We start from the raw sequence: 55182 nt of genomic DNA, 5'->3' as shown, positions 1-55182 counted from the left end.
CTCCTTGACCACGCTATTTTCTGCCGGTCCGGCAAAGCCGATCGCGATGAAGGCAAGATCAGCCTTGATGAAGAATTCCGAACCGGCAATCGGCTTGCGCTTTTCATCCACCTGACAGCATTTCACATGGGTAAGACGTCCGTCCTCACCGATGAATTCCAGCGTCGCCACCTGAAACTCGCGGGAAGCGCCTTCCGCCTGACTGGAAGAGGTACGCATCTTGGTCGCCCAATAAGGCCAGACGCTGAGCTTGTCTTCTTTTTCCGGCGGTTGCGGGCGAATGTCGAGCTGCGTGACATTGACCGCGCCCTGACGGAAGGCCGTGCCGACGCAATCCGATGCCGTATCGCCGCCGCCGACCACCACAATATGCTTGCCGCCAGCCAGAATGGGAGCTGCGGGCCATGCCGTGGATTCTATATTTTCGCGACCGACGCGGCGGTTCTGCTGAACCAGATAGGGCATGGCATCGTGCACGCCTTCGAGATCGGCACCGGGAATGCCTGCCGGACGCGGGGTTTCGGAGCCGCCGCTGTAAAGCACAGCATCGTAGGTATCGAGAAGACCGCGCAGCGGCTTGTCGACGCCGATATTCACGCCGCACAGGAAGCGCACGCCCTCACCTTCCATCTGCGCCACGCGGCGGTCGATGAGGTGCTTTTCCATCTTGAAATCGGGAATGCCATAGCGAAGCAAACCGCCGGGACGGCTCTCGCGCTCATAGACATCAACCATGTGACCGGCACGCGCCAGCTGCTGTGCAGCGGCGAGGCCAGCCGGACCGGAACCGATGATGGCGACCGACTTGCCGGTCTTGTTGGCGGCTGGCTGTGGCACGATATAGCCAAGCTCATAAGCCTTGTCGCCCAACGCCTGCTCAACCGTCTTGATCGCAACCGGCGTGTCTTCGAGGTTCAGCGTGCAGGCTTCCTCGCAAGGCGCCGGGCAGACGCGACCAGTGAATTCCGGGAAATTATTGGTCAGATGCAGGTTGCGGATCGCCTGATCCCAGTTGTTGTTATAGACCAGATCGTTCCAGTCCGGAATCTGGTTGTGCACCGGGCAGCCCGTCGGCCCATGGCAGAACGGAATGCCGCAATCCATGCAGCGCGCAGCCTGCTTCTGCACTTCACCATCCGTCATCGGAATGGTGAACTCGCGGAAGTGGCGAATGCGATCCGACGCCGGCTGGTACTTTGCCACCTGACGGTCGATCTCTAGAAAACCAGTTACCTTACCCATTCTTCTACTCCCCTCGGCCTGAGACCAGCGCATGGTCTGCTTTGCCGGAAGTTGCCCTGTCCGCCGCGTCATTCCTTAACGCGCAGGCATGTCAGGACGTTGTTATCTCTTCATTTGGCGAAGGGTGCCCGACCCGAAGGCCGGGCTCCGCTTGTCAGATCATTCAGCCGCGACACCGATCTGCATGCGCTCCATCTCTTCCAGAGCGCGACGGTATTCGACTGGCATGACCTTTACGAATTTGGGACGATAGCTCTCCCAATTGTCGAGAATGTCCTTTGCCCGCGTCGAGCCTGTGTAATGCAGATGGTTAGCGATCAGCTGCACCAGACGTTCCTCATCATGATGGGTCATATTGGCCGATACGTCCACACGGCCCTTATGCATGAGGTCGCCGCCATGGTGATGCAGCTTTTCGAGGATGTCGTCTTCTTCCGGAACCGGCTCCAGTTCGACCATCGCCATGTTGCAGCGCTGGGCGAAATCGCCTTCCTCGTCGAGCACATAGGCGACACCGCCCGACATGCCCGCCGCGAAGTTGCGGCCCGTCTGCCCGATGACCACGACCACGCCACCAGTCATGTATTCGCAGCCGTGGTCGCCCACGCCTTCGACAACCGTGACCGCACCGGAGTTGCGCACGGCGAAACGTTCGCCTGCAACGCCGCGGAAGTAGCACTCACCTTCGAGCGCGCCATAGAGCACCGTATTGCCGACGATGATGGAATCTTCGGCGATGATACGCGTCTCTTCCGGCGGACGGATGACGATGCGGCCACCCGAAAGACCCTTGCCGACATAGTCGTTGCCATCGCCGATCAGTTCGAATGAGATGCCGCGTGCGAGGAACGCGCCGAAGGATTGGCCAGCCGTGCCACGAAGCGTGACGGCAATGGTGTCTTCCGGCAGGCCCTTGTGACGGAACCGCTTGGCCACTTCACCCGACAGCATCGCACCGGCAGAACGGTCGACATTCTTGATGTCGATGTCGATCTTGACAGGCTGACGATCTTCCAGCGCAGGCATGGCCTCGGCGATCAGCTTACGGTCCAGAACATCCTCAATCGGATGATGCTGACGCTCGGTCCAGTAGATCTCGTGCTTTTCAGCCTCAGGCTTGTAGAAGATGCGGCTGAAATCAAGGCCCTTGGCCTTCCAATGGTCTATCATGGCCTGCTTTTCGAGCAGTTCCGTCTCGCCAATGATCTGTTCCAGCTTGGTGAAACCCATCGATGCCAGCAGTGCGCGCACTTCTTCGGCCAGATAGAAGAAGAAGTTGATGACATGTTCCGGCGTGCCCTTGAAGCGCTTGCGCAGAACCGGGTCCTGTGTCGCCACACCAACCGGGCAGGTGTTCAGATGGCACTTGCGCATCATGATGCAGCCAGCGGCAATCAGCGGAGCCGTCGAGAAGCCGAACTCATCAGCGCCGAGCAATGCGCCAATGATGACGTCGCGACCGGTACGCAAACCGCCATCGACCTGCAAGGCCACGCGGGAGCGAAGCCCGTTCAGCACCAGCGTCTGGTGGGTTTCGGCAAGGCCGATTTCCCATGGGCTACCGGCATGTTTCAGCGATGTCAGCGGCGAAGCGCCCGTGCCGCCATCATAGCCCGAGACGGTGATATGGTCGGCGCGCGCCTTCGCAACACCGGCGGCAACCGTGCCGACGCCCACTTCGGATACCAGCTTGACCGAAATATCGGCAGCCGGGTTGACGTTCTTCAGGTCGTATATCAGCTGCGCCAGATCTTCGATCGAGTAGATGTCATGGTGCGGCGGCGGCGAAATGAGACCAACGCCCGGCGTCGAGTGCCGGGTCTTGGCGATGGTCGCGTCGACCTTGTGACCCGGCAGCTGGCCGCCTTCGCCGGGCTTCGCACCCTGCGCAACCTTGATCTGGATCAGATCGGAGTTGACGAGATATTCCGTCGTCACACCGAAACGGCCCGATGCCACCTGCTTGATCGCGGAGCGTTCCGGGTTCGGCGTGCCGTCCGGCAGCGGGTAGAAACGATCCGGCTCCTCGCCGCCCTCGCCCGTGTTCGACTTGCCGCCAATGGCGTTCATCGCCCGCGCCAGCGTGGTGTGCGCCTCCCTCGAGATTGAGCCGAAGGACATGGCGCCGGTGGAGAAGCGCTTGACGATATCGACCGCCGGTTCAACCTCATCGATGGAAACCGGCTTCAGACCGCGATCCTCGGCAAAGCGGATATCGAACAGGCCGCGAATGGTCTTGGCCTGCGCCGATTTGGAGTCGAGCATCGCGGTATATTCGGTGAAGGTGTCCGGGTTCGAGGTGCGCACTGCATGCTGCAGCTTCGCAACCGCATCCGGCGACCACAAATGGGCCTCACCGCGCATGCGGTAGGCATATTCGCCGCCGACTTCCAGCGCGGTCAGCAGAACCGGGTCGCTACCGAATGCGTCGGTGTGACGGCGCACGGTTTCTTCCGCGATTTCGTCCAGACCAACACCTTCGATGCTGGTGGCCGTGCCGAAGAAGAACTTGTCGACGAAGCTCGACTGCAAGCCGACCGCATCGAAAATCTGCGCGCCGCAATAGGACTGGTAAGTCGAGATGCCCATCTTGGACATGACCTTGAGAATGCCCTTGCCGATCGATTTGATGTAGCGCTTGACGACCTCATGCTCATCGACCTCCGGCGGAAATTCGCGGCGGCGATGCATGTCGAGCAGCGTGTCGAAGGCAAGATATGGGTTGATGGCTTCAGCGCCGTAACCGGCGAGACAGCAGAAATGATGTATTTCGCGTGGCTCACCCGATTCGACCACAAGGCCGACCGAGGTGCGCAGACCCTTGCGGATCAGGTGGTGATGCACGGCTGCCGTCGCCAGAAGGGCCGGGATCGGAATGCGGTCCGGACCAACCTGCCGGTCGGACAGGATGACGATGTTGTATCCACCATGCACAGCTGCTTCGGCGCGGTCACACAGGCGCTCGATTGCGCCGTGCATACCGGCTGCACCCTCGCCGACATTATAGGTGATATCGAGCGTCTTGGTGTCGAAACGATCTTCGGTGTGGCCGATGGAACGAATCTTTTCCAGATCGCCATTGGTCAGGATCGGCTGGCGCACTTCCAGACGCTTGCGGCGCGAAGTGCCGACAAGGTCGAAGATGTTCGGGCGCGGGCCGATGAAGGAGACAAGGCTCATCACCAGTTCTTCGCGGATCGGATCGATCGGCGGGTTGGTGACCTGTGCGAAGTTTTGCTTGAAATAGGTGTAGAGCAGCTTCGACTTGTCCGACATGGCCGAGATCGGTGTGTCAGTACCCATCGAGCCGATGGCTTCCTGACCCGTCGTAGCCATTGGCGACATCAGAATCCGCGTGTCTTCCTGCGTGTAGCCGAAGCTCTGCTGACGGTCCAGAAGGCTTACATCCTTGCGGAGTGCCCGCGGTTCGACCGGATTGAGGTCCTCCAGAATGAGCTGGGTATTAGCCAACCAATGCTTGTAAGGATGCTTCTGCGCGATCTGTGACTTGATTTCCTCATCCGAGACGATGCGGCCTTCTTCCATATCGATGAGCAGCATGCGGCCCGGCTGAAGACGCCACTTCTTGACGACCTTCTTTTCCTCGACCGGCAAAACACCGGCTTCCGAAGCCAGAATGACGAAATCGTCGTCGGTCACGATGTAGCGGGCCGGACGCAGGCCGTTACGGTCGAGCGTCGCACCAATCTGGCGGCCATCGGTGAAGGCGACCGCGGCCGGACCGTCCCATGGCTCCATAAGTGCTGCATGATATTCGTAGAACGCGCGGCGTTCATCCGACATCAGCTTGTTGCCGGACCATGCTTCCGGGATCAGCATCATCATTGCGTGCGCAAGGCTGTAGCCGCCCTGATGCAGGAATTCGAGCGCATTGTCGAAGCAGGCCGTATCCGACTGGCCTTCATAGGAAATCGGCCACAGCTTGGAAATGTCGTTGCCGAACAGTTCGCTATCGACCGAGGCCTGACGCGCCGCCATCCAGTTGACGTTACCGCGCAGCGTGTTGATTTCGCCGTTATGCGCAACCATGCGGTATGGATGCGCCAGACGCCAGGACGGAAAAGTGTTGGTGGAAAAGCGCTGGTGCACCAGCGCCACCGCACTTTCAAAACGCGGGTCTTTCAGATCCTGATAATAGGCACCCACCTGATAGGCGAGGAACATGCCCTTATAGACGACCGTGCGGGCCGACATGGACACAACATAAAAGCCCTTATCGTCGCCGTCATTTTCCTGATAGATGCGGTTGGAAATGACCTTGCGCAAAACGAACAGGCGGCGCTCGAAATCATCATCCGTCTCCAGCATCGGATTGCGTCCGATGAACACCTGAACGTGAAACGGTTCGGTTGCTGCAATGTCAGGCGCCTTGGAAAGCGATGAATTGTCGACCGGCACCGCGCGGAAACCGATGAAGGTCTGACCTTCGGCGGCGATCACTTCCTTGACGATCTCTTCAATATGGGCGCGCAGTTGCGCATCGCGCGGCATGAAAAGATAACCGACGCCATAATGGCCTGGCTGCGGCAGGTCGATACCCTGACGCGCCATTTCCTCGCGCAAGAAGCGGTCCGGTATCTGTACCAGAATACCGGCGCCGTCGCCCATCAGCGGATCGGCGCCAACCGCACCGCGATGCGTAAGGTTTTCAAGCATCTTGAGGCCGCTTTCCACGACCTGATGCGACTTCTTACCCTTCATATGGGCGATGAAGCCGACACCACATGCATCATGTTCGTTGCGCGGATCATAGAGACCTTGCGCTGGCGGGACGCCGGCCGCTTTCGTTTTTCGCGTCGTTCGGTGGGAAGCGGTCGCCGCAGCTTTGACCGTTCCGTTCTGTACGTTGTGAGAAACCACATTCGATACAGATGGCGTCAAATGCGTCATCGTCATTCCCTCCGTTTGGCCCTCTTCATGAGGTGCGCGGTCAGTATATACCGAGACGGTGTGACAACCATCCCGCTGTTGCTCTAGATATATGGAAGCCTTATCGACAAGGCGTTTGGACGAGGTTCCGGACGAGCGGCAAAGCCGGTGCGAGGAACGATGTTTAGCGCCTTATTCTCATCAGGCTTGGACAGACGACACCCAGCCCGCCAGAAAACGGCGCACTCGAATTCCTCCTGTCGCGGTCGGGGCGCCTGTCACCGCCAGGCGATGTGCCTGCCGGTTCCGGCGCCTCTTTCTGAAACTTTTCGGAGCGCGTTGTGCCGCTTCCGTTGGTATCAGCTTCTAATTGGACAGCATTACTGTCCTAATTACGTATGACAGAATTCAAATTGCCTCACAAGATGGAAACGCAATTTTTCTCAGCAACTTCCGTAATAAAATATCAAAAGCCGTGATTTTGTAGGCTTTATATTGCGTTTGGCGGCCATTGCGTCAGTTTGGCACGGCACCGCTTTATAGGCTTATGCCTAAAAAATAGGCATCATGGCGGCATTTTTATCACAACCCATTGTGCTGCCGGTTACTGAGGAATGCCATGTGCCGATGCGGATGCTGGGGCGTTCCAGCTATTGAAATCCACCCATCGTACTTTCCGAAAATTGATTCCGATTCTCGCACCAATGCTATAGACAGCCATGGACACAACGACTGTGCGACGGCCTAATTGAACTCAACCGGAGGAACACGTGCACTTTGCTTCTGACAACTGGGCAGGCGCCCATCCGAAAATCGCCGAGAGCCTGTCATTGCATGCTGCGGGTTTTGCGGCAGCCTATGGCGCAAGCGAAATCGACAAGCGCGTGGAGCAACGGTTCAACGAATTGTTTGAGCGCGAAGTTGCCGTGTTCTTTGTCGGCACAGGCACAGCTGCCAACTCGCTAGCGCTCGCCAGCGTCAACCGGCCCGGCGGTGTGTCGCTCGTACATCGCGAGGCGCATGTGATCGAGGATGAATGCGGTGCACCGGAATATTTCACCGGTGGCGCCCGCCTCCATCCGATTGACGGCGCGCATGGTCGTATCGACCCCGAGCTTCTCAAGCGCGAGCTTAAGCGGTTTAACCCGGCTTTCGTTCATGCCGGACAGCCCATGGCCGTCAGCATCACGCAGGCGACCGAGGTTGGTACGCTCTACCAACCCGAACACATCGCCACCATTGCCAAAATCTGCCGCGACGCCGGCCTGCCGCTACACATGGATGGCGCACGTTTTGCCAATGCACTCGTTTCGCTGGATATGACGCCTGCGGAAATGACCTGGAAACAGGGCGTGGATATTGTTTCCTTCGGCGGCACGAAAAACGGCTGCTGGTGCGCCGAAGCCCTGGTCTTCATGGACCCTGCGCGCGCCAAGGACCTGCCGTTCATCCGCAAGCGCGCGGCCCAGCTCTTTTCCAAGACACGTTTCGTGGCGGCGCAATTCGACGCTTACCTGCAAGACGATCTCTGGCTGGAACTGGCCCGTCATTCAAATGCGCTCGCAGCGCGCCTTGCCGGTCATATCAATGCGTCGAGCCAGATGCGCCTTGCCTGGAAGCCGGAAGCCAACGAGGTATTCGCCATCATGAAACAGTCGGTCTATGACCGTTTGCGGAATGCCGGAGCGATCTTCTACGACTGGAACCCGCCGCATTCGGAAGTGAACCGCATCAGCGACGGCGAAATTTTCGCCCGCTTTGTGACGAGCTTCGCCAATACGGAAGAAGACGTGGACGGTTTCGCCAAATTGATTGCCTGACGCTTTCCAAAAGCATGAAAACAAAGAAGGCGGCGCTTGGAGCGCCGCCTTCTTCGTACTTTCGCTGGAAATGCTTTAATGCGCGGTTTTTGCCTCGATCTGCTGGGCATTGTCCGAGCCAGCCTTGGTGACTTCGATCTTGCGCGGTTTCATCTGTTCCGGAATCTCGCGCTTGAGATCAATGTGCAGGAGACCGTTCTTGAGGCTCGCACCGGCGACTTCTACGAAGTCGGCAAGCTGGAAACGGCGCTCGAAAGCACGCGAGGCGATACCACGATAGAGAACTTCGCCGACATCGGAAGCATTCTCATCGGCCTTCTGACCCTTGATGGTCAGCTGGTTGCGGTGCGCTTCGATCTCAAGCTCACTTTCTGAAAAACCCGCAACCGCCATAGTGATGCGATATGTGTTTTCACCCGTGCGCTCGATATTATACGGCGGATAGGACTGATTGCCCTCCGGCGAAGCGAGCGTATCAAGCATGGTGAAAAGCCGATCGAAACCGACCGTGGAGCGATAGAGCGGGGAAAAATCTACGTGACGCATGTATTAGCCCTCCTTCAGAGCGACATGATGCTTGTTTCAGCATGATCTTTTCCGAGCAGCGCCAGGCGCATTCGGTGATCATACACGGCGGCGAAATTCCCTTCTGGCGAATTCCTTGGTGCCGGCGGCCCCATCCAGGCGACCGCAAAACTCATTTGGGAACGGTTCTTTTTCATTTCAAGACCGGTTCCCTGCGAAGATTATGAAACACGTGTCGTCACACAGCGTAATAACTCCTGACCGATAGCGGGCTACATTTTTGGGGTTGGCCGCATAATGAACCAAAAATGAACATCATCTTTGGCAAGCGTTCAGCCGCTTGGGGCTAATGTCCCACCATGCCTGCTGCAAAGCGGGTTCACTAAAGGATCACGGTTATGAAAAAAGCTGTTCTTGCTTTTGCCGCACTTGCTACCGTCGCCACCGGTTTTGCGACGCCCACCCTCGCAGCCGATAGCGGCCTGCGCGTTCAGGTTCAGTATTACGATGATGACGGCTATCGTCCGCCGCGTCCTTATCCGGGTCCGCGTCCCGGCTGGGATGGTGGCCCTGACCGCAGGCCGGGCTGGGGCGATGACTACGGTCGCCGCGACATCATGAGCCCGCGCCGTATCGCGCGTTCGCTGGAACGCCGCGGTTATGATGTCGGCGATATGCGCCTTAACCGCGACACTTATTTCGTGCGCGCCACAAGGCCGAATGGCCGCCGCGTCATCGTCATGGTCGACGCCTATTCGGGCCGTATCGTTGGCGAACGTCGGCCCGGCGGATATTAAGATTTTTTCACAGACCAGCCAGCGTAACGTCCCTTACACGGGCTGTTCTTTGACCGGAAGTTCGTTCACGAACTTCCGGTTACTTTTTATCATCAAATGAACCATTATGCTGGCAACGCATAATCCAACCTGAAACAGAAAGGCCTGCAATCGGATGTCGGAACTGCTTTTCGAAACCGATGCGAATCCCATTCCGTTGGGATTAAAGGCCGGGCTGCTTGAGGCGAAGGCGGACAAAACCCTGCGCTATGCCATCCTTCAAGCTGAAACGAGGCCGATCCGCGGCACTGTGATCGTGCTTCAGGGGCGAAATGAGTTCATTGAGAAATACTTTGAAACCATGACCGACCTGACCGCGCGGGGTTTCACGGTCCTGACTTTCGACTGGCGCGGCCAAGGTGGCTCGTCCCGCTTGCTGAAGGATCGCCAGCGCGGCTATGTTCGCAGTTTCGACGACTATTCCCGCGACCTCGATCTTATTCTCTCTCAGATCGCTTTGCCTGACTGTCCTCCGCCCTTTTACATTCTCGGCCACTCGGCAGGTGCTCTTGTGGCGCTTTCTTCGATGGGCAGGCTTACATCGCGCATCAGCCGCATGGTACTTTGCGCACCTTTCATGGGGCTTGATGGCCAAAAACTCAGCGACGACAATGTCCGCCGCATCGCTTCCGCCTTTCGCTGGCTGGGCCTCGGCAGGGTTTACGCTTCTGGCGGACGCGGATTGGCTTCACGGCCCTTTGCCGGCAATCCGCTGACCAGCGATCCGGCCCGCTTCATGCGAAATATGGAAATTCCACGCCTTCATCCGGACCTTGCGCTTGGCGGCCCGACCGCCCGATGGCTTTGGAGCGCGCTTGAAACCTCGAGACAGATCAATCAGCCGGATTTCTACAAGGGACTGACGGTGCCGGTTCTTATCGTTGCCGCCGGAGCGGATCGTGTGGTTTCCACGCCGGTCATCGAGCGTTTCGTCGCGCGAACGCGCAACGTCTCGCTGACAACGATTACCGGCGCTCGTCATGAAATGCTTCAGGAAGCCGACTTTTATCGTGAGCAGCTCTGGGCTGCCTTCGATGCGTTCATTCCGGGCTCGTCGGAAGTGGAGGCTATGCCTGAGACCATCGAGCCCGTGGCCTCCGGTATTTAGCTATTAGCTAGCTATTCAGCAGGTCAAGCGCCGCCCGATGCAGTGCGGGAGAAGCGGCGGCGACAATATCACCGCCCTTTTCCGCCGGGCCACCGTCGCGTTGGGTCACCACCCCGCCCGCCTGTTCAATCAGCGGAATGAGAGCCACGATGTCGTAAGGCTGCAAACCGGCCTCGACCACTATGTCGGCAAAGCCGCTTGCCAGCATCGCGAAGGCATAACAATCAACTCCATAACGCGACAGACGAACAGCGTTTTCCAGCCGGTCGAAACCCTTGCGGCTATCTCCCTTGAAGAGAGCGGGTGTCGTCGTGAACATAGTGGCATCGGCCAAGGCGGCATTTTTGCGCACAGCCAGACGGCGGGGCATATCCTCACCGCCATTGCGTACGAGATAAGCGCCATTCCCGTCGCTGTAGAAGAGCTCGCCGGTAAACGGTTGAGACATCATTCCCGCCCTGGCGTCGCCATCGACGGTAAGGCCCAGAAGCGTGCCCCAGACCGGCAGTCCGGAAATGAAGGCACGGGTTCCGTCGATCGGATCAATGACCCAGACATGGCTGCGGTCGATATTCTCCGGCCCGTATTCTTCACCAAGAATACCGTGATCGGGAAAAGCGCCGCCAATAACCGCCCGAATCGCACGCTCCGCCGCCCGGTCCGCTTCGGTCACCGGATCAAAACCGACGCTATATTTGTTGTCTATTTCCGTCAGCTGACGAAAACGCGGAAGCGTTTCAGCGGCGGCGGCAGCAGCCACTTCGGAAAAAAATGCCTTATCAATCAGCAACCCCGAACTCCTGTTTCCAGAACATGGTGCATGCTTGTGCAAACCATGCTAATTTTGCCTATATAATGAGCATGTGCGAATCAGCTCAAAAAATATGCTTGTTTTCTTGACGTTAGCGCCATTCAGACGTAACTTAAATTCCTGACAGGTTTTCCTGTCGATGCCTTTCGGGGCATTTCCTCCCTAGTCTTTGGCCGCGCTCGTATTATTCGGGCGCGGTTCTTTTTATCTGCGCGAGGCGCTCGACGGAAAGGGTTATTCCGCAGCCAGAGGAGGCGCGGCAAAGAGATCATCCGGCAGGGATGTCAGGTCGCTCAGAAATCCATACAGATCGGCACAGAGCGTTTCGAAACCGGCAAGCTTGTGCAGGTCCTGTTCGTTCACGTAAAGGCTTCGATTGATCTCGATCTGGAGAGCATGGCAAGCCATGGCCGGCCGTCCATAATGCTCGGTAATGAACCCGCCCGCATAGGGTTTGTTATGCGCAACCGTATAACCCAAATCCTGCAGCAGTTCGATGGCAGCCTGCGTCAGCCTTTCGCTGCATGAACGGCCGAAACGGTCGCCGACGATAAAATCCGGGCGCGACCCGACTTCGCCGGGACGGCTGCCGCCCGGCATGGAATGACAGTCAATCAGCACTGCATAGCCAAAGCGTTCGCGCGTGGATTGAAGCAATGCCTCAAGCGTCCGGTGGTAAGGCTTGTAGAGATCTTCAATGCGATAGAATGCTTCGGCAAGCGAAATTCGGCCCGGATAAATCAGCTGGCCTTCACCGACCAGGCGCGGCACCGTGCCCAGCCCGCCGGCGACCCGCGCTGACTGGCTGTTGACGAAAGGCGGCAGCGGCTCGGCGAACATGCGTGGATCGAGCTCGTAGGCTTCACGATTCACATCCAGAAAAGCACGGGGGAAATGGGCCTTCAGCAAAGGCGCGCCCAGCCGCACCGCCGAAGCAAACAACTCGTCGACATAGCAGTCTTCCGAATGACGTATGCTCAAGGCGTCGAGACGCGATGCCTCGACAAAGGAATGCGGATAGTAACGTCCGCTATGCGGTGAGTTGAAAACGAACGGAATGCGCTGTTCCGCCGGAGCGCATATCTCGAAGGGCGGTATCAAACTAAAATCGCGCTCCAAACTCATTCTTCACCCGTTTTCGACCGCAATATTCAGGCCGTCCGACAACGATCCACATTTAATAACGCACAAATTACGCCAGACGGCCGATGAGCGCAAATGACCGGAAAACGAATCTTTTGGCCGGTGCTTGACATGCATATGCGACAATCCTGTCACACTGAACAGCTTGTTGCCAAATACACGCCATAACAATTAACATTCACGCGAGCATTCATTCCATATTTACCAAAGAAGCGTTTTCTACGGTGGATATTGAGTCGTTAAGGGTCAGCTTTTGGGCGATGAACACGACACAGAATTCGGACGGAACAATGAAGAGAATCCTTCTAGCTGAAGATGACAATGATATGCGCCGCTTCCTCGTCAAGGCGCTGGAAAAAGCCGGTTATCACGTAACGCACTTCGACAATGGTGCGAGCGCCTATGAAAGATTGCAGGAAGAGCCTTTTTCCCTTCTGCTGACCGACATTGTCATGCCGGAAATGGACGGCATCGAACTGGCGCGGCGCGCAACAGAGATCGACCCGGATCTGAAGATCATGTTCATTACAGGCTTTGCCGCTGTCGCGCTCAATCCCGATTCGGACGCGCCGCGCGACGCAAAGGTGCTTTCCAAGCCATTCCACTTGCGTGATCTGGTGAATGAAATCGAAAAAATGCTGATCGCCGCCTGAGGCGATCCCGTAGTTTTGCGTCCCTTGGTTTTGTCATCAACAAAAAGACGAAAAAACTTCATAAAAGGGCATTGACGGGCGCAACGCGATATGGTGTATGCGCCACATCGAATGGGCGTGTAGCTCAGCGGGAGAGCACTACGTTGACATCGTAGGGGTCACAGGTTCAATCCCTGTCACGCCCACCATTCGATCTCCAAGCAAATCAAGAGGTTATGGCAAAGCGGCGCTACTGATATGCAGCGCTCTTTAGGTTTACTGAACCTCTGCCGACCTCACCCTTTCGCATCCTAACGATGACCATCTTGCTGGTGGAAGGGAGCAGGTCCATGCTCCACGCACACGGGGACACTCCGCGCTCTGCAATCAGTTGTAGACCCATGAAATAGCGATCGGCGCCCCAATTACCGACGCGAAAGGCGTTCCCATCGGAGCAATCCATATCGCCGGCACTTTGCCTGAGTGGTCAGCAGAAAGATTCAGCAACAGTTTGGCCCGCTCATCGAAAGGCGGACGTAAGGACCGTTTCCGAGCGCCCGCCATTTAATCCAGCCGCGCCAATATCCTGGCATTTCAGCTGTGCCTTAGGACCGAAGCAATCACAGACGCGGTGTCCTCCATGGACAGAAGAACGGGGTGTGTACCGACATAATCACACGGAGGGACTTGACCGACAACTTCCCGACGGAGAGAAGCTAAAATCACACCAACATGCATGGCATGCCTTCTGAAAAACGGGAGAAATCAATTTGGCAGTCGGTCGTCAATCCATGCCACCCCTCAATGCGCTGGTGGTTTTTGACAGCGCGGCTCGGTTGGGCAGCTTCTCTCGTGCAGGTTTGGAACTCGGCCTTACGCAGAGCGCCATCAGCCGCCAGATTGGCAAGCTGGAAGCCTTCATCGGCTCGAAACTGTTTCATCGCCTGCCGGTAGGGGTGCAGCTCACCGCCATCGGGGAAAGCTACGCTTCCGAAGTGAGCCGCCTTCTGGGCGACTTGAGCGCCGTCACAGACGGCCTGCGAGCATGGATCGGGCCACGGCAGATCACCATCGCTTGCTCGCGCGGGATCGCCGACCAATGGTTCCTGTCGCGGATCGGCAAACTCAAAACCGACATCCCCGGCATTGAAATCCGGTTGCGTGTAACGGATGACGTGGCACATCTGCGGCTGGACGAGTTCGATCTCGCCCTGTTCTACCGCAAGGAACGGCCCATCGGGGTCAATCTGACGGTTCTGGGCCGGGAGGAAGTCGTACCCGTTTCAGCCCCCGGCGTTCCTGGCATCATGGAGCAGGAAGCCCCCATTCTGCTGGCGATCGAAGATACGGTGCGCGAATGGCAGGGCTGGCCGGAATGGTGGCATGACGCCAGGCTTTCGCCGCCGACCGGTGCTCTGGAATGGCGGCTCGGTGATTATGGCCTTTGCGTCGCCGCAGCAACACAGGGCATCGGCATTACACTCGGCTGGACATGGCTCATCAAGGAACAGCTCGCTAGCGGGATATTGGTCCCTGCACACGGGCACATGATGCGGTCGAACGCATATTTCTATCTGATGCGGCCTGCTGATCGTCACCAGCGCAAAATCGTGCGCGAAGTGTCCGACTGGCTGATCGCAAGCAATGGAGCAGATCCGATCACATAAAGATGATCGGATATGTCGCACACCTCATTCCTGCGGGAAAGCCGCACGGCGACGCGATACCATACGGAAACGGATGTAACCGATAATGGTGATGATAAGCCAGGCTACCTGCGAGATGAAGGAACCAAGGTTAAAATTCCAGGCAAGCGAATAGATCAGCGCAACACCGCCCAGGACGTTCAGCAACGGAATGACCGGATCATCGACGGTAAAAATACGCAATTGAATCAGGGCGTAACCCAGAAGGTAAAAGAACGCGCCCACTAAGCCGACAACATCCGGCAAACCCATTTTCGATCTCCAGGATCATACAAATCTGAAAAAAGCAGGGACGGCTTCCCCCTACGGAAAAGCGCCCCCGCCAGTACTGTTGGAGGCTCCTTTATTCCTGTTCGCGCAAATGCCAAGACACACATTTCGCATGGGGGTATGCCGAAAAGTCATACCTAGAAACCGGACATTAGCCCTTGAAAATAAGGGCTGCAGTAAGTTACCCCACCCCCAAAAGCCGATAAGCTATGATTTAAACACAGGGGTACAGAATGCCTGAGCAAAAAAGCCAGTTTCAATTGACGCGTCGCTCTTTCATGGCAGGTGCAGCTGGCATCGGTCTGGTGGGCATCACCGGCATGAGCGGCCTGATCACCTCGCCCGCCGCTGCGGCAGGGGATGGCACGCCGAAGAAAGGCGGAGTGCTCAAGCTCGGCATTGGCGGCGGCTCCACCACCGACAATTTCGACCCACGTCTTTTGAAAGATTGGGTTCCTGTCAATCAGGCTTACATGCTGATGAACGGTCTCGTGGAAATCGACGCCGACAACAAGGCCGTGCCTGAGCTGTTCGAAAGCTGGGAACCCTCAGCCGACGCCAAGGAATGGACATTCAAGGTCCGCCAGGGTGTGACGTTCCACAACGGCAAGACGCTCGACGCTGATGACATCATCTACTCGATCAACCTGCATCGCGGCGAAACCACCTCCGGCGCGCGTTCTCTGGCTTCGGAATTCACGGACGTCGCCAAGATAGACGCCGCTACGGTCAAGATCACGCTCACGAGCGGAAATGCCGACCTTCCCTATATTCTTTCGGATTATCATTTCCTCGTGGTGCCGAAGGACTGGACGGACTTCAACAAGCCGGTCGGCACCGGACCTTTCGTGTTCGAGCGTTTCCAGCCGGGCGTGCGCTCGCGCTTCACGCGCAACGAGAGCTACTGGAAGCCAAACACGGCCTGGGTCGATGCGGTGGAAGTCATCGTCATCAACGACGTTTCGGCGCGCACCAATGCGATGATGTCCGGTCAGGTTCACGCCATCAACCAGCTCGATTTCAAGACCGTCGACCTGCTGAAGCGCAACCCTAACCTCAACATCGTCCAGTCTTCCGGCGGCCAGCATTTTTCCTTCCTGATGGATTGCACGCAGGCGCCGTTCACCGACAACAATGTCCGCCTCGCCATCAAGCACGCCATCGACCGCGAACAGATGCTCAAAACCGCCTTGCGCGGCTATGGACGCCTCGGCAACGACAACCCAATCCCGAGCACCGATCCATTCTTTGACGCAGCACTGCCGCAGCGCGCCTATGATCCGGAAAAGGCCAAGTTCTACCTGAAGCAGGCAGGTATGGATTCGCTGAAAATTCAGCTTTCGGCCTCGGACGCGGCTTTCACGGGGGCAGTCGATGCAGCGGCAATCTTCCGCACTGCCGCCGCCAAGTCGGGAATCGAGATCGATATCAAGCGCGAACCGGCGGACGGATATTGGGACAATGTCTGGATGAAGGCGCCGTTCTGCATGTCTTATCGCGGCGGGCGCCCGACTGCCGATCAGGCCCTGTCGGTCGCTTATGCATCCAATGCATCGCAGAACGATACGCACTGGAAGAGCGGCGATTTCGACGCCAAGCTGCTCGAGGCCCGCGCGATGCTCGATCAGGCCAAGCGCAAGGAAATCTATGCCGAATTGCAAGCCATGATCAGCAATGATGGCGGCGCGCTCATTCCGATGTTCGGCGACTATCTCGACGCCACCTCCAAGAAGCTCAAGGGCGTGACCACGCATCCGATGTTCAATCTGATGGGTGCGCGCCTTGCCGAAAAAGTCTGGCTGGAAGCATAAATGTTCGTTCTGATTCTCAAGCGTGTGGGGCTGGGACTCCTCACGCTGTTCCTCGTGTCGGCGTTGATTTTCGCCGGCACGCAGATCCTGCCCGGCGATGTGGCGTCAGCCATACTTGGTCAGAATGCCACGCCGGAGGCACTCGCGACATTGCGCGAAAACCTCGGCCTCAATCAGCCGCTCCTTTCCCGCTATTTCTCCTGGCTCGCAGGTTTCATGACGGGCGATCTCGGCACGTCGCTGGCCAACCAGCAGCCCGTGGCGGATCTTTTATGGCCGCGTTTCTGGAATACGATGGCGCTCGCCGCCTTTGCAGCGGTCATCAGCGTTCCGATAGCAATCCTTCTCGGCCTCGTTACGGCGGTCAAACGCGGCGGCGTCTTCGACCGCATCGTCAACATCGTGGCGCTCGCCTTCGTTTCGCTGCCTGAATATTTCCTCGGATTGCTGCTGATTCTGTTCCTGTCGATCCGCTTCAACCTGCTGCCGAGCCTCGCCGACACGTATGAAGGCATGACCTTCCTTGAATGGATACAGGCCACGGCGCTGCCCGCACTGACGCTGGTTCTCGTCACCGTTGCGCAGATGATGCGCATGACCCGCACTGCTGTTTTGTCGGTTATGGATCAGGCCTATGTCGAAACCGCCTATCTGAAAGGTCTGCGCACCAAGCGCGTTGTGACCAAGCACGCCTTGCCCAATGCGGCGGCGCCTATCGTCAACGTGGTTGCGTTCAACATCGCCTACCTCATCACCGGTGTGGTGCTTGTCGAAGCTGTCTTCAACTATAACGGCCTTGGCCGCTTCATGGTTGATGCCGTCTCCAAACGTGACCTTCCGCTCGTGCAAGCTGCGGCCCTCGTCTTCGGTGCGGCCTATGTCATTCTCAATATCATCGCCGATGTCGCTGCCATCGCGCTCAATCCGCGTTTGAGGCACCCACGATAAAGCCATGAAGAAATCCATTCCCCTCACCGCATGGCTCGGCCTCGCCATCATTGCCATCGCCCTCGTCCTCTTCCTGTTCGGGCCGCTGATCGCCCCTTACGGACAGGAGGAAATCGTCGGCGCACCGTTCGATCCGCCATCGGCACAGTTCTGGTTCGGCCTCGATCAGAACGGACGCGACATGCTTTCGCGCCTCCTGTTCGGCGCGCAAATGTCCATCGGCGTTTCGCTGGCCGCTTCCCTCCTGTCGTTCAGCATCGGCGTGCCGCTCGGCTTCCTCGCCGCCATTTTCGGCGGCTGGGTCGATACGATCCTGTCGCGCATCGTCGATACCGTCATGTGCATTCCCGTGCTCATTTCGGCGCTCGTCATCCTGCAAGCGCTCGGCTCGTCACTGCCGGTTCTGATCGTCACCATCGCACTGCTCGATTCCACCCGCGTGTTCCGCCTGGCGCGCATCGTGGCGCAGGGCGTCAACGTGCTGGAATATGCCGAAACCGCCCGTCTTCGCGGCGAAGGCCTTGGCTGGCTGATCTGGCGCGAGATTCTGCCAAACACATTGCCGCCGCTGATCGCGGAATTCGGCCTGCGTTTCTGCTTCACCTTCCTCTTCGTTGCCGGTCTGTCGTTCCTCGGCCTCGGCATCCAGCCGCCATTTGCGGACTGGGGCGGCATGGTGAAGGACAACCAGCAGGCAATCCTCTACGGCCTTTACGCACCGCTGTTCCCGGCGGCTGCAATCGCCATCCTGACCGTTGGCGTCAACCTCGTCGTTGACTGGCTTCTGGCCGGACGCACGACCACGCAGGGAGCTGATCGATGAGCAGGGATATCGTTCTTTCCATCGCCGACCTCGTCGTCAAGGCGCCGAATGGCGCAACGCTCGTCGATCATGTCGATGTGACGCTGAAGCGTGGCGAGGTGTTGGGCCTCATTGGCGAGTCCGGCGCAGGCAAGTCCACCATTGGTCTCGCCGCAATGGGTTATGGCCGCGGCGGCTGCAAGATCGCTGAAGGCACTATCGTCGTTGACGATATTTCGCTGATGGACGGTACCCGCGAGACCCGCGAAAAGGTGCGCGGCGCACGCATCGCCTATGTGGCGCAGAGCGCGGCGGCGTCGTTCAATCCGGCGCACCGCATCGGCGATCAGATCATGGAAGGCCCGCTCTATCACGGCCTCATGACCAAAGCGGAAGCCAAGGCCTGGATGCTGGAACTACTGCATACATTGCAGTTGCCGGATGCCGACACTTTTGGCGACCGCTATCCGCATCAGGTTTCCGGTGGCCAGTTGCAGCGCGCCATGGTCGCCATGGCCATGTCCTGCCGCCCGGATATTCTCGTGCTGGACGAGCCGACCACCGCCCTTGATGTGACCACCCAGATCGAAGTGCTGGCGCTCCTGCGCAGCCTGATCCAGCGTTACAACACTGCTGCTCTTTACATCACGCATGACCTTGCAGTGGTGGCACAGATCGCCGACCGCATCATGGTTCTGCGCCATGGCAAGATGGTCGAACTTGGCTCTGCGGAAGAAATCCTCGAAGCACCCAAGCAAGACTATACGCAGCGTCTGGTTTCCGAACGGGAAGCCAGTATTTCGGGTGAACAGGCCGAGCACAAGACCGGCGAAATCCTGCTCGAAGTAAAGAACGCAACCGCTTATTACGGCAAGAAACTCGTTCTGACCGATGTAGATTGCTATGTTCGTCGTGGCGAGACGCTTGCCATCGTTGGCGAATCCGGGTCAGGCAAATCAACCCTTGCCCGCATCATTGCCGGGCTTCCGCCTCACTCTAGCGGCATCATTTCGCTCGCCGGACAACGGCTGGAAGCGAGTTACAAAAAGCGCAGCCGTGAAGAACTGCGCCGCATCCAACTCGTCTATCAGCTTCCTGACGTGGCGCTAAACCCACGCCAGACCGCTGCTGAAATCATCGGTCGTCCGATGAAGTTCTATTTCGGCATGAACGAGGATCAGCGCGAGATCGAGGTCAGGCGTCTGCTTGAACTCATCGGCCTGCCGGCCGATTTCGCAAGCCGCCTGCCCGGTGCGCTTTCGGGCGGACAAAAGCAGCGCGTGTGTATCGCCCGTGCGCTGGCCGCAAAGCCTGATCTCATCATATGCGATGAAGTTACCTCGGCGCTCGACCCGCTCGTCGCGGAGGAAATTCTCAGACTTCTGCGCAAGCTGCAAGACGAATTGCACGTTTCATATCTCTTCATCACCCACGACCTTGGCGTCGTCCGTCGGCTCGCCGACCGCGCCATGGTCATGCAGAAGGGCAAGGTAGTCGAAACCGGCACCACGAAGGCAATTTTCGAGCCGCCTTATGAGCCCTATACGGAGCAGCTCATCACATCCGTTCCGGAGCTGCGCCGCGACTGGCTGGACGACATCCTCAAGGCCCGACACCCAGCCTGAGTCGCCAGTTGAACTACCGATGCGGCGCTAATGCCGCACCGGCTTCTCTTTACAGAAATTGGAACCGATCATGACCGTAAACGTCACCGAGCATCTGTGGATCACCTTGAAGGATGGCACCCGTCTTGGCGCGCGCCTGTGGCTGCCTGAAGGCGCCGAGGAAAATCCCGTTCCCGCCGTGCTCGAATATATTCCCTACCGCAAGCGCGACGGAACGCGTGGCCGCGACGAGCCGATGCATGGCTATTTTGCGCAGAACGGCTATGCCGCGATCCGCGTCGACATGCGCGGCACGGGCGAGTCTGACGGCCACATGGCCGACGAATACATCCAGCAGGAACAGGACGACGCGCTGGAAGTCATCGCCTGGATTGCGGCGCAGCCATGGTGCAGCGGCAATGTCGGCATGATGGGCAAGAGCTGGGGCGGCTTCAACGGGCTGCAGGTCGCCGCCTGCCGTCCGCCGGCATTGAAGGCGATCATCACCGCCTATTCGACCGACGACCGTTTCCGCGATGACATCCATTACATGGGCGGCCTGCTGCTCAACGATAATCTGTGGTGGGGCACGATCATGCTCGCCTATCAGTCGCGCCCGCTCGATCCGGCGATTGTGGGCGCCGGCTGGCGCGATGCATGGATTGAACGTCTGGAACGCCTGCCGTTCTTCCCCGCTCTCTGGCTCGAACACCAGCATTACGACGAATACTGGAAGCACGGCTCGATCCGCGAAGACTGGTCTGCGATCCAGTGCCCGGTTCTCGCCATTGGCGCATGGGCCGACAGCTACACCAATGCCGTTCCGCGCCTGCTCGAAAATCTGCAAGTCCCTGCACGCGGCATTATCGGTCCCTGGGGCCATGTCTATCCGCAGGACGGTCTTCCGGGTCCAGCAATCGGCTTCCTTCAGGAAGCAGTGCGCTGGTGGGACCAGTGGCTCAAAGGCAAAGAGACCGGCATCATGGACGAGCCGAAGCTGCGCGCCTATGTCTGCGACACCATCGAGCCAACTGGCTCGCGCGACTTTACCAATGGCCGCTGGGTTGGCGAAAAGAACTGGCCGTCGACCGAAATCACCCCAAAGCCTTTCGCGCTTGGGGCAGACTTCACGCTGGGCAAGGCCGATGCAGCCAAGGGTATGCTTTCGATTTCCTCGCCCAACAGCCACGGCAAGGCGGGAGGAGAATGGATGGCGACGGGCTGCCCCGGCGAGCATCCGACCGATCAGCGTCTTGACGATGGCGGCTCGCTCAACTTCGACACTGCCGTTCTGACCGAAGATCTGGAAATTCTTGGTGCGCCGGTTGCTCGCCTGACATTCACTGTCGACCAGCCGGTTGCACAAGTTTCGCTGCGCTTGAGTGATATTCTGCCCGATGGCCGCATCACCCGCGTCAGCTATCAGGTCTTCAATCTCAACCACTTCAACGGCCACGACAAGCCGGAAATGCTGGTGCCGGGCAAGACCTATGAGATCGCGATCAAGCTCAACGACAGCGGCTACAGCTTCAAGAAGGGCCATCGCATCCGTCTTTCGGTTGCGACCGGCTATTGGCCGATGGTCTGGCCATCGCCAAAGCGCGTCACGCTGACGCTCGACACCGCTGCGTCGGTTCTTGATCTGCCGATCCGTCCGGCTTCCGCCGACGATGCAAAGATTTCCTTCCAGAAGCCTGCCCATGGCCCTGCGACGCCGATCACCCAGCTTGATCCGGGCAGCGTGCGCCGCTGGACGGAACAGGATCACGTCACCGGCGAAACGCTCTATGTGACGGAAGGCATCGGCGGCCTGTTCGGCGAAGGCGTTCTGCGTTTCGACGATATCGGCACGCAGTTGAGCCACAGCCTCAAGCGCGAACTGCGCATTAATGACAATGACCCACTATCGGCGTCTTATGTGCTGACACAGGCTTATCAGATGGGCCGCGAAGGCTGGATGATCGACATCGAAAGCACCACAAGGATGCATTCGGACGCTGAAAACTTCCATATTTCCGGCGTTCTGACAGCGAAGGAGAATGGCGAAGTGGTCGCGACCCGCGGGTGGAACCAAACCATCCCGCGCGATCATCTTTGAGCACATCGCTACAAGCGTCAATCCGTTTTGTGGGATTGACGCAGGCATTTCCAGCACAGCCCTAAGAAGCCGCAACCCGGACCGCTGCGGCAGGTTTCTCATAGCGAACTGTCCGCATCATCTCGACTCGCAGGCTTAAATGATTGCGGGTCGTCCACTCTGCGCGGCAATGTGAAACGGGCAGCGCTTTAGGCAGCTGCGATCAGCTTGAACGGTATGCCGGAAAGTAGCGCATCAACATACTTCTTTTTCTGATAGAGCCCGTTCAGTGAAACACGAGGCAGTTCCCCCGATTTGCCAATGACGCGGGAGGCAGTCAGCATGCCAGGCTGCGTCGTGACAGCAACTGGAATGCCGGCATTTTTTACGGCAGTAATCTCCCGCTCCCCAACAGCCGTCGACCAGCCGTAAGGATAAGAAAATGAGCGGGGTCTCTGACCGACATAGTGTTCGATTATCGAAGCGGAATCTTCGATCTCCTGCTGAAGACGTTCCGCGCCCACTCGCCGGAGATTGACGTGGTTCACCGTATGCGCTCCGAAGTGCGCTAGTGGATCGGCGGAGAGGGATTGCAGTTCGGTTTCGGTCATCACGAGTTCATCAACGATGGCCATTGGAGAAATGCCATGTGCCTGTGCCGCTCCATCAATCCTTCCTACGGCTTCATCTTCGTCAACCGATCGTACAAAGCCGGCCAGCCGGTCGAAAGCTGAAAACTTCTCCGTTTTTTTCCCACATCTGACTGTTTCAGTACCGCTGCCAAAATCGAACTCGAAAGCGGATAGCTCTCTCGTCAGTGCGGCGGCCGTCTCCCACCAAATCGTTCGTGTTCGCTCCACGAAGCCCGGATTAACAAAAATCGTGTAAGGAATATGGAACTTCCGAAATACCGGCGCCGCAAATTCAGCATTGTTGCGGTAGCCGTCATCAAGGGTGAATGAGACGAAGCGACGTTCATCGGAGGGATCAGCGAACAGGGCTGACAGGTCGTGCAAATGTACCGGGGTCAAACCGCTTTCGAGGCAAACCGAGATCGCATCTTCCAGGAACTCGGGTGTGATCGACAGAATCTCATTTGGACAAAACCTGTCCTGCCGGGCAGGACGCACATGGTGAAGCGTGAATATAACACCACGCCCGCCCGCGCCGGGAAAAAGGCCTCTCACAAACGAGTTAGCCGCCACTTCAAGCCCAGCTCGAATGAAACTATATTTGAGGTCATTTTTTATACTACGCAAAGACCACATTCTGCAGATCCTCTACAGATATCATATCGAGATGTTGAGTATCCGCCGGGTCAGGACGCGCCAAACAGTCAGTGGAAAATCCAGCAGTCCCGGTTTGAGGTCATGCCAGGAAAATGCTGCACAGGCACGGACAGACCTCAATGACGCAAGATAATCGATCGGGCTGAGTTTTCCTCTCATGACCAATTGAACTGAAGAGACCAAGTCGCGGACAAGATATATCCAGCTAACCGACGTCACAGCCTGAATTCGGTCTTTCGCTACTCTACAATTTGTCGAATCCCACATGATTTTGCCGAGGTCCGCGCCTGCTGCTGCACACAGGGCGAACCAGGACCAAGGGCGCGGGTTGACGTCGAGAATGTTGAGTACGCCGGTGCGCGGATCACGTTTGAACTCGACTTCGACCAGCCCGCTATAGCGAACTGAGGCGAGGATCGTGCGCGCCGCTGCGATAACTTCAGGAGCGTCGACCGTCTCAACGAAGGTGCTCGTGAAGCCGAAATCAACCGGATATTGTCTGCTACGCCGCGCCGAGAATTCAGCCATAGGCTCGCCTTCCCACCAGAACCCCGCGTAGGAGAACTGGCATTCACCACCGCCCGGGATTAATTGCTGTACGACGATGTTCTTCGCGCCGAGCTCTTTGGCGGCTTTGCCGAAAGCCTCGACAAATGCCTCACGGTCATCGACCCGGATCACCTTCGCTTTGGCTAATGTACCTTCCCCTCCGCCCATATTCGGCTTTAGGATAACAGGATATACCAGCTCCAGTTCCAGCGCCTCGTCAGCAGACGATAATTCATAAGTTTCAGGAGGGGTAATCCCCAGTTCAACGGCCCGTTTATAGAGATACGGCTTGTCGCAGAGCCAGCGAAGGCGATCCCACTCCGGCAACAAAATAGTGAAGGCCGGGGACAGCCGGCCAATGTATTGGGAAACCAGCTTTACCTCTCGATCGCTTGCAGGAATAAGCAAGGCATTGGCCAGATTGTTCTGACCAGCGACATTCAGCAGAAAATCAGCTATCTCTGACTCATTGATAGCTGGCAGGCGAATGGTCTTCGTTACATATCGCGACCATCCCGCGAGAGGTGAATCGCTTGTGATGTAATAAACATCAGCACCGGCCTTTCCCAGACTTCGCGCCAGAGCCAGAGAACCATGTGCCCCACCGAGGATGACGACTTTTCTGTTCTCTGAATGAGCCCCCGCTACAGTCAAAACGTTCATCCCCACATGTATTGATGGATCGCTTATATGTATTGGGCGCTGTAAGATCAATTGCAGCAAATCGCATAAGCTCTTTGCGTTCTTGTCGTCCTTTCAAGGAAACGATACCTCGGCAGATTCCCCAAATTCACGACATATCGATAGCGCCTTTAAAGGCGATGGGAAACCTAGAAGAGTGGTGGAAGCCGAGTGTTTTTACGAATATCAAGGCAGCCCCAATGGCATTGTGACTTCGCACATGGAGCGTGGCTATCAACCTCCGCGCGGACCAGTGGGAGTCACCATCCCCCTCGAGGGCTGCAGATGGCTAAATCTGCTAGAAAGGTGATGTGCGCGTCCGCTTACGCAACGCCGAGGAAACTTGGGCCACCAATCTGATGATCACTTCCACCACTTGGGAACGGGGCACCCAATGGCCTGTTCGATCACGACACACTTCAGGAGACTCATGATCGTTTGCCCCGTATCGGCTGCGTGAGCGGAAGCCAGTCGGTATTCCCGATGGCATTACTGGCTTTAAGCTCGGCAATCTGTTCCGCACTCAACCCAAGCTCGCTCAAGATCGCATCTGCGTCAGCCCCGGGGCGCCCGGGCTCACTTGAGGGAGAAAGCTGTTTACCGTTGAACTCAAACCAGGTCGGTTCAAGCAATGTAGCATGAAGCCCATTACGGCTGGTCTTGCGAAACCGGACCGTCTTAGCCGGCTTCGCAAGAAAGGCAGTTCGCAGGGCAGCGATTGTCGTGACCGGCACAGCCCGTCCGCCCTCCTTGTGCGCGTGTCGGATTGCGTCGGCGACTGATAGTCCGCGAAACCCTGCGGATACGGAAGTGCTCGTCTCGGCAAATATCCAGCCATCGCTCTGCTGCCACAGTCTGGCCTCCGCGCTTGGCCCTGTAGCGTTCGGGCCAGTCATTGTCGGCCCAGCCGGTGTCCATTGGAACGGCAATTGAGTGAGGGCCGCTGCAGCGGCCAGCGAGGTTTCGGCCCAATCACCACTGCCGTCTGCGCGGCGCTCGCGTGCCTGGAGCGCCGCAAGCGCGGCAAAAGCTCCTAGATAGCCGGTAAGATAATCGACACAGGATGCGATTCCATGAATGAGCGGCAATTCCGGTGAGCCGAACCTTGTCATGATGCCTGTAACGGCCTGGAGCAATGGATCATAACCCGGACGCTTGTCGTCAGGCGCGGGAAATTCACCCTTAAAGGCGCTGATCTGTGTCACGATAGCAACTGGGTTGAGGCGCATGATCGCATCGCGCGTGAGACCGAGATGCTCAACGCCAGCGTCCGTTTCATTCATCACAATGATGTCGGAACTGGCTATAAGCTGCTCCAGGACTTTTCGTCCTTCGGACATCTTGAGGTCAAGAAGAATGCTGCGCTTGCCCTGATTGGCTTCGGCGCCCCATTCGATTGTGACGAGCGGCACGTGATTGGGACGCGTTGCATCTACCTTGATCACATCTGCCCCCAGTTCGCCCAACAACCGACCGCAAGCAGGTCCTGCGATAACGTTGGCAAGATCGAGCACCTTGTAACCTTCGAGGGGTTTACCACTTTCCAATTTACGTTCGACAGTCGCAACTTGGTATTTCGCTGGGGCTGTGGCTTTGATGGCGCGTTTTGCGCGATGGACGGGAGGATAAGGTTTTGCCGATGCTATGTTTACTGCCCGTCCGATCTGTGGCTTCTTTAATCCCGTCGGCGTGATAACCAATCCTGCTTCCCGAACGCTCGACAAGGCCATCCACTCCTCAAACGTTCGAATTGTCCCAAATGGTATGGCGGCGGCAAAAAGCTTTTCCCACTCGCTGGCAGTGCGGGAGGCAAAGATTTCCGCAAGCCGTCCGGCGAGCCGGATATTAATATCGGGTCGTAAAGCCGCAGGCAGGGCAATATTGTGATCGCTCAGATGGGCATTGGCCGGGTCATAAACTGAAGCGTCCACCAGACCCCATTCGCCCGCCTCGTCTGTCAGTCCAACAATCTCCAGCATTTGGCGCATCAGAGAGCGGTTAACAGTGGTAACTGGAGTGACTAACCGATTGTCCAGAGTGCGGTAACAACCGTTTGCCGGGCTCAGCTTGTTGATAAGCGTTATCATCAAATTGGGGTCCGCGCGAGCGGCAGGAACCTCGGCGGCTATCGCGGGCGGCAAACTCATCAAGCCTGTGGATTTGAGATGAGGCTCTACGCCATCAAGCTGCATAGCCAGCACGCCAATCGCAGATAAGCCGGCTGCAAGGCGCGGCACGTTAATGATGGTTCCGGCACCGGTGCGATGCCGGGAAATCAGAGCTGCACTTACAGCACTCACGGAAAGAACAGCTGCATAGACCGAGCATAGCGGGAGCGGAGTGTAGATGACGTCGCTTCCAAGTAAACGACTGGTTATGCCCAGATCCGTATAAAAGCCAATCATTGCGCTTAAAAGGTCGTCACTGGCGTCGTCCGGGAGGTCGAAGCTTGTATCGCCAGATGCAAGTGCGGGAAAACCAAGATGAATCTGGATACCCGCGTCGTGTCGTTCAACCCTGCCATCAACTATAACGATATCAGCACCAGTGAAGTTATTGAACTCGGACAGTGGAAGGAGCGTTTTGCCTCGGTCCAGAAAATCATCCAATCCTTCAGTTTCGGTGTGGGATCGGTCGCATACATAAACTTCTGCGCCCTGATCCGCGAGGAGCATAGCGGCTAAACGCCCCGCAAGTGCGTTGCCTTTCTGCTGTACTATGAGACCTGCGAAAGGAGATACTGGCATTTGAGAACCTCGCAAAATGTTATGAACCGCGTCAGGTACAGGTCCGAAGCATCCCATCAAAAGGGATGAATGATGGACATAAGTGCCGGTGCACAACGTCCCGCGCTGAACCAACCCTTCAATCATCCGTGATGCCGCAGCGCGCGACGACCAGCGCATTCTGTCGTAACTGCTGAACGACCAATTTTTTTCCCAAAGGTGGAACAGAAAGATCAGCCCGATATCAGCTACATTGTCTCGGCAACGCGTTTTAGAGACCGCCCGTCATTTCACAGCAATCGCGGCCGTCGCCAACGAAACTCCTCGCCGACACGGGCAGAAGTGCCATAATCGCCGGAGGATATATAGCTTCTCGATCTCGGGAAGAAACTTCCACTCAATTCATTCTTGAAACATCACCTATGTCAATTTGAGTAAAAATAAAACATTATACCCACTCAAGAATATACACTAAAAAAATCTTGGAAATCAATAACAGTAATTATTATCGAATATTTTCGGCACCTCTTATAAGTACGCCAATAATTATTCGCGATTAATATATTAGTATTTAACATTATTCTCAAAACCCAACAATTCAATAACTATTTCTGTAACGCCCATAGACATGACACTTCCGCACGAGTGATCAAAAAATGGAAAGCACATTCTGCAGATAATAATCCAAGCATCGGTGCAACGTTGGGCGACGGGGGGCTTCTGGTCACCTCCGCGTCCGCCAATCACCGCTTTTCCAGCATGGATCGTGCGGCTGGCACCACCAGTCTGATCCTTTGTTGACCAAGCGAACATGCCACGACCAGGCCGTGGGTCGAGACAAGGCCGGGGACAACTGTCACCCCATAGGCGCAGCAGGCAAATCGATCTCAGCGTCCGTAAAGCTTCGCGCTTTGGCCAGAATTCGCTCCGCTTCCATGTATTGCTCGTCAGATACCCTGACTGCAAGAAACGTCCCGCCCTGTTCTATTCCTGCTGAGTATATATTCGCATCCGTATCACTAAGCCCGGCCTGAACAAGCGAGCGGTAAACGCTTCCTGCAACGCCGCCGATAGCTGCGCCGCTCATCACCCCAGTCAGGGTGCTCACAAGCCAGCCCGTCGCCACAAGCGGCCCAAGCCCCGGAATAGCCATCAATCCCAACCCTGTAAGCAAACCTGCTGCCCCGCCTACGACCGCACCGGTGCCCGCTGCGACGCCGGTTGCGTTTTCGGCCAGATCATCCCGGCCTCCATTGGATATGATGGAAATTTCTTCTGCGCGAATTCCTGACGTTACCAGAGCTGCAACAGTGAGTTTCGCTTGGAGCGGATTTGAAAATAAAGCACTAACGGTTCGCATGCCGATCATCCCTTTGGTGTGGACAGCCTAACCTCGCCAAGCGCGCTTCGTTCCGCAGACGTCTGGAACAAAGCTCGATTGGTGCTGGTAGGCCGCACCATCCTGAATCATCAGCGCACATCCAGGCTTGTTCCACACCACCCCGATCACGGCAGCGGTGATTTGAATGAAAGGGAAATCGCACGAGCGTGCGGGGTAAGGTCTTCGGGAAGAAGCCGCCATGGCCGAATGGATCAGATCTAATCTCGATCCGATCACACAGAAATTTCTTGCGCGCACTTTCGCGAATAGCGGTGGCCAAACGATAACCGCACCATTCTGCCGTCGCTGTCATTGATCTGCTGCGGCGGCTTTTGCACATCCAGCGTTTCGGCGAGAGCGCGTTGCAAATCCAGCCGCTGCCATGCCGAAGATCGATGTTCCGAACAAAATGGCGAGCGCTATCGTCAATCCGTTGTCTCTCAGAAACGAACGCATTCCATTCCTCCACCTGGACTAACGGTCCTGCTGCAAGCCTTGGTTTGTCGTATTGATTTTGGTGTTGGCCTGCCGTCCTTGTTTCCCCGATTTGTCATCCTGAGCGAGCAGATCGCCTTTCTGCGGAACATGTCTCTGTTCGCCGGTTCCTTTTCCGCTGCGGTTATCTTCAGGCACAGGGGGAAGCTTCGCGCTCATTGTCTATCTCCTTCGATGGGCCTAACTCCAGAGCGCCGGTCTTGTTCCTCCAACCAAATCAATTGCATATCAGGGGCTTGGCGAAAAATTCGCTCGCCATCTTTAACAGCGCGGATGTGATACTAAATAAGCGCGGTCACACTAACCTTATCGTTCGATCAAATGGAGGTTCTGATGAGCGACCGTTTGTTTGACAGCCCCGTTTTCGTGAAAGACGGGCCTTACCTGATTCAAGAGATTGCCGGTATTGAAGACGCAATCGATTTTCTTAACGAGTGGCCAGAGCATGATAGAGATGTCATCTATGAAATGACATGGAAGGTATGCTGTGACGCGCAGAACGGTCTTAAACCCCTCTATGTTGCGCGTCATGCGATAGCGGGGTTTGCGCGTAAGCGAAACATTCTGGAACAGCCCGAAACCGCAATCCCCTGGATGATCGCACCGAAAGCTGGCGGTGGTCGAGTTCCGGTATAGGAGCTTCTTCATGCACTGGTATTTCGTAATAGAAGGCACGCTTCTTACTGCACTCCTCTGCGTAACCGCAGTTTTGATCTGGAAAAACCGGCGTCGGCGTTAAAGGAGCGCGACCCGTCCGGTTCGGCGATTATTAAATGAACAAAGAAGAAGTCCCGGTCTGCGACAGGCCGGGACTTTCATGCGGCTTACTTTCGAGCGCCTGGGATGTATTGTTGTGCGGGTGATGGCTCCGTTTGCCTTGCAATCATTCAGTCGGGCGGATTGGTCTGCAGGGAATGCGGGGGGCTCTGCCCATTGTCCGCTCCCGGGCCGAGGCCGCGCACCAGCGCCGCCGCCAGCAGCAGGAGCGCTATACCGATAACAATCATCAGGATCGTTCTCATTGAGATCATCACAATAGAGCGCCGTCAGTGTTTCCCGCCCTTACGCCCCTCTTCAGCGGCGCGTTCAGGATCGTTTTGAAAATTGCCACCTGAAGCCTGCCCACCTTTGTGACCGGCTTCCGCAGCACGTTCTGGGTCATTTTTAAAATTACCGCCGGAGGCCTGGCCTCCCTTTGAAGCAATCTCGCGCTGCTTATCTTCATCCATGGATGCAAAACCGCGGTTCGACGTATGATCGGCCATTAGTCTTCTCCTTTTGTTAGGGGTGCCCTCTTCGAACAATGTTCTCCGCAAGGTGTTCCCCAAAGCTTTCTTTTATTTTCCGGAATTTCGGTCGAACGAGGCGCCGTATGATTACGCTGGATATTTTGAATAGAGATCGATAACCCAAGGTCCGCAAAGCGGAACAATCTGAAGCTGCCTTTGTTACGACGCTGCGGGGCTGAAAAACGGAGAAAGACACATGAACATTTCAACCCTTCTGTTGGCTGGCGCTCTCGTGATCGTTCCGGCTATCGGCAATGCACAGGATGCGACGACGCCCAACACACCATCCACCAACGCACCGGCGCCCAACGCCAATGCGCCTACGTCCGCCACACCGACAACGCATGACGACAAGGCGCCCGACGCAGGCCAGAACAGCTTTACCGAACAGCAAGCCAATGAACGCTTCACCAAAGCCGGTTACACTGGCGTTTCCAACCTCAAGTTAAATGACAAGGGGTTGTGGGAGGCGTCGGCCATGAAAGGAACCGAGACGTTTATGTTGACGCTCGACGCGGACGGTAACGTAACCGCGCACTCCATGTGAGGTTCCTGCCCGGCATGGACATGCCGGGTCTTTTCGTCATCGACATTTCTTTACGCTCGCGGTGATCGGATTTGCCGCGAGCGCTGATGAGCGCCTCAACCGTGCTGCGAGATCCCTGAAAGGGAACATCAAGCGTTCCCGGCTGTTGGACTACGGCCCTGAACAGCCAATGGAGGTAAAAATGGAATACCGCGACAAGAATATCTTCACCGAATGGAAAGAGACGCCCGACAGCGGCGTAAAGGTCGAGACCGACTATCAATGCTACGCCTTCTTGCTCATTCCATCGCCGGGCGACGACAATCAACTTGCCCACAAGCGCGGGACTGTTCTCGTTTCTGCCCGATCCGAGGCCGACGCGAGAGTGGTCGCGAGTCAAGGCGAGACAGAAGCTTTCCGCGGTCAGGTGGCAATCGGGGACACGGATCTTACCAATGATTTCAGTGCGTTTCGCAATGAGAAATCCTATCAGGTGCATCGTGTCAGCGACGAGCCCATCGACACGCCCCGAGGCATAATCAGCATGGAAGGAACCCTGTCCCATGACTGATTATCAGGGATTGGGCGGAGGGCTCGCGATCGGCGCGGCGTGCGGCGTCGCCATATTAACCGCCGCGCGCAAGTGACCGCGAGCCGCCTGCCCTTCAATCGTTGAGCTTCTTTGCCATTTCGAGATGGTGCTCCAGCGCAGGCCGGGTCGCATTCGCCCAAGCCCTGAGATCGGCATTTTCGCCGCCCTCGCCATATCGCTTGAAGAGATCAACAGCGTCTTCGTGTACGTCTTCCTGATCGCTTCGATACTGCTTCGTGAAATCCTCGCCCTCCAGTCCTTTCAACTTGTCCAGCATCTCCTGATGATCTTCGGAAAGCGCAGTCGGTGCCTTCACGGAGTTCACTTTCGTACCCAGAAGCTCTTTCAATTCCTCGGCGGTCTTTTGATGATCGGTGATCATCTGTTGCGCAAAGCTTTTGGTGGTTGGGTCTGCCTTTGCCAGCGCGAGTTTGCTCGATTCGATCTCGAACATGTCGCTGCTTCCGCTCAACGTCACGAAATCCTGAGTGGACGGTGCCGACCCGACAAGCGAATTGATACCTGTCTTTTCGCCCGTAGACTGGCCGTATACCGGAGCAGACATGAGAATGATTGCCGAGAAGGCAAGTAATACTGGTTTCATGATCCTGTTTCCTTTCCTTAAAAGAAAAACGAACCAGCATCGGAGAATAATGTTCCCGCCCTGCACCCTAATTTCTCAAATCGTTGACAGTTGTATTATTGCCACCTGAATTGGAACGTCGAAAAGCTAAGGGGTGGGTTCTAGGTATTCTCAAAGGTAACGAACGAGCAAATCTGCCTGTTCACGCAAGGTTTTTGCAGCATCCTGCGGCGTTTCGGTATCGAGCAGTGCGCTGATCGCTGCTTCCAATATCAGCATATTGCGGGCTCGAAGATAGCGAAGGCGCGCTTTTTCGGCAATGATATCCAGTTCGCGCGTGGCTTTGGCACCCATCTGAAAATTCCTTGGAAAAACGTTCATTCTGACAGAGCGGCCCGAAGGCCGCTCCGTCTATTTGCCGGCTTCTAGCGGCCGCGACGATCGTCGTAATCATCGTCCCGGCGCTCGTCCCAACCTCGGCGGGCAGCTTCGGCGTGGCCGCGGGAGTCGCCGAACCAGCCGCCGTGACCTCGACCGCCGGAACGGCGATCATCGTCCCGGCTTGAATAACCGCGGTCGTCATCGCGGCTGGAATATCTGCGACGATCATCATAATCACGGTCGCGTCGGTCATCCCATCCGCGCCGTGCAGCTTCCGCGTGACCACGGGAATCGCCATACCAGCCCCGCCCGCGGTCATCGTCGTCATATCTGGAACGGCGATCATCGTAGTCGTCGTCGCGGCTCGAATAGCGGCGCCGGTCATCATAGTCACGATCATCCCGGCGTTCGTCCCATCCGCGACGGGCAGCTTCGGCATGGCCGCGGGAGTCGCCGAACCAGCCGCCATGGCCGCGACCCCGATCATCATCGTCATACCGGCTGGACCGACGGGTGTCGTCGTCCCGACGACTGCTGGAATACCTGCGGCGATCGTCTCCGCCCCGGCCCCTGTCGTCATCGCTTACGAAACGGCCCTGGTCGTCACGTTCTGGCATATTGCGTGGCATGTTATCCTCCAATTGTGTGTGGGTTTCGCGCCCTGTGGCGCACGAGCCCTTCCTGGGCCCATCTCCGGCTGCATTTTCCAGCCGCGAGTTTGAATTTCAGGCAGCACCCTTTGACGAAGCCGATGTTGCTGAACGAATCTTGATGTTGTTCTGGACATCAACAACGCCGGCACATGTTTCCGCACATTCTTCTGCTCTGCGCTTGTCCTGACGATTTGCAACCTGCCCCTGAAGGGTCACTTCGCCTTTCTTGACCGTCACCTCGATGTCGGATGCATCGAGATCCGGATCTTCCATCAGTGCGTCCGACACGTCTTCCTTGATGCGATCATCGGAGCGTGTGTATCCCTTCGGTCCTTTTCCGCGATGCTGGCCGCCGGAAGCATAATTGCCTCTCGAATAGTTTTCCGTCCGCTGACGGTATCGATCACTTTCCCGCTCGCGATTTGGCTCCCGCCGAGAGGTAAATCGTTCGTCATTGTCATCGGAATAACGTCCCCGGGCATAGTCGCCTGAATACCGGTCATCGTAGCCCCGGTAGTCGCTTCCCCGCCCTTCATAATCGCGCTCCCGGTAGGGCTCGTTGTAGTAATCGTCACGATCTTCGTTCTGATATCGACCTGGCATGAGATTAGCTCCTCTTCACAGTCGTGATGACAGCCCACCGAACCACATTCGGACTGGTTTGTTCCTTGGAGCGATTTTATTTTATGGACGGCGATCTCGGCTGGAGGGAAGTCGATTGGCCTTGCTGTTCGCCGGACCCGGCGCCGACCAAAATCTATTTCAGGTTTATGAGCGCTACACGAAATGGGACGCAAATATTGGTCGACTGAGTTTTGAGAGTTTATTAGGGTGACGTTTCCACAGTGAGATTTTGCGGGTGACGGTTATGAGTAAAGAAAATGATGATCGACAGCGCAGCGATGTGCAGATACCCGTCGTCTCCTACAACGGTTCCTATGCCTGGCAGGCGAATTTCTACGATACCGAACTGGACTTGCGCGATTGGCTCGCTGCCATAGTAGACGGATCAGATGATGCAATCATCAGCAAGGATCTGCAGGGGAATATCAAGACATGGAACCGGGGAGCCCAGCGCTTGTTCGGCTATGAACCCGAAGAAGTCATTGGAAAACCCATTACTCTTCTTATTCCTGACGATCGCCTCAACGAAGAGCCCGCGATCCTGGCCCAGATCCGCGCTGGGATGCGCGTCGAGCATTTCGAAACTGTTCGCAAGAAGAAGGACGGGACGCTTTTCGATATTTCCCTGACAATCTCTCCCATCCGTGACGCGCGAGGAGCGATCGTTGGCGCCTCAAAAATAGCCCGCGATATCACCGAGCGCCGTAAGGCGCAGGAAAAACTGTTTCTTGTGTTGGGCGAAATGCATCACCGGGTCAAAAACCTGTTTGCACTGGCGAACGGGATCGTGTCTCTAAGCGGGCGCGAAGCACAAAGCGTGGATGAGTTTCGCCAACGCGTGCAGGCAAGACTGTCGTCACTTGCAAGAGCTCACGAGTTGACGATGCCTGCCTGGGATGAAAATCCGGACATGTCCGTCGCTATTCCGCTCCAAACGCTGATACGGACGATCCTCGATCCCTACGATGGATGCAATATCAGCCTGTCGGGGGCTGACCCCGCTGTTTCGGGGAAGTCTCTGACAAACCTGTCACTGCTGTTGCATGAATTTGCCACCAACGCAGCCAAGCACGGGGCGCTTTCATCGATGGGAGGCTGCCTCAGCATCGTTGTGGAAGAAACAACCGACACCGTCCAGTTATTGTGGATCGAAAGTGTCGAGGAGACGGTCGGGCGGGTTAGTACGGAAGGGTTCGGAACCCGTCTGGAAGCCGGACTGTCGTCTGCACTGAACGCCTCTGTCGATCGGAACTGGCTTCCAACCGGGTTGGAAATCAAAGTAACCATCCCGGTCGGCAAATTGGTGTCGGGCATCGAGGAGCCATAGGTCCGACAAGTCGCCGCAACCGTCTTCATCGGTTGCGCGGCTTGCCTCAGCTATAAGGCAATTCTCCCAGAGCGGAATAACGCTGATTGAGGCTCGACAGCCTGTTCATATCTTCATCGGACAGGTTGAAATCGAACACGTCGATATTCTCCCGCTGATGCTCGCGCTCGTTCGCTTTGGGGAGAGGAACCGTGCCTAGCTGAAGATTCCATCGCAGCATTATTTGGGCAGGCGTTTTTTGGTATCTGTCGGCGACCTGAACGATATCGCCGTCGTCCAGACGCGTCGCACGCGTGAGAGGGCTGTAGGCCTGAATGACGATGTTTCTTTCCTTGCAGAAGGCCAACATCTCTTCACTATGTCCGAAAGGGCTCCACTCGATCTGGTTGACGACCGGCGTTTCGTCCGTGGCGTCAACCAAGCTTTGAAGGAGTGATGCAGAATAATTGCTCACCCCGATATCGCGCGTCAGCCCATCTCTTTTTGCTCTGATGAGCCCATCCCATAATTCCGTCCCCACTTTCCCCTCTGGAGGGCGGTGAATGAGAATGAGGTTTGCATAGCTTAGCTGCAGTTCCTCAAGGTTTTTCTGCACAGCCTCGTATGCATCGTCATCGGTGTCCTCGATTTTGGTCACGAGATAAAAGCTGTCGCGGTCAATATCGGCCCGCCGGATGCCATCGCCGATGCCAGGTTGAGTACCGTAGTCACCTGACGTATCGATCATGCGATAACCCTGCTCCAGTGCTGCCGAGATTGTTTCAGCCGTGTTCCGCGTGAGCTTCCAGGTCCCAAGCCCCATGCAGGGCATTGTGTTTCCGCTGCGCAGGGCAAGATCGCTTCCAATATTCATAATCAGGTCCTCCAGTTTGAGTCAGATAGAATTGTAAGTTCACCCCCGCACTGTCACTCGATCAACGGAACGAACCGGACCCTGTCGAGCTTTTCGCTGCTAAAACCTGTTGCGCTGCGACGCGTGATTTTCAGGAGAATCTGATCGTCTTCCCCGCCGACAGGAATAATAAGGCGTCCTCCGATCGCCAGCTGATCCTTCAAAGCCTCGGGGATCCGCCGTCCCGCAGCGGACACAATAATTACATCGTAGGGCGAGCCCGCTTCCCATCCACGGATGCCGTCCCCCACGTGCAGTTCTATATTTGCATATTGGAGCTTATCCAGACGTCGCCGCGCGGCGCTTGCGAGTTCCTCGTGTCGTTCAACAGCCATGACTTCCGCCGCTATTCGGCTCAGCACCGCCGTCGCATATCCAGAACCGGCACCGACTTCCAACGCCCGGTCGGTTGACTGAATGTGTGCCGCATCAAGCATAAAAGCGACGATAAAGGGCTGCGAAATCGTCTGGCCGCGACTTATGGGCAACGGCGTGTCGTCATAAGCAAACTCTTCGTATCCCTCGTCGACGAACTCTTCCCGTGGAACTTCCAGCATCGCATGGAGGACATTCCTGTCCGTGATTCCGCGTTGTTGAACTTGAGTTTCGACCATATGTCTGCGAGCGCGAGCAAAATCGGCGGCGTCCAGCATAACTGACTGTCCGCGTTATCCGGTCTGGGTGTGATCGCCACCGGGACGCGATATGCCGGTCAAAGCCTCGCCGGCGGCTCCGTCGGTGTTTCTTAGCGCAATATCGCCGAGGGAAATCACGCCAACGAGGCGTTTGTTCCGGTCCAGAACCGGCAAACGGCGCACCTGAATATCGGCCATATTGGCGGTCACTTCTTCGATCTCCTGATCGAGAAAGCAATATTTTACGTCGCTCGTCATAACGTCGCGGACAGGTGTGTCCGGTCCACGACCCACAGCGACCGCGCGAACGGCAATATCCCGATCGGTAATCATGCCGACAAGCTGGCCGTTCTCACCCACAGGAAGAAAGCCGGCATCGATACCGGCCATCACGCGCGCAGCCTGCTGGATCGTGGTTTCCGGGTTCGCAACGCGTGCGTCGCTGCTCATCATGTCTCTGACTTGCATAACCATCTCCTTCACTTTTGAGATTGAGCTACTGGTCCAACAACGAGACCGGATGCTTGTTCCCGTTCTTCGAGCGTTAAGCTAAAATAGATTTTTGCGTTGGGCAGACGAGCGCAGGCGAAACGGTTGAAGGGCGAAGGAACCATTCGAGCCCCAGCTTCGTTAACCTCCTTTCTCCGGCATTAACAACGATGGCTCCGCTAATGGTGGGTTGGGTCTGCTTGGACCAGAGGTGCAAGGGCGACACACATTGTGATGTTTTGCATGTAAGGCAAACCCGAGCATCCAATGGTCCGCATCACCTCGAATGCCACCGGTTGCGACCTCTCTAGTTTGCCGGAGATGCGCCGCTGCCAAGCAAAACAGCGCAGCGATCCCAGGCATTTAACACCGCCTTCGATCGCGGCGGCGCGAATGGAAGGACGGAGGAGACCATGGTAGAAAATGGTTACAAACTTCAGAAAAACGGCGATGGCACCTGGTCGGTGATCGACGCCTTCAAAGGCAACCCGATCACGTTCGAGGGCCGGCTGCAGGTCGCCTTGAACGAGGAGGAGGCGAAGCGGGTTTTCGACTGCCTCAACCGCCAGAACCTGGAGCGCCATCCCGAGAACGGCAGTGGTCGCCTGCCGTGACTTGCGGCGTCTTCGAAACATGAAGTGATCGACTGCGCCTATCTAAAATAGCCAGGAAGCGTATTGTTGAGGTTTCCGAAGGAGGACTGCATGCCGCTCTTCAACGAAGCGAGCCGTATCTACAAGCCGGATGAAGTGAACTTCATGCGCAGCTGCTTTTCGCATGCCGCGATCATTCTTGAAGAAAGCGACAGGGCATATGCTGCAACCGACCTTTCATCCGCAATCGTCATGCTTTACCAGAGCGGCCTGCGCGATCTGAATTACATCGCAGAACTGGCGTCGCGGCTTGCGCACAAGAGATACCAGGAACGCCATCCAGATGCGCCCGGAGTGCCGGGCGTTCCGCCCCGGTCGAAAGCCCCCACCTGACCGGGCTTTAATGTCCTTCATGCCTTCTGGTCTGCATCAACGAATTTGTTAAAGCGGCTGTCGCCTGCTTCTTCGTAGAGAAAGGCGAGATTTCGGTCGTCGAATATGGCGAAGAAGTCATCCCAGTTTATCTCTTCCAGATTCTGGTCCTTCTCCGCGAAATCGATGCGCAGTATGCCGCCTTCACTGCCCGTTTCCACCATCGCGGGGCGTCCATTGCGGTCTTCAGCCCATCGGCGGATTTTGTCATGATCGCGTGTGATTTGGGCCATCGTTCTATCCTTCCGCTTTGAACTTCCTGGCTTCTTCAAGCAGCTTTAGCCTGTCCCTGCCGAAACGCTCGATCAACTGCCGCGCCTGAAGCGGTGAAATGTCCGAGTTCTCGGCCAGAAACTTTACGTCCTCGTCGTCCGTCAGCGGGGTGGTTGGTTTCTCGTTCATGATCGACCTCATTTCTGATCTTCATTTCTGACCTTCTGGCGGGTTGGTCGGCTGGTCGCCTCCCGTGCCCGTCTGCGGCCGCTGGTTTTCTACCGGCGGGTTGTTTGCCGGCTGATCGGCGGAGCCCATCGCGGGAGGCGTCTGTATGCCCTGCTGCTGCGATATCAATCCGCCGCCGGTCAGGCTCCAGCCAAGGAACAGAAGCAGCAGGACCGCCAAAATGACCAGGGCGAAGCGTGGAAAATATCCCAGCCTTTGCTCGGTACGCTCTTCCTGTTTTTGCGGATCGTGTTTCGATTGCATATTCATTGCCATGCCCATGAGATTACGAAATAACCAATGACGACGACCGCGATGATGAACCACCATACGAGATAGGCCGAACCTTCCCGCATCCGTGCGCTTCCGCTTGCGGATCGCGCATTCTCTTCGGATGACCACGCACGCAGACCGGATGCATGGCTGGAAGCGTTGCTGTCGTCAGCCGATACCGGCTGGGGCTGGGCATCTCCGGCCGGCTGGGAATTGCCGCCTGCCTCCGCATCCGTTTCCATGGGCGCTGCCGCCGGATCGAAACCGGGAACCTTGTCGCCGGTCTCTCCCCGTTGGATCGCGCCCCTTGCGCGGGCGCCAGTGCTTTTGTCTGCAGAAACTGTTTTCATCGCTTTGAGCCTCCGGGTTCCAACCATGAGGCATGCCAATTGTTCCCGGAATTTTATCGTCGCCATCGGGCCGTTTCGGCGCCGGGGCCCGCCGCTGCCGTTTCGTCCAACGAAACAATCCAGCGTTTGAACGGTTGGGACCGTCAGTTTCAACAAATGGAGGTTCCCATGAAACACGACCCGAAAGCCGGTACGACAGACCAGAAGCCGAAATGGGAAGGACCGCCGGAAAACCGGCCTCGCGGCTACGAACCTGCCGACGACGACCCGGCAAAAAAGCGCGATGCCGCCGGGCATAATCTTTCCGATCCGGACCGCAAGAACCTTTCCGATGCGCTCAGTGAACCAAAGCACGCCAAGAGAAAAGAGGACGAAGAATGACCTTGCCATCTCCGTCTCCCCTGAAAGCCGTCGCGCTCAACGCTACGCTAAAGCGAAGTGCCGATGAGGCCCCGTCTTCGACCGACAGGATGTTGCACTACCTTGATAAGCATCTGGCTCCCTACGGAGTAGAGACGGAACACGTGCGACTAAGTGAAGTTAACATTGAACCCGGCGTCAAATCGCGAGAAGGCGACGCCGATGAGTGGCCGCCCCTCAGAACGAAAATTCTTGATGCGGATATTCTCGTTTTCGGTACACCGGTCTGGCTGGGGCAGCCATCAAGCATCTGCAAGCGTGTGCTGGAACGCATGGACGCATTTCTTTCCGAGACTGACGATGAGAACCGGATGCCGTCCTATGGGCGCGTCGCCGTCGTAGCCGTGGTCGGTAACGAGGATGGCGCGCATTTCGTGTCGTCGCAACTCTATCAGGCGCTGAACGATGTCGGCTTCACCATCCCGGCCAATGGCGTAACCTACTGGGTCGGGGAGGCGATGCAATCCACCAATTTCGTCGATCTGGAGGAAATACCTGAAACCGTCGCTTCCGCCACCAAAATGCTCGCTGCCAATTGCGCCCATCTGGCGCGATTGCTGAAGAGCAGTCCCTATCCCGGTTCACGCTGACAAAGCTGCCGCCAGAGCATTGTCGGTTGGCCCGGACTGACCGGACCAGGCGAAGGGTGTTCGGGCATGGGGAGCGGCGGTATCTGCTCCGGCTCGTCGGGGCTGAACGGCCCCTTGTCCGGTTGCGGAATGGTTTCCGGCGGCTCCACGGGAATGCCTTCCGGCTCATTTTCGGGTACTTCCGGCGGGTCGGAGGGTGTTTCGTGATCTCTGGACAGAACAATCTCGAACCATTCGCCCCGGTCATCGACATGGATGTTCATTCGATTTCTCCCTTAACAAACAGCAGGCGTCAGGCGTGGTCCGGCTTGCCGTAAGCCTTGCGCAATTCATCTTTGGCTGCTTCGAGCACATGCTTGCGTTTTTCCGGCAGGTTCTTGCCAGCGCGGTTGATGTAGAAAGTCAGCATGGACATCGCTGAGCGAAACGGCTCCGCCTTGCGTTTGTGGCTCTTCTCGGCTGAACGCTTCAGGGAAGCTGCAATTTTCTTCGGATCGTCCTGCTCGAATACATGCGGCTCCAGATCCAGCGCGTCGCTGTGTTCGGTAACTTCAGCTGACCATTTCCTCGGGTGGGCCATGTCAAAACTCCTTTTTTGCGAGTTTCGATAACTGCCGACGGCGGACCATGTTCCTTATCATCTGTCTGCAGCCCGGGTGGTGACTGTCGTGTGATGCCGGCTGGCCTCGCTGCCATGATGGAACAAAGTGCTCGCAAGCTGGTTCGGAAGCACGTTTAGCCGTCATGGCCGCCACATGGAGAAACATCATGTTTTACAATGGCCCTTCAAGCATCAGATCGATCCTTTTCGACAGGGACCGAACCGGTAGGGGCGAGCCGCCACGGCTAGAACCACGTGACAGAAACTTGCGCTCAACGGATGAGCAATCGAACGCGCCGGGCGACCCGCGCCAGACGAACGACCTGCAAGAAGACTTCGATTTCGACAGCCCCAATGGTGAGCGCCCGAATGATCTGGCCAATCCCAGCGCGCGTGAGCTGCGACGTGAAGGCCGCAGCACCGAAGAGAACCGATAGAGACACAGGAGACGAAGATGCCTGCAAAATCCAAAGCACAGCAACAGGCTGCCGGTGCGGCTCTGGCTGCAAAGCGCGGCGACAAATCGAAAAGCGAACTGCGTGGAGCGTCCAAGGAAATGGCCAAATCCATGAGCGAAAAAGAGCTCGAGAAAATGGCTTCCACCAAGCAGAAGGGGAAGCCCGAGCACAAGTCGAAATCCTGATCATACGAACGGGAATAACGATGGTTACTCTCAAATGGCTTGCCGTTGTGATGTTCGCCGTCGCATTGCTCGGCCTCGGAAGCCTGTTCATCACTTCGGACAAGGGTGACGTTTCTCCGGAGAGCCCCACCCAGCCGCCCGGCTCTCCCACACAGCGCTGACTGCACGCCTCGAATTTTTGCCGCCTGCTGGGAAACAAAAGCGTTGGTGGCGAGTTAGGTGTGCCGTCGTCGGAATTTTCCGCTGTACGACGAGGACAGTTTCGGAACCAAAGGAGGAGCCTGAAATGGCCAGCACCAAGCAACGCAATCTCGAAGATCTTTTCTATGACACCCTCAAGGACATTTATTATGCGGAGCGCAAAATTCTGAAAACGCTTCCCAAAATGTCCCGTGCAGCCGCCGATGAAAAGCTGAAGAACGCGTTCGAAAAACACCGGGAGCAGACCGAAGGGCATGTGGAACGCCTGCAGCAATGCTTCGAGATTCTCGGCAAGCGTGCGCAGGGCAAGACCTGTGATGCCATTGAAGGCATTATCGCTGAGGGAGAGGAAATCATCGAAGAGTTTTCGAACAGCCCAGCCCTTGACGCGGGCTTGATATCCGCCGCTCAGGCCGTGGAACATTACGAAATCACGCGTTACGGCACGTTGAAACGCTGGGCCGAAACCCTGGGGTACAAGGACGTCGCCAAACTTCTCGATCAGACCCTGCAGGAGGAAGGCCAGACCGACAAGGACCTCACGAAGCTCGCCGAGTCATCCGCCAATCTCCGTGCGGAAGCGGCTTGACCAGAGACATGCCAGGACCTGCAGTGAGGTCACGATCCCATGCGGACAATTCGCGTCGTCTGCCGGTCTTCGGACAGCCCACACAACGTAGCCAGCGTGGAAGCGCTGGCTACGCGTTTGTGTGCGCTGACCGGCCGGCAATTACTCCCCACCCGACAAAGCTTTGACGAAAACGACGAAACGTTTTTCATTCCAACCTTTGCCCTTGTCCGGCAGGACGGAATCCCGGAAATGCCTGTGGACCGTTTTTATGGTGGTATCGTTCACCACGGTTTCATGGCCACCAAGCTCGTTACCCACCCGCACTGGCACGACCATGACAACCTGCCGGAAGGCTGGACGGGACACTTTGCGGCATGCCTGGAGGACTGTGTCCTGCCGGGCTTCTCGGTGTTCTCACATCGCCACGCGCTGGAAGCGGCCAGCGTCCTGCTGAAAAAGCATAAAATACGTTTCAAGAACCCGTACGCATCCGGCGGCAAGGACCAGAAAGTCATCGACACCGCTCGCGCGCTCGACGACTTTCTGGCCACGGTTCCGGATGGCGATATGGCAAACGGGCTGGTCGTCGAAGAGAATGTCGAAAATTCAACCACCTATTCCGTCGGGCAGGTCCAGCTTGAAAATCTCGTCGGGAGCTATCTTGGCCGCCAGTACACTTCCCGCGACAAGGACGGGAACGAGTTTTACGCTGGCAGCCGTTTGCGCGTGGTTCGTGGCGGCTGGGATGCGCTTCTTCAGCTCCTGCAATCACCTGTGGCACGCAAGATTGTGGAAAATGCCCGACGCTACGATGAAGCCGCGCGGCAACATCTGGGTTTGATCGCGTCGCGCAGCAATTACGACGTCCTCGTCGGGCCGATAACGGAAAATGGCGTGCGCTGTGGGGTGCTGGAACAGTCGTGGCGTGTGGGCGGCGCCTCCCCCGCTGAACTCCTTGCTATGGAAAAACTGATGCAGGACAAAACCGTTACCGCCGTGCAGGCCATTCTGCGCGAGAGCTACGATCAGACACCGCCGTTCAGGGACGATGATTTCATCGTCTATGCCGGTGCCGACGATTTCGGTCGACCCCTGCATAAATATGCGAGAATCGAGAAAATCTATCATGATCCGTAATGCTACCGCCGTCAGTGTCGACCAGTATGAGCTGGCCGCAACTGTAATCTCTCCGGATACCACCATTCCCGGCGTTCTGTTTCTTCATGGCTGGGCCGGCAGTCAGGAACGCGATATTGAAAGGGCGAATGCAATATCGTCGCTTGGCTGCGTTTGCCTCACTTTCGATATGCGCGGCCATGGGGAACTGCTGTCGAGCAACAAAACCGTAACGCGCGGCGAAAACCTTGATGATGCAATCGCAGCCTATGACCGCCTGGCGAGCCTCAAAATGGTCGAAGACGGCTCGATCGTGGTCATAGGCAGCAGTTATGGCGGTTATCTCGCGACGTTGCTGACCGAGTTTCGCCCCGTCCGCTGGCTGGCCCTGAGGGCGCCTGCGCTGTACCGCGACGAGCTTTGGCAAATCCCGAAGGCCAGGCTCGATCGCAAGGATCTGGAATCCTATCGCTCGGCCCTTGTGAGTTTTGATGACAACCGGGCTTTGCGGCAAGCGCGGAAATTTCGCGGCGATGTATTGCTGGTCGAGTCCGAGCACGATGTCATCGTTCCCCACCCGACAGTCGCAAGTTATCAAACCGCCTTCATCAATTCCCGTTCGCTGACAGTTCGCATGTTAGGCGGCGCAGACCATGCGCTCACCGAAGAGCTCCACCAGAAGACCTACAATCAGCTCCTGACCCGCTGGATCAGGGAAATGGTTCTCGGCGCACGCTGAAATTCCTGGGGAACAATCAAACGGCTCATTGGTTGGGACAGTCCCTCTGAAACAAGGGAGCCAACAATGAAACGGTCTATTCCATATGTCGCAGGCGCAGCTTTCCTGCTGCTCGCACCAGCAGCGCTTGCCCAAACGACTCCTTCCGGAGAGCCGCAGACCCCTGCGGTCACCACGCCCGGAGAGAAAAATCCAAAAGCACCGGTGCCGGGGCAAAACAGCTTTACCGAGGATCAGGTGAAGGATCGCCTGACGGAAGAAGGCTATACCAACATCATGCACCTTCAGCTCGGCGAAGACGGGGTCTGGCGCGCCGACGCTGCGCGCAACGGCCAGCCCGTCAAGGTCCTCTTCGACTTCCAGGGAAACATCACCACCCAATGATCCGGGCAGTGCCCCGGCTGTAACGGGCGAACGAATTAAAGGAGATGAAAATGGCTTATATCACAGGTCTGTTCGACAACTATGATGAAGCAGCCGATGCTGTCCGCGCCCTTGAGGAAGCCGGAATTTCGGCTGAAAACATCAGCCTGATTTCGAATAACACAGACGGCCGATATGCAGGCGACGCCCTCAAGGACGAAGACGGCGCTGTCACCGGCGCGGAAACCGGCGCTGGTCTCGGCGCGGTCGCGGGCGGCGGTGCCGGGCTGCTGACCGGCCTGGGGCTCCTGTCTATCCCCGGCGTCGGTCCGGTCGTGGCTGGTGGCTGGCTGACTGCCACATTGGTCGGGCTGGTCGGCGGCGCGACAGCCGGGGGCGTTGCGGGCGGCATCGTTGGCGCTCTCGTTGAAACCGGTGTACCGGAAGAAGAAGCAGAGGCCTACAGCGAAGCCATTCGCCGGGGCAGCGCTCTGGTCGCAGTTCGTTGCGACGAAACCGAACGCGAGAAGGTCGAAGCCATTCTGGAAGACTGGGGACGCGTCAATATCGGGCAGAGACGCGACGCTTATCTGGAAGAGGGATGGGAGAGCTTCAATGCATCGGGCGCTCCTTACACGGCGGACGAAATCGAACGCGAGCGACAGCGCTGGGGCTAGGTGGATCAACCGATGAAAGAGGTAGATCCGCGCAGGGCCCGTCAGGGGCTGGATGGACGGCGTATCCTAACGATACTCATCTCCAGCCTGGTGCTGGCAATGATCGTCTGGGGCGGGGTGGAACTTTACGGCAAGATGCGTCCGGGCCGCGGTTTCATGGATGACAACAGCAAACCGCCAGCATCCACGGAATCGCAGCCGCCGCCCTCGGCAACGGGGCGGCAATGACAGCACTGGCCCCGGCAGTTCCACGCCGCCAACCTGACCTAGAGCAAGTCTGCGCGCAAGCGCGGACTTGTCGGCGTTGCGAGCTCTACAAGGATGCGACACAGACAGTTTTTGGCGAAGGCCCGATCGGGGCCCGAATTTTCTTTGTCGCAGAACAGCCGGGCGACAAGGAGGATATCGGAGGGCGTCCGCTGATCGGTCCTGCGGGCCAGGTCTTTGACGCCTGTCTCGCCGAAGCGGGCATCAACCGCGAGAGATGCTACATCACCAATGCGGTCAAACATTTTCGCCACATCGAGCGTGGCAAGAGACGTCTCCACCAGCGCCCTTCGACCAGTCATATAGAAGCCTGTCGCTGGTGGCTTCAACAGGAAATAGAACTCGTCGGACCGCATATCATCGTGGCGCTGGGCGCTGTTGCGGCTCGCGCCATTTTTGGCAAGCCCGTAAAAATAGCGGCAGTACGGGGCCATATCTTGCATCACGAAAACCGCCGCATCTTTGTGACCATCCACCCGTCCTATCTGCTGCGCTTGCGCGGCAGAAGCGGCTTTGATCGCGAACGGTCGATGTTTCTCCAGGAACTGGCAAAAGTCGCGGAGTTCGGACGCGCCGCCGAAACGTGAAGTTTGTTACAGTCTTTTTCTTGGAACATCGTCCGTCCCCCATGGTTAGGCTTATGTCACGCGCGACAAATTCCACTCCCGAAATCAATGGTATGAAACCACTGAAAGGAAAGAGAATGGCACAGAACCACACGCAAGGTGGCACACACGAACAACACGTGAAAGCCGGACAGCAAAGCCACAAGAACGACGGCAAGCAGGCCAGCAGCGGAGGCGGCGGCGACAAGCAGCAGTCTTCATCGCGTGGCGGATCCCACGAACAGCATGTGAAAGCAGGCCAGCAGAGCCATAAGAACTCGTGATTTAAGGGGGCGGCCGAGTGCCGCCCCATTCTCTAGCCGGACGCCGGTTCGGAAAGGCCAAGACCATGTCGTTCAAGCCAGACCCCGACTATATGCTGGAGCCGGATCATCTCGTCGAGATGATACCGGCTCTCCGCGCTTTTTCCCGCACATTCTACAGCCAGAAGGAAGATGCCGAAGATCTGGTGCAGGAAACCTTGATGAAAGCTTTGGCGAACCGGGAAAAATACACTCCCTACTCACCGCTGAAGTCATGGCTTTTTACGATCATGCGCAACACGTTCTGCACGCGCATTCGCATTCAGAAGCGTGAAGCACCGGGCGCAACCGAGTGTGTTTCACCCGTGGCATCGGTCAAGGCGTCGCAGGAACTGACACTGGAAGCCCGCGACGTGCAGACGGCGATGGATGCCCTGCCCCAAAAATATCGCCGGGTGCTGGCGCTGGTAGTTTTGGAAGGCAAAAGCTATGAACGGACCGCCGAGCTCTGCGACTGCTCGATCGGAACGGTGAAAAGCCGCCTGCATCGCGCCCGTCATAGACTTCACGACATGGTGGATGGAGCCTAGAGAGTGTTATCGAGACATCGTCTCCTGCGGAATCGTGTTGTGGCTCGTGGTGTGAATTCAGCACGAGGCATCTTGTCATTCTGTCTCAGACATGACCAATTGCTTGTAATGAATAAGTTTAACGATGATACTATGCGCCTGTTCTCAGGAAAGCGCATTCTGGTTTTTGAGGATGGGTTTCTGCTTTCGGAGGAAGCAGCGGCCAGACTGGCGAACGTCGGTGCTGTCGTGCTCGGTCCTGTGAGCACTGCCGATCAGGCGCTGGATTATCTGGAAAGTGAACAGATAGACGCGGTCGTCATGGATGTCGCCCTCGAGCCGGAAGCCGTGCTTCCTCTCATCGCAGAACTGGAACAGGGCGCTATACCTTTCATATTCGCCCTGTCTGACAATCCCAGGCTGGACAGTAAGCGCTTTGCCGGATTTGTGCTGAGTGCTCGCCACCGCGATTTGTCCACGATAGCCGAAGCGCTGTTTCTGCGGCGTAGCCTGGAACAATAGCCGCGTTTCAAATTTGATTGGTCCTGCCGGGACGCGATAACTTCCCAAACAGGTTGCGTATTTCGCTTCCAATCCTGACAGGCGATGTCTGCCAGCCAGCAGTGTGACCTAAAAACACTCTCCCGCAACCATGGGATTTCACGCTTTCCAATCTTTTCCTACACTGGGTTCGTGCAGGGCAGGTGGTGAGAGTGGCCCTTGCTGTGCACAGCCCCGGCGTTGCAACAGCACCGGGGTTTCTTTTTCCGCGGAGATCGCCGCCAACCCAAACTTGGAGGTCCCAATTTCTCCCCATCTACTTGTTGCGATTGAGTTGCAGCCGGAAAAGGTGCTTTCTATCAGCATTGATAGAACGAACAGCTTTCGACCCCGTCGTTGGTCTAAAAATGTTCTTGATTATTTATTTACATGGAGGCTCCTCCCCTCGGTTGCTTCCCCCCCCCTATTATTCTATGCCCCGATTTGCCCCTACGCCCTCGCGTGGGGGCCTTTTGTCATTATCATGCTGGTTTCGTTCGATAAGGGACTGTTGCACGCATCCGGCCCGGCAAGCTGTCAAATCCGGTGCGCTCTTATGAATCCAATGGTCGCTCCACCACGGGCTCATATTGCGGTTGAGATTTGCCATGCAGCAGGTCCCGGTAGAGGAAGCGGAAGAAGAAGGCATCGCCCGTTCCTCGCAGAATTCTGGCGAGGATTGCGACCAGCAGAACCGAGAAAACCAAACGGCCAAAAAGGACCACGTAGATATCCGCGCCAAGAGCCACGACGATCAGCGTATCCTCGATCAGGCTGTGGCAAAGCCCCATGAAGCTCGACGCGAGAAAAACGTCGCGAGGCTGAATGTGTCCACGCTGCGCTTCGCGAATGATAAGGCCCCCGCCATAGGACAGTCCCAACACCAGACCGACCACCGTTAGCGGAGCGGCGTCCTTCGCTATGCCGAGCAGGCGCAGCAGGGGTGAAAGAAGCAGGTTGAGGAAGCGCGTCACGTCAAGTGCATCCATTGTTCTCAGCACCGCCACCAGACCGAGCAGGACGATAAATATCCAGACGAGCGTCGAAGCCGTATCGGTCAGGAAGCTGCCCCAGCTTGCATCGTAATGGCCCGGCACCCAGTTCGGCGCAGCCGGTTCCGCGAGCCAGCCGGTACGGCTTGAAATCAGGTTAATTCCCCAGGCGAAGAGAAATCCGCCGCCAAGCCGGATCAGCGTCGAGACGATCAAGCGCGGACCCGCCTTCTGGACAATACGCTGTTCGATGGGAAGAGCATGGGCAAAGAGGAAAAGCGAACCGAGGATTGTCACCTGCGCTGTTGTCAGCGCGTCGACCGGCAAGACGGCGAACATCACCACGGCCCCGCTCCAGATGCCAACCAGAAGGTTCATCGCCCAGACGAAACCTGCCTCCGGCGGCAGGCCCACGAACTGCATGACCGGAGCGAAGGCGGGCGAGATTGCCTTGATCAAGCCCATTTCGATAGCCAGTTGTGTCAGCACCATAACCGGCAGCATGATCTTGATCAGCGTCCAGTAGACGCCGACCGCTTCACGCAGAATAACCATGCCGAATGCTGTCAGTCGCTTTGCCGAACTTGCGGCCATTCTGTCCCCTCCGCATTATCCGGAGCACGCGACGTTTCAGGCCGGGGCGCGCAGGACAGATTGCTCACCGCGGATCACGATGGCTAAAGGTCTGCGATGCAAGCGTGTCAGAAAATCCGCAGATGCGGTGTTCCGCCGGCCACGAAGCCGTCGATGCTTCGGCTTTGGCGAGCAGAAAAACAGCCCGCGCGCCCCGAAGCAAGCCATATTCCTTGAACAACAACAATTTTGCAGAGCCTGCGGCGATCACCGCGTGGGCGGCGGCGATTTCGCCGCTGGGCATATAAAAAAGCAGGACCGGACAATGCCCGGTCCTGCCCGTCTTTTTACTTTGCTTCGATGGCTTGCAGACCAGCAAGAGCGCATTCCGCGTCGATTGCACCGGACGGCGCGCCGCCGACACCGATGCCGCCGACGAGCGCGTCGCCGATCTTGATCGGCAGACCGCCCGCCTGGATAACGAAGCGCGAATCCATGTCGCGCATGCCGTTATTGGCTGGCTTCGAAGCGATGAACTCCGCAAGCTCGCCCGAATCCCGGCCCAGAGCGGCTGCCGAAAATGCCTTTCCTTCAGCGCTGTTGCCGGTGTGGGGACCGGAAAGATCGGCCTTGAGCAGAACCTTGGTTGCCCCGTCGCGCGCAACGACTGCGACGCTCACATTGCTGCCCTTGGCGACACAGGCGTCCAGCGCAGCCTGCGCGGCCTTGGTTGCCAGATCGAGCGGCAGATAAGGCGTGGTGGGAAGAGTTTGTGCGAAGGCGGTGGCGGGAGCCATCGAAAGGGCGACAATTGCAAGTTTACGGATCATGGTGGTTCCTCGGTTGTGACGAGGAACATTTAGTTTTCGTCGGCAAGCGACGAAATCCGTAGCTCTTGCAAACTTCTCGGTAGTTCTACGGATTGGACTGCCCTTCCAGCCACAAGCGCGTCATTTCCGCCTGCGAGGTCGTCCCGAGTTTCGCCCCGATGGCGGCACGGTGACTGTCGATCGTGCGCGGCGACAGTTCAAGGCCATCAGCAATCTGCCGGGTGGTGAACCCTTGTGCAATGCGGCCGAGCACTTCGCGCTCACGTGTTGTCAGCGTGTCCAGGAGCGCCAGCGTTTCGGCCCTCAGTGCCTTGCTTCCGAGCCTTTGCTCGAGCAATTGCTGTGCCTTCTGGATTGCGTCGATCAGATCCTGCTCATCGACGGGCTTGGAAAGATAGTCCACCGCGCCGTTTCGAAAGGCCCGCCGGCAGGCTTCGATGTCGCCATGCCCCGAAATGATGATCACCGGCCAGTCGATTTCCTGTCCGGCCAGAAGCTCCTGGAGTTTCAGGCCGGTCATAACCGGCATGCGAATGTCGAAGATCATGCAGCCCGGCTTCAATCGTGGCAGTTGCGCCAGAAATGCAGACGGATCGGCAAAGCTCCTCACCTCCATGTCTATGGTCGACAAGAGCAGGCTCAACGACTTTCGCACTGCTTCATCGTCGTCGACAAGATAGACCGGCTGAACCATTCTCTTAACTTCCTGTCTCTTCGGCGATTGGCAGCACGACGCGAAACAGCGCGCCGCGCTCCTGTGGGATATAGGAAATCTCGCCGCCAAAACGTTCGACCAGCCGCTGGCTGAGGGCCAGACCGAGGCCGGTTCCGTCAGGACGGCTTGTCGTAAAGGGGGTAAAGAGCCGCGGCAACAGGTCGGGCGCGACACCGGGACCATTATCCGCAATTTCCAGAACCGCCACCGCTCCGTCAGCTTTCAGGGATGCGTTGACACGCCGGTTCCGATCACCCTCATGAAAGGATTCAATCGCATTGCGGAGGAGATTGAACATGACCTGTTCCATTTCCACCGGATCAACCGCTGCCATCACCGGTATCTCCGGCATCCCAAGCTCGACCTTGACGTCCCGGCGGGCAGCTTCCGAGGCGAGCAGGGTCTGCACGTTTTGAAGCGACAGGCGCAGATCGGCATGGGTCGTCTGCCGCCGTTGCGGGCGAGACCAGTTGCGCAGGCGGTCCAGAATAGCGGATGCCCGGCGCGCCTGTTCCACTATATCGTCCAGCGCTCCCGCGAGAGCCGCTGTATTGTTGCGGCTCAGCAGGCGGCGCCCTGCCTGTGCACCGGCAAGAAGGGCGGTCAGGGGTTGCGTCAGCTCATGCGCCATGCCGCTTGCCATCTCGCCCATCGTATTGACCCGCGAGGCATGGGCGAGCCGCGCCTCGAAGCCGCTCAGCTCTGCGCGGCGTTCCGCATGGCGGGTGCGCTGCGTCTGGCGAACGATGATCAATCCGCCGAAGAATAACAGGTTGGTGAGGATGAGAAGCGGGATCAGCTGGTCGAACGGCAGCAGGTCGCCCCAGCTCATCGCGAGCGCAGTCTGGAAAAGCAGCGGCTGCGAGGCACTGCCGAGCTTCTTGGAGAAATCGACATCGTCAAAGGAAGCCGGATGGCTGAAAAGTACCGTGCCGTCGGGCATGAGGAGGCGTCGCGCCACACCTTTACGACTCCAGAACGCATCGTCAGAGCTGATCAGGCTACCGGCATCTATCGACAGTGTCAGGCCGTCATGCGGATTGTCGGTATTGGGGCTGCGTTTTACCATCATGTAGTGGCCGGGCCGCGCAGATGGCGCCAACAGTTCAGGAACGCCGCGGTAGGAACGGACAGCCGCCCTTATGGTCTCCGCCAGTTCCGGTTCCAGCGCTCTGGTACCGGCCACGGGCAGGGACGGGTCCATCGGCACGAGTTGAATTTCGTCGATGCGCGGATAGAACCGGGTAATCGTCGCCGCCACTTCGAGGAAGACATCATTCTGCGAAGCATCGGCGGTTCGCGCCTTGGACTGGGCTATCGTGGAAAGCGCGGTCAGATGGGCATCATGCTGGCCTGCGCGCTGCGAGGCTTCACGGTGCAATGTGAAACTGGCGGCCTGAAGCTCTGACAACAGTGCGGCGCGCTGATAGACGACAAGACCGCCCATTGCCACAAGATTGATCAGCAACCACACGAAAAACGGCAGCAGTGCAGAGCGGATATTTCCCCGGGTGCTTCTGTTGTTGAAGTTCATGAATTGCATCCCGGTATCGGCCTGCTCAGGCAGAATATCGCATCAGCTACGTTTATCATTCGATCGGCAGGCGCAAAACTATTGGAGTTTCCCACCGCTGGCAAATGCCGTTCCGCAGTCCGCACACGGGCCCGGCAATTGCGAATTAGTGGCTGGAACTCCAAAGACCGGCTTGCTTCATGCAGCTTTGCGCGCTCATATAAAAATCGCACCGCTGTTTAGAATCATCTGGAAAAGTCGATACTGAACAACACACCACCAAGGGTCGGTCGCGTCGTCAGCAAGGGAATGCAGCCTCATGAACACATACGGAAAACTATTTTCAGCCGCGCTGGTCGCGGCTGCGCTCAACAGCACGGCAGTTGGACAGGTCTTCGCCAAGACACTGATCTATTGCTCCGAGGCATCTCCCGAAATGTTCGACGCGGCGCAGACGACATCCGGCGCCGTCTATGACGCCTCGGCGCGCAATGTGTCCAACGGGCTTATCAAGATCAAGCGCGGCTCCACCGAGCTGGAGCCGGGCCTTGCGGAAAGCTGGGACGTTTCCGCCGATGGCAAGGAATATACGTTTCATCTGCGCAAGGGCGTGAAGTTCCACACCACAAGCTTTTTTACCCCGTCGCGTGAATTCAATGCAGATGACGTGATCTTCACCTTCGACCGTCAGGGAAACAAGGACAATCCCTATTATAATCAGGGCACGTGGCCGCAGTTCGGGGCCTACTCCTTTCCTTCGCTGATCGAGAAAATCGAAAAGATCGACGATCATACCGTCAAGTTCGTGCTGGCACATCCCGAAGCGACGTTCATCTCGACGCTGTCGCTGACATTCGCCGTCATCCAGTCCAAGGAATATGCCGACAAGCTCGTCGCCGAAGGCCGCATTTCGGAGTTCAGCCAGCAGCCGGTCGGAACCGGACCCTATCAGTTTGTCGCCTATCAGAAGGATAGCGCCATCCGCTATCAGGCCAACCCCGATTACTGGGCAGGCAAGCAGAAGATCGACAATCTTATCTTCGCGATCACGCCGGATGCGGCAGTGCGCTACCAGAAGCTGAAGTCCGGCGAATGCCATGTCATTGCCGCGCCGAACCCTGCCGATCTTGCGGAAATGAAGAAGGACCCGGCAGTCGAAATGCTGCACAAGGAGGGCCTGAACCTCTCCTTCCTCGCCTACAACACCCAGCAGAAGCCGTTTGACGATGTGCGTGTCCGCAAGGCGCTGAACATGGCGGTCAACAAGGCTGCGATCATCGATGCGGTCTATCTGGGTTCGGCTGTCCCTTCCGTCAATCCGCTGCCGCCAAGCGTCTGGGGCTACAACAAGAACGTCAAGGACGACGCTTACGATCCCGAACAATCGCGCAAGCTGCTCGATGAGGCAGGCGTCAAGGACCTCAAGATGAAAATCTGGGCCATGCCCGTGCAGCGGCCCTATATGCCCAATGCGCGCCGCGCGGCCGAGCTCATTCAGGCCGACTTCGCCAAGGTGGGCGTGACGGCGGAAATCGTCACCTATGACTGGGGCGAGTATCTCAAGCGTTCGCTGGACAAGGACCGCGATGGCGCCGTCATGCTTGGCTGGACCGGCGGCATTGCCGATCCAGACAATTTCCTCGCAGCACTTCTGAGCTGCAAGGCCATCGGCAGCGCGAACCGCGCAAACTGGTGCGATCAGGATTTCGAGAAGCTCATTCAGGCTGCCAAGCTGACGACCGACCAGGCAGAACGCACCAAGCTCTATGAGCAGGCGCAAGTCGTCTTCAAGGAACAGGCTCCCTGGCTGACAATCGCCCACCAGATCGTGGAGCAGCCGATCAGCAAGAAGGTAAAGGATTTCCGCATCGATCCCTTCGGCGGCTACCTGTTTGAAGATGTCGACATCGATGAATAAGGCTTGTCCCCGCCAGCCTGATGGCTGGCGATGAAACACGGTTGGCGGGCATAGAGCATAATACGACCGGAGTGAAACGAGGATCGATAAGATTATGCTTTGGAAAGACAAGTTTAGAGCGCCGATCTGATGCAATCAGATCGGCGCTCTAAACGCCCGCTATTCTTCTTTTGTGCCCGTATGAAATCCGGGCCGATACGGACCAATGATCGAGAAAAATATGGATATCGTAGACCGCTTTCTAGCCTATACCCGCATCAATACGACCGCCGTGCCCAATGCGGGAAAACTCCCGTCTAGCGCGGGACAAACCGATCTCGCAAAGCTGCTCGCCGGCGAAATGCGCGCCATGGGCATGGAGGTTGAAGAGCGTGACCACTCGATCGTCGTCGGCACATTGCCTGCCAATGTCTCGAATGCCGATCACCGCTTTCCGACGATTGCATGGGTCGCCCATCTCGATACGTCCAGCGAATATACGACCGATACCCGCGCCCATGTGGTCGATTATCAGGGCGGCGATATCGTTCTCAACGAAACAACTGGCGCCACCATGCGGCTTGCCGAGTTTCCCGAGCTTGAACGCTATGTCGGCGACCGGATCATCGTGACGGACGGCACCAGCCTGCTCGGGGCCGATAACAAATCCGCCATCGCCGAGATCATGCATGCCATGCAGGTCCTGACCAGCCATCCCGAAATCGAGCACGGCACGGTGAAGGTCGTTTTCGTCCCCGATGAGGAAATCGGTTTGCTCGGCGCCAAGGCGCTCGACGTTGCCTCCCTCAATGCCGATTTTGCCTATACGCTCGACTGCTGTGCGGTCGGCGAGATCGTGTATGAGAACTGGAATGCCGGTGAGTTCCGCCTCACCTTCAAGGGCCAGCCGGCGCATCCGATGTCGGCCAAGGGCAAACTGCGCAATGCCATTCTCTATGCCCAGCAATTCATTGCGATGATGCCGGGCGGCGAGCGTCCCGAATATACGGAAGGCACCGAGGGCTATTATTGGGCCAAGGGCATTCAGGGGACCGTGGCCGAGACAACCCT

Annotated in this window: 65 protein-coding genes and 1 tRNA gene (2 of these 66 running past the window's edge); 33 read left to right on the top strand and 33 right to left on the bottom strand. The window is 57.1% G+C overall.

Annotated features, from left to right (window positions below; all coding sequences use genetic code 11):
* On the bottom strand, window positions 1-1242 hold the 5' portion of the coding sequence (locus J9800_RS17300; RefSeq protein ID WP_114216461.1) for a glutamate synthase subunit beta. Its footprint begins 213 nt before the window's first position; only the first 1242 of its 1455 coding nucleotides appear in the window; the start codon lies at window positions 1240-1242; its stop codon lies beyond the left edge, outside the window.
* A 159-nt stretch (window positions 1243-1401) separates the two neighbouring features.
* Entirely contained in the window at window positions 1402-6153 is a 4752-nt protein-coding gene (gene gltB, locus J9800_RS17295; RefSeq protein ID WP_114216607.1) for a glutamate synthase large subunit, read from the bottom strand.
* Between the two features lie 749 nt (window positions 6154-6902).
* Here gltB and J9800_RS17290 point away from each other — a divergent pair.
* Window positions 6903-7952 carry a threonine aldolase family protein gene (locus J9800_RS17290; protein WP_114216462.1) on the top strand — a complete coding sequence of 350 codons (1050 nt, stop codon included), beginning with the start codon at window positions 6903-6905 and terminating at the stop codon, window positions 7950-7952.
* A gap of 75 nt (window positions 7953-8027) precedes the next feature.
* Here J9800_RS17290 and J9800_RS17285 read toward each other — a convergent pair whose 3' ends face one another.
* Complete coding sequence (locus J9800_RS17285; protein ID WP_112591884.1) at window positions 8028-8498, bottom strand: Hsp20 family protein; 471 nt, start codon at window positions 8496-8498, stop codon at window positions 8028-8030.
* A 14-nt stretch (window positions 8499-8512) separates the two neighbouring features.
* Window positions 8513-8674, bottom strand: coding sequence for a hypothetical protein (locus J9800_RS17280; RefSeq protein ID WP_162792675.1), 162 nt, complete (start codon window positions 8672-8674; stop codon window positions 8513-8515).
* A gap of 201 nt (window positions 8675-8875) precedes the next feature.
* Between J9800_RS17280 and J9800_RS17275 the strand changes: the two genes are divergently transcribed.
* Both J9800_RS17275 and J9800_RS17270 read left to right on the top strand, forming a co-directional pair.
* The gene (locus J9800_RS17275) at window positions 8876-9274 is read left to right on the top strand and encodes a hypothetical protein (RefSeq protein ID WP_006473193.1); all 399 of its coding nucleotides are present in this window, start codon (window positions 8876-8878) and stop codon (window positions 9272-9274) included.
* Window positions 9275-9428: 154 nt separating this feature from the next.
* Window positions 9429-10421, top strand: a complete 993-nt coding sequence (locus J9800_RS17270) for an alpha/beta fold hydrolase (RefSeq protein ID WP_114216463.1) — start codon at window positions 9429-9431, stop codon at window positions 10419-10421.
* A gap of 7 nt (window positions 10422-10428) precedes the next feature.
* Here the strand turns inward: J9800_RS17270 and hisN are convergent, their stop codons facing one another.
* The gene (hisN, locus tag J9800_RS17265; protein ID WP_114216464.1) at window positions 10429-11211 is read right to left on the bottom strand and encodes a histidinol-phosphatase; all 783 of its coding nucleotides are present in this window, start codon (window positions 11209-11211) and stop codon (window positions 10429-10431) included.
* A gap of 255 nt (window positions 11212-11466) precedes the next feature.
* Window positions 11467-12357 (bottom strand): N-formylglutamate amidohydrolase, encoded by an 891-nt coding sequence (locus J9800_RS17260; RefSeq protein ID WP_114216465.1) that lies wholly within the window; start codon window positions 12355-12357, stop codon window positions 11467-11469.
* A gap of 308 nt (window positions 12358-12665) precedes the next feature.
* Here J9800_RS17260 and cpdR point away from each other — a divergent pair, with 308 nt between their 5' ends.
* From cpdR to J9800_RS17245, 3 genes are all read left to right on the top strand, one after another.
* On the top strand, window positions 12666-13028 hold the full coding sequence (cpdR, locus tag J9800_RS17255) for a cell cycle two-component system response regulator CpdR (RefSeq protein WP_002966536.1): 363 nt from the start codon (window positions 12666-12668) through the stop codon (window positions 13026-13028).
* A gap of 113 nt (window positions 13029-13141) precedes the next feature.
* Window positions 13142-13216 (top strand) — tRNA-Val (locus tag J9800_RS17250).
* A 561-nt stretch (window positions 13217-13777) separates the two neighbouring features.
* Window positions 13778-14674 (top strand): LysR substrate-binding domain-containing protein, encoded by an 897-nt coding sequence (locus J9800_RS17245; RefSeq protein WP_114216467.1) that lies wholly within the window; start codon window positions 13778-13780, stop codon window positions 14672-14674.
* A 24-nt stretch (window positions 14675-14698) separates the two neighbouring features.
* On the opposite strand, the gene J9800_RS17240 is transcribed toward J9800_RS17245, so the two are convergent.
* Window positions 14699-14965 carry a CBU_0592 family membrane protein gene (locus tag J9800_RS17240; protein ID WP_112591874.1) on the bottom strand — a complete coding sequence of 89 codons (267 nt, stop codon included), beginning with the start codon at window positions 14963-14965 and terminating at the stop codon, window positions 14699-14701.
* 251 nt (window positions 14966-15216) lie between these two features.
* Here J9800_RS17240 and J9800_RS17235 point away from each other — a divergent pair, with 251 nt between their 5' ends.
* The 5 genes from J9800_RS17235 to J9800_RS17215 all read left to right on the top strand — a co-directional run bounded on the left by J9800_RS17235 (window position 15217) and on the right by J9800_RS17215 (window position 22246).
* Window positions 15217-16794, top strand: coding sequence for an ABC transporter substrate-binding protein (locus tag J9800_RS17235; protein WP_114216468.1), 1578 nt, complete (start codon window positions 15217-15219; stop codon window positions 16792-16794).
* On the top strand, window positions 16795-17742 hold the full coding sequence (locus J9800_RS17230) for an ABC transporter permease (protein WP_114216469.1): 948 nt from the start codon (window positions 16795-16797) through the stop codon (window positions 17740-17742).
* 4 nt (window positions 17743-17746) lie between these two features.
* Window positions 17747-18565, top strand: coding sequence for an ABC transporter permease (locus J9800_RS17225; RefSeq protein ID WP_210845894.1), 819 nt, complete (start codon window positions 17747-17749; stop codon window positions 18563-18565).
* Window positions 18562-20169 carry an ABC transporter ATP-binding protein gene (locus J9800_RS17220; RefSeq protein WP_114216471.1) on the top strand — a complete coding sequence of 536 codons (1608 nt, stop codon included), beginning with the start codon at window positions 18562-18564 and terminating at the stop codon, window positions 20167-20169. Before J9800_RS17225 ends, J9800_RS17220 begins: the two co-directional genes overlap by 4 nt.
* A 70-nt stretch (window positions 20170-20239) precedes the next feature.
* Window positions 20240-22246 (top strand): CocE/NonD family hydrolase, encoded by a 2007-nt coding sequence (locus tag J9800_RS17215; protein ID WP_114216472.1) that lies wholly within the window; start codon window positions 20240-20242, stop codon window positions 22244-22246.
* Window positions 22247-22434: 188 nt separating this feature from the next.
* On the opposite strand, the gene J9800_RS17210 is transcribed toward J9800_RS17215, so the two are convergent.
* The 5 genes from J9800_RS17210 to J9800_RS17190 form a co-directional block, all read right to left on the bottom strand.
* A complete protein-coding gene (locus J9800_RS17210; protein ID WP_114216473.1) occupies window positions 22435-23493 on the bottom strand; it encodes a polysaccharide deacetylase family protein in 1059 nt (352 codons plus the stop codon).
* Between the two features lie 21 nt (window positions 23494-23514).
* Window positions 23515-24717: a carboxylate--amine ligase gene (locus J9800_RS17205; RefSeq protein ID WP_286191792.1), complete on the bottom strand. Its 1203-nt coding sequence runs from the start codon at window positions 24715-24717 to the stop codon at window positions 23515-23517.
* A 455-nt stretch (window positions 24718-25172) separates the two neighbouring features.
* Window positions 25173-27491 carry a CoA transferase gene (locus tag J9800_RS17200; protein ID WP_210845893.1) on the bottom strand — a complete coding sequence of 773 codons (2319 nt, stop codon included), beginning with the start codon at window positions 27489-27491 and terminating at the stop codon, window positions 25173-25175.
* Window positions 27492-28326: 835 nt separating this feature from the next.
* Entirely contained in the window at window positions 28327-28830 is a 504-nt protein-coding gene (locus J9800_RS17195; RefSeq protein ID WP_162792676.1) for a hypothetical protein, read from the bottom strand.
* A gap of 495 nt (window positions 28831-29325) precedes the next feature.
* Window positions 29326-29505 (bottom strand): hypothetical protein, encoded by a 180-nt coding sequence (locus J9800_RS17190; RefSeq protein ID WP_114216476.1) that lies wholly within the window; start codon window positions 29503-29505, stop codon window positions 29326-29328.
* Between the two features lie 174 nt (window positions 29506-29679).
* Here J9800_RS17190 and J9800_RS17185 point away from each other — a divergent pair, with 174 nt between their 5' ends.
* Window positions 29680-29982, top strand: a complete 303-nt coding sequence (locus tag J9800_RS17185; protein WP_112591858.1) for a DUF982 domain-containing protein — start codon at window positions 29680-29682, stop codon at window positions 29980-29982.
* A gap of 251 nt (window positions 29983-30233) precedes the next feature.
* On the opposite strand, the gene J9800_RS22135 is transcribed toward J9800_RS17185, so the two are convergent.
* Window positions 30234-30368, bottom strand: a complete 135-nt coding sequence (locus tag J9800_RS22135) for a hypothetical protein (protein WP_286167610.1) — start codon at window positions 30366-30368, stop codon at window positions 30234-30236.
* 24 nt (window positions 30369-30392) lie between these two features.
* Window positions 30393-30611: a con-10 family general stress protein gene (locus tag J9800_RS17180; RefSeq protein WP_114216477.1), complete on the bottom strand. Its 219-nt coding sequence runs from the start codon at window positions 30609-30611 to the stop codon at window positions 30393-30395.
* A gap of 220 nt (window positions 30612-30831) precedes the next feature.
* On the opposite strand from J9800_RS17180, the gene J9800_RS17175 reads away from it, so the two are divergent.
* Window positions 30832-31182, top strand: coding sequence for a hypothetical protein (locus J9800_RS17175; protein ID WP_112591855.1), 351 nt, complete (start codon window positions 30832-30834; stop codon window positions 31180-31182).
* A gap of 181 nt (window positions 31183-31363) precedes the next feature.
* The gene (locus tag J9800_RS17170) at window positions 31364-31732 is read left to right on the top strand and encodes a hypothetical protein (protein ID WP_114216478.1); all 369 of its coding nucleotides are present in this window, start codon (window positions 31364-31366) and stop codon (window positions 31730-31732) included.
* A gap of 94 nt (window positions 31733-31826) precedes the next feature.
* Here the strand turns inward: J9800_RS17170 and J9800_RS17165 are convergent, their stop codons facing one another.
* The 4 genes from J9800_RS17165 to J9800_RS17150 all read right to left on the bottom strand — a co-directional run bounded on the left by J9800_RS17165 (window position 31827) and on the right by J9800_RS17150 (window position 33973).
* Window positions 31827-32357, bottom strand: a complete 531-nt coding sequence (locus J9800_RS17165; protein WP_114216479.1) for a DUF4142 domain-containing protein — start codon at window positions 32355-32357, stop codon at window positions 31827-31829.
* Between the two features lie 150 nt (window positions 32358-32507).
* Complete coding sequence (locus J9800_RS17160) at window positions 32508-32690, bottom strand: hypothetical protein (protein ID WP_006473209.1); 183 nt, start codon at window positions 32688-32690, stop codon at window positions 32508-32510.
* 71 nt (window positions 32691-32761) lie between these two features.
* The gene (locus J9800_RS17155; RefSeq protein WP_114216480.1) at window positions 32762-33346 is read right to left on the bottom strand and encodes a hypothetical protein; all 585 of its coding nucleotides are present in this window, start codon (window positions 33344-33346) and stop codon (window positions 32762-32764) included.
* A gap of 96 nt (window positions 33347-33442) precedes the next feature.
* Window positions 33443-33973: a BON domain-containing protein gene (locus tag J9800_RS17150; protein WP_112584762.1), complete on the bottom strand. Its 531-nt coding sequence runs from the start codon at window positions 33971-33973 to the stop codon at window positions 33443-33445.
* Between the two features lie 265 nt (window positions 33974-34238).
* Between J9800_RS17150 and J9800_RS17145 the strand changes: the two genes are divergently transcribed.
* Window positions 34239-35321: a PAS domain S-box protein gene (locus tag J9800_RS17145; RefSeq protein ID WP_114216481.1), complete on the top strand. Its 1083-nt coding sequence runs from the start codon at window positions 34239-34241 to the stop codon at window positions 35319-35321.
* A 46-nt stretch (window positions 35322-35367) separates the two neighbouring features.
* Here the strand turns inward: J9800_RS17145 and J9800_RS17140 are convergent, their stop codons facing one another.
* The 3 genes from J9800_RS17140 to J9800_RS17130 are packed head-to-tail and all read right to left on the bottom strand — an operon-like array spanning window position 35368 to window position 37316.
* Complete coding sequence (locus J9800_RS17140) at window positions 35368-36174, bottom strand: aldo/keto reductase (RefSeq protein ID WP_114216482.1); 807 nt, start codon at window positions 36172-36174, stop codon at window positions 35368-35370.
* A 53-nt stretch (window positions 36175-36227) separates the two neighbouring features.
* A complete protein-coding gene (locus tag J9800_RS17135) occupies window positions 36228-36866 on the bottom strand; it encodes a protein-L-isoaspartate(D-aspartate) O-methyltransferase (RefSeq protein ID WP_114216483.1) in 639 nt (212 codons plus the stop codon).
* Window positions 36867-36881: 15 nt separating this feature from the next.
* Window positions 36882-37316, bottom strand: a complete 435-nt coding sequence (locus J9800_RS17130) for a CBS domain-containing protein (RefSeq protein ID WP_112584770.1) — start codon at window positions 37314-37316, stop codon at window positions 36882-36884.
* Window positions 37317-37750: 434 nt separating this feature from the next.
* On the opposite strand from J9800_RS17130, the gene J9800_RS17125 reads away from it, so the two are divergent.
* Both J9800_RS17125 and J9800_RS17120 read left to right on the top strand, forming a co-directional pair.
* On the top strand, window positions 37751-37951 hold the full coding sequence (locus tag J9800_RS17125) for a hypothetical protein (RefSeq protein WP_114216484.1): 201 nt from the start codon (window positions 37751-37753) through the stop codon (window positions 37949-37951).
* A gap of 90 nt (window positions 37952-38041) precedes the next feature.
* Complete coding sequence (locus tag J9800_RS17120) at window positions 38042-38323, top strand: hypothetical protein (protein WP_114216485.1); 282 nt, start codon at window positions 38042-38044, stop codon at window positions 38321-38323.
* Between the two features lie 17 nt (window positions 38324-38340).
* Here J9800_RS17120 and J9800_RS17115 read toward each other — a convergent pair whose 3' ends face one another.
* From J9800_RS17115 to J9800_RS17100, 4 genes are read right to left on the bottom strand one after another with little or no spacing between them, the layout of a single operon-like run.
* On the bottom strand, window positions 38341-38595 hold the full coding sequence (locus J9800_RS17115; protein ID WP_114216486.1) for a hypothetical protein: 255 nt from the start codon (window positions 38593-38595) through the stop codon (window positions 38341-38343).
* A gap of 4 nt (window positions 38596-38599) precedes the next feature.
* Window positions 38600-38764 (bottom strand): hypothetical protein, encoded by a 165-nt coding sequence (locus J9800_RS17110; RefSeq protein WP_205315962.1) that lies wholly within the window; start codon window positions 38762-38764, stop codon window positions 38600-38602.
* A 21-nt stretch (window positions 38765-38785) separates the two neighbouring features.
* Window positions 38786-39085, bottom strand: a complete 300-nt coding sequence (locus tag J9800_RS17105) for a hypothetical protein (protein WP_114216487.1) — start codon at window positions 39083-39085, stop codon at window positions 38786-38788.
* Entirely contained in the window at window positions 39070-39426 is a 357-nt protein-coding gene (locus tag J9800_RS17100; protein WP_114216488.1) for a hypothetical protein, read from the bottom strand. The genes J9800_RS17105 and J9800_RS17100 overlap by 16 nt, the downstream gene beginning before the upstream one ends.
* A gap of 168 nt (window positions 39427-39594) precedes the next feature.
* Between J9800_RS17100 and J9800_RS17095 the strand changes: the two genes are divergently transcribed.
* Window positions 39595-39807, top strand: a complete 213-nt coding sequence (locus J9800_RS17095; RefSeq protein ID WP_286167611.1) for a hypothetical protein — start codon at window positions 39595-39597, stop codon at window positions 39805-39807.
* Complete coding sequence (locus tag J9800_RS17090) at window positions 39804-40436, top strand: flavodoxin family protein (protein WP_114216489.1); 633 nt, start codon at window positions 39804-39806, stop codon at window positions 40434-40436. Before J9800_RS17095 ends, J9800_RS17090 begins: the two co-directional genes overlap by 4 nt.
* Here the strand turns inward: J9800_RS17090 and J9800_RS17085 are convergent.
* The 3 genes from J9800_RS17085 to J9800_RS17075 all read right to left on the bottom strand — a co-directional run bounded on the left by J9800_RS17085 (window position 40418) and on the right by J9800_RS17075 (window position 41480).
* A complete protein-coding gene (locus J9800_RS17085) occupies window positions 40418-40699 on the bottom strand; it encodes a chitin-binding protein (RefSeq protein WP_114216490.1) in 282 nt (93 codons plus the stop codon). The genes J9800_RS17090 and J9800_RS17085 overlap by 19 nt on opposite strands.
* Window positions 40700-40728: 29 nt before the next feature.
* The gene (locus tag J9800_RS17080; protein WP_112584787.1) at window positions 40729-41016 is read right to left on the bottom strand and encodes a DUF3175 domain-containing protein; all 288 of its coding nucleotides are present in this window, start codon (window positions 41014-41016) and stop codon (window positions 40729-40731) included.
* Between the two features lie 293 nt (window positions 41017-41309).
* Complete coding sequence (locus J9800_RS17075; RefSeq protein WP_162792677.1) at window positions 41310-41480, bottom strand: hypothetical protein; 171 nt, start codon at window positions 41478-41480, stop codon at window positions 41310-41312.
* Window positions 41481-41491: 11 nt separating this feature from the next.
* Here J9800_RS17075 and J9800_RS17070 point away from each other — a divergent pair, with 11 nt between their 5' ends.
* From J9800_RS17070 to J9800_RS17015, 12 genes are all read left to right on the top strand, one after another.
* Entirely contained in the window at window positions 41492-41680 is a 189-nt protein-coding gene (locus J9800_RS17070) for a DUF3008 family protein (protein WP_094574805.1), read from the top strand.
* 20 nt (window positions 41681-41700) lie between these two features.
* Window positions 41701-41841, top strand: coding sequence for a hypothetical protein (locus tag J9800_RS17065; protein ID WP_162792678.1), 141 nt, complete (start codon window positions 41701-41703; stop codon window positions 41839-41841).
* Window positions 41842-41966: 125 nt separating this feature from the next.
* Window positions 41967-42470, top strand: coding sequence for a YciE/YciF ferroxidase family protein (locus J9800_RS17060; RefSeq protein WP_114216492.1), 504 nt, complete (start codon window positions 41967-41969; stop codon window positions 42468-42470).
* 39 nt (window positions 42471-42509) lie between these two features.
* On the top strand, window positions 42510-43589 hold the full coding sequence (locus tag J9800_RS17055; RefSeq protein WP_114216493.1) for a DUF3182 family protein: 1080 nt from the start codon (window positions 42510-42512) through the stop codon (window positions 43587-43589).
* The gene (locus J9800_RS17050; protein ID WP_114216494.1) at window positions 43579-44307 is read left to right on the top strand and encodes an alpha/beta hydrolase family protein; all 729 of its coding nucleotides are present in this window, start codon (window positions 43579-43581) and stop codon (window positions 44305-44307) included. The genes J9800_RS17055 and J9800_RS17050 overlap by 11 nt, the downstream gene beginning before the upstream one ends.
* A gap of 66 nt (window positions 44308-44373) precedes the next feature.
* Complete coding sequence (locus tag J9800_RS17045) at window positions 44374-44691, top strand: PepSY domain-containing protein (protein WP_114216495.1); 318 nt, start codon at window positions 44374-44376, stop codon at window positions 44689-44691.
* Window positions 44692-44741: 50 nt separating this feature from the next.
* Window positions 44742-45347, top strand: coding sequence for a hypothetical protein (locus J9800_RS17040; RefSeq protein ID WP_112584799.1), 606 nt, complete (start codon window positions 44742-44744; stop codon window positions 45345-45347).
* Window positions 45348-45359: 12 nt separating this feature from the next.
* Window positions 45360-45575 (top strand): hypothetical protein, encoded by a 216-nt coding sequence (locus tag J9800_RS17035; RefSeq protein ID WP_114216496.1) that lies wholly within the window; start codon window positions 45360-45362, stop codon window positions 45573-45575.
* The gene (locus J9800_RS17030) at window positions 45572-46201 is read left to right on the top strand and encodes a UdgX family uracil-DNA binding protein (RefSeq protein ID WP_114216497.1); all 630 of its coding nucleotides are present in this window, start codon (window positions 45572-45574) and stop codon (window positions 46199-46201) included. The genes J9800_RS17035 and J9800_RS17030 overlap by 4 nt, the downstream gene beginning before the upstream one ends.
* 116 nt (window positions 46202-46317) lie before the next feature.
* Window positions 46318-46503 (top strand): hypothetical protein, encoded by a 186-nt coding sequence (locus tag J9800_RS17025; RefSeq protein WP_006469543.1) that lies wholly within the window; start codon window positions 46318-46320, stop codon window positions 46501-46503.
* Between the two features lie 17 nt (window positions 46504-46520).
* Window positions 46521-47072 carry a sigma-70 family RNA polymerase sigma factor gene (locus J9800_RS17020; protein WP_286167612.1) on the top strand — a complete coding sequence of 184 codons (552 nt, stop codon included), beginning with the start codon at window positions 46521-46523 and terminating at the stop codon, window positions 47070-47072.
* Window positions 47073-47204: 132 nt separating this feature from the next.
* Entirely contained in the window at window positions 47205-47573 is a 369-nt protein-coding gene (locus J9800_RS17015; protein WP_112584807.1) for a response regulator, read from the top strand.
* A 572-nt stretch (window positions 47574-48145) separates the two neighbouring features.
* On the opposite strand, the gene J9800_RS17010 is transcribed toward J9800_RS17015, so the two are convergent.
* From J9800_RS17010 to J9800_RS16990, 5 genes are all read right to left on the bottom strand, one after another.
* Window positions 48146-49177: a nucleoside recognition protein gene (locus J9800_RS17010; protein WP_114216498.1), complete on the bottom strand. Its 1032-nt coding sequence runs from the start codon at window positions 49175-49177 to the stop codon at window positions 48146-48148.
* A 64-nt stretch (window positions 49178-49241) separates the two neighbouring features.
* Entirely contained in the window at window positions 49242-49535 is a 294-nt protein-coding gene (locus J9800_RS17005) for a hypothetical protein (RefSeq protein ID WP_162792679.1), read from the bottom strand.
* Window positions 49504-49986 (bottom strand): GlcG/HbpS family heme-binding protein, encoded by a 483-nt coding sequence (locus J9800_RS17000; RefSeq protein ID WP_114216500.1) that lies wholly within the window; start codon window positions 49984-49986, stop codon window positions 49504-49506. Before J9800_RS17000 ends, J9800_RS17005 begins: the two co-directional genes overlap by 32 nt.
* An 85-nt stretch (window positions 49987-50071) precedes the next feature.
* Window positions 50072-50680, bottom strand: a complete 609-nt coding sequence (locus tag J9800_RS16995) for a response regulator transcription factor (protein ID WP_112584815.1) — start codon at window positions 50678-50680, stop codon at window positions 50072-50074.
* Window positions 50681-50684: 4 nt separating this feature from the next.
* On the bottom strand, window positions 50685-52235 hold the full coding sequence (locus tag J9800_RS16990; RefSeq protein WP_114216610.1) for a sensor histidine kinase: 1551 nt from the start codon (window positions 52233-52235) through the stop codon (window positions 50685-50687).
* Window positions 52236-52533: 298 nt separating this feature from the next.
* Between J9800_RS16990 and J9800_RS16985 the strand changes: the two genes are divergently transcribed.
* Both J9800_RS16985 and pepT read left to right on the top strand, forming a co-directional pair.
* Window positions 52534-54132, top strand: coding sequence for an ABC transporter substrate-binding protein (locus J9800_RS16985; protein ID WP_114216501.1), 1599 nt, complete (start codon window positions 52534-52536; stop codon window positions 54130-54132).
* A 220-nt stretch (window positions 54133-54352) separates the two neighbouring features.
* A protein-coding gene (gene pepT, locus J9800_RS16980) for a peptidase T (protein ID WP_114216611.1) crosses the window boundary here: on the top strand, window positions 54353-55182 show its 5' portion. It continues 409 nt past the right edge of the window; only the first 830 of its 1239 coding nucleotides appear in the window; it begins with the start codon at window positions 54353-54355; its stop codon lies off the right edge, out of view.

Origin of the sequence: Ochrobactrum sp. AP1BH01-1 (genome assembly GCF_018066705.1) — a bacterium.
Lineage (GTDB): Bacteria > Pseudomonadota > Alphaproteobacteria > Rhizobiales > Rhizobiaceae > Brucella.
This window is presented reverse-complemented; position numbering and strand designations above follow the sequence as displayed.

Bases quoted from the DNA above. Each gene is read 5' to 3' on its own strand.
- gltB (WP_114216607.1), bottom strand. From the start codon at position 6,153: ATGACGCATTTGACGCCATCTGTATCGAATGTGGTTTCTCACAACGTA.
- J9800_RS17285 (WP_112591884.1), bottom strand. From the start codon at position 8,498: ATGCGTCACGTAGATTTTTCCCCGCTCTATCGCTCCACGGTCGGTTTC.
- J9800_RS17280 (WP_162792675.1), bottom strand. From the start codon at position 8,674: ATGAAAAAGAACCGTTCCCAAATGAGTTTTGCGGTCGCCTGGATGGGG.
- J9800_RS17275 (WP_006473193.1), top strand. From the start codon at position 8,876: ATGAAAAAAGCTGTTCTTGCTTTTGCCGCACTTGCTACCGTCGCCACC.
- J9800_RS17270 (WP_114216463.1), top strand. From the start codon at position 9,429: ATGTCGGAACTGCTTTTCGAAACCGATGCGAATCCCATTCCGTTGGGA.
- J9800_RS17260 (WP_114216465.1), bottom strand. From the start codon at position 12,357: ATGAGTTTGGAGCGCGATTTTAGTTTGATACCGCCCTTCGAGATATGC.
- cpdR (WP_002966536.1), top strand. From the start codon at position 12,666: ATGAAGAGAATCCTTCTAGCTGAAGATGACAATGATATGCGCCGCTTC.
- J9800_RS17240 (WP_112591874.1), bottom strand. From the start codon at position 14,965: ATGGGTTTGCCGGATGTTGTCGGCTTAGTGGGCGCGTTCTTTTACCTT.
- J9800_RS17235 (WP_114216468.1), top strand. From the start codon at position 15,217: ATGCCTGAGCAAAAAAGCCAGTTTCAATTGACGCGTCGCTCTTTCATG.
- J9800_RS17230 (WP_114216469.1), top strand. From the start codon at position 16,795: ATGTTCGTTCTGATTCTCAAGCGTGTGGGGCTGGGACTCCTCACGCTG.
- J9800_RS17225 (WP_210845894.1), top strand. From the start codon at position 17,747: ATGAAGAAATCCATTCCCCTCACCGCATGGCTCGGCCTCGCCATCATT.
- J9800_RS17220 (WP_114216471.1), top strand. From the start codon at position 18,562: ATGAGCAGGGATATCGTTCTTTCCATCGCCGACCTCGTCGTCAAGGCG.
- J9800_RS17215 (WP_114216472.1), top strand. From the start codon at position 20,240: ATGACCGTAAACGTCACCGAGCATCTGTGGATCACCTTGAAGGATGGC.
- J9800_RS17210 (WP_114216473.1), bottom strand. From the start codon at position 23,493: ATGTGGTCTTTGCGTAGTATAAAAAATGACCTCAAATATAGTTTCATT.
- J9800_RS17200 (WP_210845893.1), bottom strand. From the start codon at position 27,491: ATGCCAGTATCTCCTTTCGCAGGTCTCATAGTACAGCAGAAAGGCAAC.
- J9800_RS17195 (WP_162792676.1), bottom strand. From the start codon at position 28,830: ATGCGAACCGTTAGTGCTTTATTTTCAAATCCGCTCCAAGCGAAACTC.
- J9800_RS17190 (WP_114216476.1), bottom strand. From the start codon at position 29,505: ATGAGCGCGAAGCTTCCCCCTGTGCCTGAAGATAACCGCAGCGGAAAA.
- J9800_RS17185 (WP_112591858.1), top strand. From the start codon at position 29,680: ATGAGCGACCGTTTGTTTGACAGCCCCGTTTTCGTGAAAGACGGGCCT.
- J9800_RS22135 (WP_286167610.1), bottom strand. From the start codon at position 30,368: ATGAGAACGATCCTGATGATTGTTATCGGTATAGCGCTCCTGCTGCTG.
- J9800_RS17180 (WP_114216477.1), bottom strand. From the start codon at position 30,611: ATGGCCGATCATACGTCGAACCGCGGTTTTGCATCCATGGATGAAGAT.
- J9800_RS17175 (WP_112591855.1), top strand. From the start codon at position 30,832: ATGAACATTTCAACCCTTCTGTTGGCTGGCGCTCTCGTGATCGTTCCG.
- J9800_RS17170 (WP_114216478.1), top strand. From the start codon at position 31,364: ATGGAATACCGCGACAAGAATATCTTCACCGAATGGAAAGAGACGCCC.
- J9800_RS17165 (WP_114216479.1), bottom strand. From the start codon at position 32,357: ATGAAACCAGTATTACTTGCCTTCTCGGCAATCATTCTCATGTCTGCT.
- J9800_RS17160 (WP_006473209.1), bottom strand. From the start codon at position 32,690: ATGGGTGCCAAAGCCACGCGCGAACTGGATATCATTGCCGAAAAAGCG.
- J9800_RS17155 (WP_114216480.1), bottom strand. From the start codon at position 33,346: ATGCCACGCAATATGCCAGAACGTGACGACCAGGGCCGTTTCGTAAGC.
- J9800_RS17150 (WP_112584762.1), bottom strand. From the start codon at position 33,973: ATGCCAGGTCGATATCAGAACGAAGATCGTGACGATTACTACAACGAG.
- J9800_RS17145 (WP_114216481.1), top strand. From the start codon at position 34,239: ATGAGTAAAGAAAATGATGATCGACAGCGCAGCGATGTGCAGATACCC.
- J9800_RS17140 (WP_114216482.1), bottom strand. From the start codon at position 36,174: ATGAATATTGGAAGCGATCTTGCCCTGCGCAGCGGAAACACAATGCCC.
- J9800_RS17135 (WP_114216483.1), bottom strand. From the start codon at position 36,866: ATGCTGGACGCCGCCGATTTTGCTCGCGCTCGCAGACATATGGTCGAA.
- J9800_RS17130 (WP_112584770.1), bottom strand. From the start codon at position 37,316: ATGCAAGTCAGAGACATGATGAGCAGCGACGCACGCGTTGCGAACCCG.
- J9800_RS17125 (WP_114216484.1), top strand. From the start codon at position 37,751: ATGGTAGAAAATGGTTACAAACTTCAGAAAAACGGCGATGGCACCTGG.
- J9800_RS17120 (WP_114216485.1), top strand. From the start codon at position 38,042: ATGCCGCTCTTCAACGAAGCGAGCCGTATCTACAAGCCGGATGAAGTG.
- J9800_RS17115 (WP_114216486.1), bottom strand. From the start codon at position 38,595: ATGGCCCAAATCACACGCGATCATGACAAAATCCGCCGATGGGCTGAA.
- J9800_RS17110 (WP_205315962.1), bottom strand. From the start codon at position 38,764: ATGAACGAGAAACCAACCACCCCGCTGACGGACGACGAGGACGTAAAG.
- J9800_RS17105 (WP_114216487.1), bottom strand. From the start codon at position 39,085: ATGGGCATGGCAATGAATATGCAATCGAAACACGATCCGCAAAAACAG.
- J9800_RS17100 (WP_114216488.1), bottom strand. From the start codon at position 39,426: ATGAAAACAGTTTCTGCAGACAAAAGCACTGGCGCCCGCGCAAGGGGC.
- J9800_RS17095 (WP_286167611.1), top strand. From the start codon at position 39,595: ATGAAACACGACCCGAAAGCCGGTACGACAGACCAGAAGCCGAAATGG.
- J9800_RS17090 (WP_114216489.1), top strand. From the start codon at position 39,804: ATGACCTTGCCATCTCCGTCTCCCCTGAAAGCCGTCGCGCTCAACGCT.
- J9800_RS17085 (WP_114216490.1), bottom strand. From the start codon at position 40,699: ATGAACATCCATGTCGATGACCGGGGCGAATGGTTCGAGATTGTTCTG.
- J9800_RS17080 (WP_112584787.1), bottom strand. From the start codon at position 41,016: ATGGCCCACCCGAGGAAATGGTCAGCTGAAGTTACCGAACACAGCGAC.
- J9800_RS17070 (WP_094574805.1), top strand. From the start codon at position 41,492: ATGCCTGCAAAATCCAAAGCACAGCAACAGGCTGCCGGTGCGGCTCTG.
- J9800_RS17065 (WP_162792678.1), top strand. From the start codon at position 41,701: ATGGTTACTCTCAAATGGCTTGCCGTTGTGATGTTCGCCGTCGCATTG.
- J9800_RS17060 (WP_114216492.1), top strand. From the start codon at position 41,967: ATGGCCAGCACCAAGCAACGCAATCTCGAAGATCTTTTCTATGACACC.
- J9800_RS17055 (WP_114216493.1), top strand. From the start codon at position 42,510: ATGCGGACAATTCGCGTCGTCTGCCGGTCTTCGGACAGCCCACACAAC.
- J9800_RS17050 (WP_114216494.1), top strand. From the start codon at position 43,579: ATGATCCGTAATGCTACCGCCGTCAGTGTCGACCAGTATGAGCTGGCC.
- J9800_RS17045 (WP_114216495.1), top strand. From the start codon at position 44,374: ATGAAACGGTCTATTCCATATGTCGCAGGCGCAGCTTTCCTGCTGCTC.
- J9800_RS17040 (WP_112584799.1), top strand. From the start codon at position 44,742: ATGGCTTATATCACAGGTCTGTTCGACAACTATGATGAAGCAGCCGAT.
- J9800_RS17035 (WP_114216496.1), top strand. From the start codon at position 45,360: ATGAAAGAGGTAGATCCGCGCAGGGCCCGTCAGGGGCTGGATGGACGG.
- J9800_RS17030 (WP_114216497.1), top strand. From the start codon at position 45,572: ATGACAGCACTGGCCCCGGCAGTTCCACGCCGCCAACCTGACCTAGAG.
- J9800_RS17025 (WP_006469543.1), top strand. From the start codon at position 46,318: ATGGCACAGAACCACACGCAAGGTGGCACACACGAACAACACGTGAAA.
- J9800_RS17015 (WP_112584807.1), top strand. From the start codon at position 47,205: ATGCGCCTGTTCTCAGGAAAGCGCATTCTGGTTTTTGAGGATGGGTTT.
- J9800_RS17010 (WP_114216498.1), bottom strand. From the start codon at position 49,177: ATGGCCGCAAGTTCGGCAAAGCGACTGACAGCATTCGGCATGGTTATT.
- J9800_RS17000 (WP_114216500.1), bottom strand. From the start codon at position 49,986: ATGATCCGTAAACTTGCAATTGTCGCCCTTTCGATGGCTCCCGCCACC.
- J9800_RS16995 (WP_112584815.1), bottom strand. From the start codon at position 50,680: ATGGTTCAGCCGGTCTATCTTGTCGACGACGATGAAGCAGTGCGAAAG.
- J9800_RS16990 (WP_114216610.1), bottom strand. From the start codon at position 52,235: ATGAACTTCAACAACAGAAGCACCCGGGGAAATATCCGCTCTGCACTG.
- J9800_RS16985 (WP_114216501.1), top strand. From the start codon at position 52,534: ATGAACACATACGGAAAACTATTTTCAGCCGCGCTGGTCGCGGCTGCG.